Origin of the sequence: Brevundimonas sp. DC300-4, from assembly GCF_049897365.1 — a bacterium.
Classification (GTDB): domain Bacteria; phylum Pseudomonadota; class Alphaproteobacteria; order Caulobacterales; family Caulobacteraceae; genus Brevundimonas.
This window is the reverse complement of sequence record NZ_JAFCWC010000003.1, coordinates 1-55,365: the sequence shown is the minus strand read 5'-3', so window position 1 is coordinate 55,365 and position 55,365 is coordinate 1. Positions and strand designations below refer to the sequence as shown.

54 protein-coding genes and 2 pseudogenes are annotated in these 55,365 nt (G+C 67.1%); 26 read left to right on the top strand and 30 right to left on the bottom strand.

Annotation, left to right across the window (positions count from 1 at the left end; translation table 11 throughout):
- Positions 1–117: 117 nt before the first annotated feature.
- Positions 118–1,329, bottom strand: coding sequence for a Na+/H+ antiporter NhaA (gene nhaA / locus ACP7AZ_RS05990; protein WP_426037036.1), 1,212 nt, complete (start codon positions 1,327–1,329; stop codon positions 118–120).
- A gap of 351 nt (positions 1,330–1,680) precedes the next feature.
- Between nhaA and ACP7AZ_RS05985 the strand changes: the two genes are divergently transcribed.
- The 4 genes from ACP7AZ_RS05985 (at position 1,681) to ACP7AZ_RS05970 (ending at position 4,814) form a co-directional block, all read left to right on the top strand.
- The gene (locus ACP7AZ_RS05985; RefSeq protein WP_426037034.1) at positions 1,681–3,144 is read left to right on the top strand and encodes a protein adenylyltransferase SelO family protein; all 1,464 of its coding nucleotides are present in this window, start codon (positions 1,681–1,683) and stop codon (positions 3,142–3,144) included.
- A gap of 110 nt (positions 3,145–3,254) precedes the next feature.
- The gene (locus ACP7AZ_RS05980; protein ID WP_426037032.1) at positions 3,255–3,776 is read left to right on the top strand and encodes a DUF2975 domain-containing protein; all 522 of its coding nucleotides are present in this window, start codon (positions 3,255–3,257) and stop codon (positions 3,774–3,776) included.
- Between the two features lie 7 nt (positions 3,777–3,783).
- Positions 3,784–4,020: a helix-turn-helix domain-containing protein gene (locus ACP7AZ_RS05975; protein WP_426037030.1), complete on the top strand. Its 237-nt coding sequence runs from the start codon at positions 3,784–3,786 to the stop codon at positions 4,018–4,020.
- A gap of 353 nt (positions 4,021–4,373) precedes the next feature.
- Positions 4,374–4,814, top strand: a complete 441-nt coding sequence (locus ACP7AZ_RS05970) for a DoxX family protein (protein WP_426037028.1) — start codon at positions 4,374–4,376, stop codon at positions 4,812–4,814.
- Here ACP7AZ_RS05970 and ACP7AZ_RS05965 read toward each other — a convergent pair.
- Positions 4,783–4,974 (bottom strand): DUF2256 domain-containing protein, encoded by a 192-nt coding sequence (locus tag ACP7AZ_RS05965; protein WP_426037026.1) that lies wholly within the window; start codon positions 4,972–4,974, stop codon positions 4,783–4,785. The genes ACP7AZ_RS05970 and ACP7AZ_RS05965 overlap by 32 nt on opposite strands.
- A gap of 53 nt (positions 4,975–5,027) precedes the next feature.
- Between ACP7AZ_RS05965 and ACP7AZ_RS05960 the strand changes: the two genes are divergently transcribed.
- From ACP7AZ_RS05960 to ACP7AZ_RS05950, 3 genes are all read left to right on the top strand, one after another.
- The gene (locus ACP7AZ_RS05960; RefSeq protein WP_303696758.1) at positions 5,028–5,510 is read left to right on the top strand and encodes a MerR family transcriptional regulator; all 483 of its coding nucleotides are present in this window, start codon (positions 5,028–5,030) and stop codon (positions 5,508–5,510) included.
- Positions 5,511–5,514: 4 nt separating this feature from the next.
- Positions 5,515–7,299: an acyl-CoA dehydrogenase C-terminal domain-containing protein gene (locus ACP7AZ_RS05955; protein ID WP_426037024.1), complete on the top strand. Its 1,785-nt coding sequence runs from the start codon at positions 5,515–5,517 to the stop codon at positions 7,297–7,299.
- Positions 7,300–7,472: 173 nt separating this feature from the next.
- On the top strand, positions 7,473–8,636 hold the full coding sequence (locus ACP7AZ_RS05950) for an acyl-CoA dehydrogenase family protein (protein ID WP_426037022.1): 1,164 nt from the start codon (positions 7,473–7,475) through the stop codon (positions 8,634–8,636).
- Between the two features lie 63 nt (positions 8,637–8,699).
- Here the strand turns inward: ACP7AZ_RS05950 and ACP7AZ_RS05945 are convergent, their stop codons facing one another.
- The gene (locus tag ACP7AZ_RS05945) at positions 8,700–9,035 is read right to left on the bottom strand and encodes a GIY-YIG nuclease family protein (RefSeq protein ID WP_426037020.1); all 336 of its coding nucleotides are present in this window, start codon (positions 9,033–9,035) and stop codon (positions 8,700–8,702) included.
- Between the two features lie 156 nt (positions 9,036–9,191).
- Between ACP7AZ_RS05945 and ACP7AZ_RS05940 the strand changes: the two genes are divergently transcribed.
- From ACP7AZ_RS05940 to ACP7AZ_RS05925, 4 genes are all read left to right on the top strand, one after another.
- Positions 9,192–9,590, top strand: a complete 399-nt coding sequence (locus tag ACP7AZ_RS05940) for a hypothetical protein (protein WP_426037018.1) — start codon at positions 9,192–9,194, stop codon at positions 9,588–9,590.
- Positions 9,587–10,300 (top strand): 16S rRNA (uracil(1498)-N(3))-methyltransferase, encoded by a 714-nt coding sequence (locus ACP7AZ_RS05935; protein ID WP_426037016.1) that lies wholly within the window; start codon positions 9,587–9,589, stop codon positions 10,298–10,300. Before ACP7AZ_RS05940 ends, ACP7AZ_RS05935 begins: the two co-directional genes overlap by 4 nt.
- Before the next feature lie 4 nt (positions 10,301–10,304).
- Positions 10,305–10,745, top strand: coding sequence for an ion channel (locus tag ACP7AZ_RS05930; RefSeq protein WP_426037014.1), 441 nt, complete (start codon positions 10,305–10,307; stop codon positions 10,743–10,745).
- Positions 10,746–10,825: 80 nt separating this feature from the next.
- Entirely contained in the window at positions 10,826–12,181 is a 1,356-nt protein-coding gene (locus tag ACP7AZ_RS05925) for a glutamate--cysteine ligase (protein ID WP_426037012.1), read from the top strand.
- Between the two features lie 67 nt (positions 12,182–12,248).
- On the opposite strand, the gene ACP7AZ_RS05920 is transcribed toward ACP7AZ_RS05925, so the two are convergent.
- Positions 12,249–12,386, bottom strand: coding sequence for an entericidin A/B family lipoprotein (locus ACP7AZ_RS05920; RefSeq protein ID WP_426037010.1), 138 nt, complete (start codon positions 12,384–12,386; stop codon positions 12,249–12,251).
- Positions 12,387–12,501: 115 nt separating this feature from the next.
- On the opposite strand from ACP7AZ_RS05920, the gene ACP7AZ_RS05915 reads away from it, so the two are divergent.
- Entirely contained in the window at positions 12,502–14,160 is a 1,659-nt protein-coding gene (locus ACP7AZ_RS05915) for a thiamine pyrophosphate-binding protein (RefSeq protein ID WP_426037008.1), read from the top strand.
- Between the two features lie 131 nt (positions 14,161–14,291).
- On the opposite strand, the gene ACP7AZ_RS05910 is transcribed toward ACP7AZ_RS05915, so the two are convergent.
- The 10 genes and pseudogenes from ACP7AZ_RS05910 to ACP7AZ_RS05865 form a co-directional block, all read right to left on the bottom strand.
- Positions 14,292–15,569: a bifunctional folylpolyglutamate synthase/dihydrofolate synthase gene (locus ACP7AZ_RS05910; protein WP_426037006.1), complete on the bottom strand. Its 1,278-nt coding sequence runs from the start codon at positions 15,567–15,569 to the stop codon at positions 14,292–14,294.
- A 9-nt stretch (positions 15,570–15,578) separates the two neighbouring features.
- Complete coding sequence (locus tag ACP7AZ_RS05905; protein ID WP_426037004.1) at positions 15,579–16,496, bottom strand: acetyl-CoA carboxylase carboxyltransferase subunit beta; 918 nt, start codon at positions 16,494–16,496, stop codon at positions 15,579–15,581.
- A 149-nt stretch (positions 16,497–16,645) separates the two neighbouring features.
- Entirely contained in the window at positions 16,646–17,476 is an 831-nt protein-coding gene (gene trpA, locus ACP7AZ_RS05900) for a tryptophan synthase subunit alpha (protein WP_426037002.1), read from the bottom strand.
- Positions 17,473–17,910, bottom strand: a complete 438-nt coding sequence (locus ACP7AZ_RS05895; protein WP_426037000.1) for a hypothetical protein — start codon at positions 17,908–17,910, stop codon at positions 17,473–17,475. Before ACP7AZ_RS05895 ends, trpA begins: the two co-directional genes overlap by 4 nt.
- A 2-nt stretch (positions 17,911–17,912) precedes the next feature.
- A complete protein-coding gene (trpB, locus tag ACP7AZ_RS05890; RefSeq protein WP_426037716.1) occupies positions 17,913–19,097 on the bottom strand; it encodes a tryptophan synthase subunit beta in 1,185 nt (394 codons plus the stop codon).
- 80 nt (positions 19,098–19,177) lie between these two features.
- Positions 19,178–19,810, bottom strand: a complete 633-nt coding sequence (locus tag ACP7AZ_RS05885; protein WP_426036998.1) for a phosphoribosylanthranilate isomerase — start codon at positions 19,808–19,810, stop codon at positions 19,178–19,180.
- 31 nt (positions 19,811–19,841) lie between these two features.
- Positions 19,842–21,055: pseudogene (locus tag ACP7AZ_RS05880) on the bottom strand (NAD(P)/FAD-dependent oxidoreductase).
- Between the two features lie 52 nt (positions 21,056–21,107).
- The gene (locus tag ACP7AZ_RS05875) at positions 21,108–21,839 is read right to left on the bottom strand and encodes a pseudouridine synthase (protein ID WP_426036996.1); all 732 of its coding nucleotides are present in this window, start codon (positions 21,837–21,839) and stop codon (positions 21,108–21,110) included.
- Entirely contained in the window at positions 21,836–22,738 is a 903-nt protein-coding gene (locus ACP7AZ_RS05870; RefSeq protein ID WP_426036994.1) for a class I SAM-dependent methyltransferase, read from the bottom strand. The genes ACP7AZ_RS05875 and ACP7AZ_RS05870 overlap by 4 nt, the downstream gene beginning before the upstream one ends.
- Positions 22,739–23,199: 461 nt before the next feature.
- A complete protein-coding gene (locus tag ACP7AZ_RS05865) occupies positions 23,200–24,384 on the bottom strand; it encodes an acetyl-CoA C-acetyltransferase (RefSeq protein ID WP_426036992.1) in 1,185 nt (394 codons plus the stop codon).
- A gap of 181 nt (positions 24,385–24,565) precedes the next feature.
- Here ACP7AZ_RS05865 and trhA point away from each other — a divergent pair, with 181 nt between their 5' ends.
- From trhA to ACP7AZ_RS05850, 3 genes are all read left to right on the top strand, one after another.
- Entirely contained in the window at positions 24,566–25,276 is a 711-nt protein-coding gene (gene trhA, locus ACP7AZ_RS05860) for a PAQR family membrane homeostasis protein TrhA (protein ID WP_426036990.1), read from the top strand.
- Positions 25,277–25,414: 138 nt separating this feature from the next.
- Complete coding sequence (gene phaR, locus ACP7AZ_RS05855; RefSeq protein ID WP_426036988.1) at positions 25,415–26,074, top strand: polyhydroxyalkanoate synthesis repressor PhaR; 660 nt, start codon at positions 25,415–25,417, stop codon at positions 26,072–26,074.
- Positions 26,071–26,433 (top strand): hypothetical protein, encoded by a 363-nt coding sequence (locus ACP7AZ_RS05850; protein WP_426036986.1) that lies wholly within the window; start codon positions 26,071–26,073, stop codon positions 26,431–26,433. The genes phaR and ACP7AZ_RS05850 overlap by 4 nt, the downstream gene beginning before the upstream one ends.
- A 178-nt stretch (positions 26,434–26,611) precedes the next feature.
- Here ACP7AZ_RS05850 and ACP7AZ_RS05845 read toward each other — a convergent pair whose 3' ends face one another.
- Together ACP7AZ_RS05845 and ACP7AZ_RS05840 are read right to left on the bottom strand one after the other, a co-directional pair.
- On the bottom strand, positions 26,612–27,037 hold the full coding sequence (locus tag ACP7AZ_RS05845; RefSeq protein ID WP_426036984.1) for a hypothetical protein: 426 nt from the start codon (positions 27,035–27,037) through the stop codon (positions 26,612–26,614).
- 126 nt (positions 27,038–27,163) lie between these two features.
- Complete coding sequence (locus ACP7AZ_RS05840; RefSeq protein WP_426036982.1) at positions 27,164–27,895, bottom strand: glycosyltransferase family 2 protein; 732 nt, start codon at positions 27,893–27,895, stop codon at positions 27,164–27,166.
- Positions 27,896–27,988: 93 nt separating this feature from the next.
- Here ACP7AZ_RS05840 and ACP7AZ_RS05835 point away from each other — a divergent pair, with 93 nt between their 5' ends.
- Both ACP7AZ_RS05835 and ACP7AZ_RS05830 read left to right on the top strand, forming a co-directional pair.
- Positions 27,989–29,683 carry an ArnT family glycosyltransferase gene (locus tag ACP7AZ_RS05835; RefSeq protein WP_426036980.1) on the top strand — a complete coding sequence of 565 codons (1,695 nt, stop codon included), beginning with the start codon at positions 27,989–27,991 and terminating at the stop codon, positions 29,681–29,683.
- Entirely contained in the window at positions 29,680–30,600 is a 921-nt protein-coding gene (locus tag ACP7AZ_RS05830) for a hydroxymethylglutaryl-CoA lyase (RefSeq protein WP_426036978.1), read from the top strand. Before ACP7AZ_RS05835 ends, ACP7AZ_RS05830 begins: the two co-directional genes overlap by 4 nt.
- Here the strand turns inward: ACP7AZ_RS05830 and ACP7AZ_RS05825 are convergent.
- Both ACP7AZ_RS05825 and putA read right to left on the bottom strand, forming a co-directional pair.
- The gene (locus ACP7AZ_RS05825; RefSeq protein WP_426036976.1) at positions 30,569–31,129 is read right to left on the bottom strand and encodes a hypothetical protein; all 561 of its coding nucleotides are present in this window, start codon (positions 31,127–31,129) and stop codon (positions 30,569–30,571) included. The genes ACP7AZ_RS05830 and ACP7AZ_RS05825 overlap by 32 nt on opposite strands.
- Before the next feature lie 10 nt (positions 31,130–31,139).
- Positions 31,140–34,271, bottom strand: coding sequence for a bifunctional proline dehydrogenase/L-glutamate gamma-semialdehyde dehydrogenase PutA (gene putA / locus ACP7AZ_RS05820; protein WP_426036974.1), 3,132 nt, complete (start codon positions 34,269–34,271; stop codon positions 31,140–31,142).
- Between the two features lie 110 nt (positions 34,272–34,381).
- Here putA and ACP7AZ_RS05815 point away from each other — a divergent pair, with 110 nt between their 5' ends.
- Both ACP7AZ_RS05815 and ACP7AZ_RS05810 read left to right on the top strand, forming a co-directional pair.
- Positions 34,382–34,849 carry an Lrp/AsnC ligand binding domain-containing protein gene (locus tag ACP7AZ_RS05815; protein WP_426036972.1) on the top strand — a complete coding sequence of 156 codons (468 nt, stop codon included), beginning with the start codon at positions 34,382–34,384 and terminating at the stop codon, positions 34,847–34,849.
- Positions 34,850–34,921: 72 nt separating this feature from the next.
- A complete protein-coding gene (locus tag ACP7AZ_RS05810) occupies positions 34,922–36,007 on the top strand; it encodes a glycosyltransferase family 4 protein (protein WP_426036970.1) in 1,086 nt (361 codons plus the stop codon).
- On the opposite strand, the gene ACP7AZ_RS05805 is transcribed toward ACP7AZ_RS05810, so the two are convergent.
- The 6 genes and pseudogenes from ACP7AZ_RS05805 to ACP7AZ_RS05780 form a co-directional block, all read right to left on the bottom strand.
- Positions 36,008–37,072, bottom strand: coding sequence for a substrate-binding domain-containing protein (locus ACP7AZ_RS05805; RefSeq protein ID WP_426036968.1), 1,065 nt, complete (start codon positions 37,070–37,072; stop codon positions 36,008–36,010).
- A gap of 35 nt (positions 37,073–37,107) precedes the next feature.
- Positions 37,108–37,920: a phosphonate ABC transporter, permease protein PhnE gene (gene phnE / locus ACP7AZ_RS05800; RefSeq protein WP_426036966.1), complete on the bottom strand. Its 813-nt coding sequence runs from the start codon at positions 37,918–37,920 to the stop codon at positions 37,108–37,110.
- Complete coding sequence (phnD, locus tag ACP7AZ_RS05795) at positions 37,917–38,918, bottom strand: phosphate/phosphite/phosphonate ABC transporter substrate-binding protein (protein ID WP_426036964.1); 1,002 nt, start codon at positions 38,916–38,918, stop codon at positions 37,917–37,919. Before phnD ends, phnE begins: the two co-directional genes overlap by 4 nt.
- Positions 38,915–39,685 carry a phosphonate ABC transporter ATP-binding protein gene (gene phnC / locus ACP7AZ_RS05790; RefSeq protein ID WP_426037714.1) on the bottom strand — a complete coding sequence of 257 codons (771 nt, stop codon included), beginning with the start codon at positions 39,683–39,685 and terminating at the stop codon, positions 38,915–38,917. Before phnC ends, phnD begins: the two co-directional genes overlap by 4 nt.
- 187 nt (positions 39,686–39,872) lie before the next feature.
- The gene (locus ACP7AZ_RS05785; protein WP_426036962.1) at positions 39,873–40,508 is read right to left on the bottom strand and encodes a DUF2254 family protein; all 636 of its coding nucleotides are present in this window, start codon (positions 40,506–40,508) and stop codon (positions 39,873–39,875) included.
- Between the two features lie 127 nt (positions 40,509–40,635).
- Positions 40,636–41,106, bottom strand: a pseudogene (locus ACP7AZ_RS05780) (DUF2254 family protein); the annotation flags it as partial.
- 248 nt (positions 41,107–41,354) lie between these two features.
- On the opposite strand from ACP7AZ_RS05780, the gene ACP7AZ_RS05775 reads away from it, so the two are divergent.
- The 3 genes from ACP7AZ_RS05775 to ACP7AZ_RS05765 all read left to right on the top strand — a co-directional run bounded on the left by ACP7AZ_RS05775 (position 41,355) and on the right by ACP7AZ_RS05765 (position 44,104).
- The gene (locus ACP7AZ_RS05775; protein ID WP_426036960.1) at positions 41,355–42,620 is read left to right on the top strand and encodes a type III PLP-dependent enzyme; all 1,266 of its coding nucleotides are present in this window, start codon (positions 41,355–41,357) and stop codon (positions 42,618–42,620) included.
- 2 nt (positions 42,621–42,622) lie between these two features.
- On the top strand, positions 42,623–42,937 hold the full coding sequence (locus ACP7AZ_RS05770; protein ID WP_426036958.1) for a cupin: 315 nt from the start codon (positions 42,623–42,625) through the stop codon (positions 42,935–42,937).
- 114 nt (positions 42,938–43,051) lie between these two features.
- Positions 43,052–44,104, top strand: coding sequence for a 1,9-bis(guanidino)-5-aza-nonane synthase (locus tag ACP7AZ_RS05765; protein WP_426036956.1), 1,053 nt, complete (start codon positions 43,052–43,054; stop codon positions 44,102–44,104).
- A gap of 133 nt (positions 44,105–44,237) precedes the next feature.
- On the opposite strand, the gene ACP7AZ_RS05760 is transcribed toward ACP7AZ_RS05765, so the two are convergent.
- Positions 44,238–44,837, bottom strand: coding sequence for a PadR family transcriptional regulator (locus ACP7AZ_RS05760; RefSeq protein WP_426036954.1), 600 nt, complete (start codon positions 44,835–44,837; stop codon positions 44,238–44,240).
- Positions 44,838–44,978: 141 nt separating this feature from the next.
- Between ACP7AZ_RS05760 and ACP7AZ_RS05755 the strand changes: the two genes are divergently transcribed.
- The 4 genes from ACP7AZ_RS05755 (at position 44,979) to ACP7AZ_RS05740 (ending at position 47,739) form a co-directional block, all read left to right on the top strand.
- On the top strand, positions 44,979–45,347 hold the full coding sequence (locus tag ACP7AZ_RS05755) for a ribonuclease (RefSeq protein ID WP_426036952.1): 369 nt from the start codon (positions 44,979–44,981) through the stop codon (positions 45,345–45,347).
- 195 nt (positions 45,348–45,542) lie between these two features.
- On the top strand, positions 45,543–45,917 hold the full coding sequence (locus tag ACP7AZ_RS05750; RefSeq protein ID WP_426036950.1) for a hypothetical protein: 375 nt from the start codon (positions 45,543–45,545) through the stop codon (positions 45,915–45,917).
- Positions 45,914–46,717 (top strand): phosphatase PAP2 family protein, encoded by an 804-nt coding sequence (locus ACP7AZ_RS05745; protein ID WP_426036948.1) that lies wholly within the window; start codon positions 45,914–45,916, stop codon positions 46,715–46,717. The genes ACP7AZ_RS05750 and ACP7AZ_RS05745 overlap by 4 nt, the downstream gene beginning before the upstream one ends.
- Before the next feature lie 8 nt (positions 46,718–46,725).
- Positions 46,726–47,739, top strand: a complete 1,014-nt coding sequence (locus ACP7AZ_RS05740; RefSeq protein ID WP_426036946.1) for a right-handed parallel beta-helix repeat-containing protein — start codon at positions 46,726–46,728, stop codon at positions 47,737–47,739.
- On the opposite strand, the gene aguB is transcribed toward ACP7AZ_RS05740, so the two are convergent.
- From aguB to ACP7AZ_RS05715, 5 genes are all read right to left on the bottom strand, one after another.
- Positions 47,706–48,587, bottom strand: coding sequence for an N-carbamoylputrescine amidase (gene aguB / locus ACP7AZ_RS05735; protein WP_426036944.1), 882 nt, complete (start codon positions 48,585–48,587; stop codon positions 47,706–47,708). The two genes, ACP7AZ_RS05740 and aguB, sit on opposite strands and share 34 nt — an antisense overlap.
- A complete protein-coding gene (locus ACP7AZ_RS05730) occupies positions 48,587–49,573 on the bottom strand; it encodes an agmatine deiminase family protein (RefSeq protein WP_426036942.1) in 987 nt (328 codons plus the stop codon). Before ACP7AZ_RS05730 ends, aguB begins: the two co-directional genes overlap by 1 nt.
- 157 nt (positions 49,574–49,730) lie before the next feature.
- Complete coding sequence (locus ACP7AZ_RS05725; RefSeq protein WP_426036940.1) at positions 49,731–52,331, bottom strand: TonB-dependent receptor; 2,601 nt, start codon at positions 52,329–52,331, stop codon at positions 49,731–49,733.
- Between the two features lie 185 nt (positions 52,332–52,516).
- The gene (gene msrA / locus ACP7AZ_RS05720; protein WP_426036938.1) at positions 52,517–53,146 is read right to left on the bottom strand and encodes a peptide-methionine (S)-S-oxide reductase MsrA; all 630 of its coding nucleotides are present in this window, start codon (positions 53,144–53,146) and stop codon (positions 52,517–52,519) included.
- A 234-nt stretch (positions 53,147–53,380) separates the two neighbouring features.
- The gene (locus tag ACP7AZ_RS05715) at positions 53,381–54,766 is read right to left on the bottom strand and encodes a capsular biosynthesis protein (protein WP_426036936.1); all 1,386 of its coding nucleotides are present in this window, start codon (positions 54,764–54,766) and stop codon (positions 53,381–53,383) included.
- Positions 54,767–55,365 lie beyond the last annotated feature (599 nt).

Below are 55,365 nucleotides of genomic sequence, written 5' to 3'. Positions count from 1 at the left end.
AAGCCGCACAGTGCGACAAGGACAACGCTGTGCTCACGCCATGTTTCAGCCTTGGGATAGCGCCCTGTGTGACGCGAAAGCGACAGAACGTGATGACCTTAGGTCAATATTCGCGCCTCAAGATTGAGTAATCGGCTTCGAGGAAGCCCTCGAGGCTCGCTTCCGGTTTGACGCGACCGACAGAACGATCCCGCCCAGAGTCGCCGAAAGCACCGATCCCAGGATCACGCCCAGCTTGACTTCGACCTGTTCCGGCGAGTCCACCGCTCCGGGAAAGGCCAGGGCGCCGATGAACAGGCTCATGGTGAAGCCGACGCCGCAAAGAAGAGAAACGCCGTAGATTTGAAGCCAACTGGCGCCACTGGGGCGAGCTCCGAGTTTCAGGGCCGAAACCAGCCAGGCGGCGCCCATGACGCCGATCTGCTTGCCTATGAACAGGCCGGCGGCGACGCCGAGAACCAGCGGCGCGAACATCTGGTCGATCGACAGGCCCGCGAACGACACCCCGGCCTTGGCGAAGGCGAACAGCGGCAGAACCAGATAGGCGACATAGGGATGCAGGTCGTGCATCGCTTCCTTCAGGGGACTCTGCTTGTCGTCGGCTCGCGGGGACACCGGCACGATGGCGGCGAAGGCGACGGCGGCCAGTGAGGTGCTCAGCCCCGCCTTGACACTCAGCCACCAGACCAGGGCGAAACCGAGCACCCAGACCGGCGCAATGATCCGGCGCAACGACATCACCGAACCGACGAGCAGCAGCAAGCTAGCCGCGCCCACAAGCATCCAGTCCACGCCGGTGCTGAACAGAACGGCAATCAGGGCGATCGCGCCGAGGTCGTCGACGATGGCCAGGGTCAACAGGAAAACCCTCAACGACGACGGCAGTCCCTTGCCCACCAGAGCGAAGACGGCGAGTGCGAAGGCGATGTCGGTGGCCAGTGGAATGGGCCAGCCGTCGTGCGGCCCCCCGAGGACGCCGGAAACCAGCAGATACAGGCCTGCGGGCGCCAGCATCCCCCCCAGCGCTGCGACGATGGGGGTCACCAGCTTCTTCGGGTCGCTCAGCTCGCCTTTAAGGATCTCGTACTTGATCTCCAGCCCGACCACGAGGAAGAAGACGGCCATCAGGCCCTCCTTGATCCACTCCGAGACGGACAGTTCAAGCTGCAGCGGCCCCGCCTGGAACAGATGCTCGCTCTTGAGCCAGTAGAAATAGGCCTCGGACAGAGGCGAGTTGGCGACGACGAGGGCGGCGATGGCCGCCAGCCCCAGCACAGCGCCCGAGGCGGCCTCGGTCTTGAGGAAATCGAGTGTCAGTTTGTGCGCCACGGCGGCCTCCGGATCTGGAAGGGTGTGTTCCGTGGCGTCCGGTTATCGACGGACGCCGGACCGGGTTCGTCATCCGGAGACGACGCCAGCCTGGCCGTGCAGGCCTGATCTCTCATGTTAGAATACAGTCAAGCCTCGTGAGTTCAATCCGATCTCGCCGCCAGAGGGCGATTGTCGTCCTGGGCTGTCTTTCCAGCGATCGCTCCGGGCCGCATTGACCACCTTCGGCTGGTCGGGGCCCCGGCGCCGTCACGACGTTCTCGAACCGCAAACCTTTCGAGGCCGGAACCGCGAACCCCGCCAACGCCGTCCGCCATTGCAGCCGAGACGACGGACGTCCATTTGCAGCCCATGCCCGCTGGTCCCGCCTATCGTCCCGAACCCCGTTTCTTCGATCTGGGCGAGGAGTATGGCGACGCCGTTGGGCCCGCCGACTTTCCCGAGACGATCCTGCGCGTCCGCAACGACCGGGCTGCAGCGACCGTGGGGCTCGATAGTCTCACTGACGCCGAATGGATCGCCCATTTCGGACGGTTCCAGCCCCTGCCCGGCCAGCCCGGCCCGGTCGCCATGCGTTATCACGGGCACCAGTTCCGCACCTACAACCCCGACCTTGGCGACGGGCGCGGCTTCTTGGCGGCGCAGATGCGAGAAACAATCCGCGCTCAAGCAGCGAACGACCGCGTCGCGAGCGGTAGCGCGCTTCCAGGTCGTCTTCTCGATCTGGGAACAAAAGGCTCCGGCACGACCCCCTGGTCCCGCTCCGGCGACGGCCGGCTGACGCTGAAGGGCGGCGTCCGCGAGGTTCTGGCCGCGGCCATGCTGGAAGCGCAAGGCGTTCCGACCAGTCGCGCCCTGTCGCTGATCGAGACCGGTGAACATCTGGAACGCGGCGACGAACCCTCCCCCACCCGCTCGGCCGTGCTCGTCCGTCTTCAACATAGCCACGTCCGCTTCGGAACCTTCCAGCGCGCCGCCTTCTTCGGCCGCGCCGACCAGATCGAGACCCTGGTCGAGCATGTCCGCGCCCTCTATCACCCCGCCGTCGCCCCCGGAGACGCGCCCGGCCTGCTCGCCGCCATCGTCGCCGCCTCGGCCCGGTTGACGGCCCGCTGGATCGCCGCCGGCTTCGTCCACGGCGTGCTCAACACCGATAATCTTAACGTCACGGGCGAGAGCTTCGACTACGGCCCGTGGCGGTTCCTGCCGTCCTACGAGCCCGGCTTCACCGCCGCCTATTTCGACTCCACCGGCCTCTACGCCTTCGCGCGCCAGCCGGAGGCGGTGTTCTGGAACCTGACCCAGCTGGCCGGCTGTCTGAAGCTGGTCGCCGACGCCGAGCCCCAGGTTCTGGCATTGACCGAGGCCCTGAACGGCTTCGGTCCGGCCTATATCCGCGAGCTGCGCGTCGCCTTCCTCGACCGGCTCGGCGTGAAGAGCCTCGGCGAGGCTGCGGATCAGCGCCTGCTCGATACGACCCTGGCCCTGCTGCGCGAAAAGGGGGAGGCGATCCGTTGGGAGCCCCTGTTCCACGACTGGTTCGCCGGCTTCTCCTCCTCGGCCCGCGCCCTCGCCGGTCCGCGCGCGAGCGAATGGCAGGGCGAGGGCTTCGACGCCTTCCGCTTCGCCCTGTTCGAGCACGAGCCCGACCGGCCCGAACGTCTGGAGCACTCCATCTTCGCCAACCCCGATCCTGAAGAGATGCTGATCGACGAGGTCGAAACGCTCTGGTCCGCGATCGACACCGCCGACGACTGGTCGCCCCTGCACGACAAGCTGGCCCGGCTGGAAGCGACCCGCGCCGCCCGCGCCTGAAATCTTACGAAAGTTTCATATCGTTTATCGAGAATATTCTTGATCGATAATCAATAAACTCATATCGACTATCAACATGGCCGCACCTGTCGCGGCGTGGAGGTCGTCAAGTGAAGCTCATCGGTCGTCGTTCCGTCGCCGGCGTCCTGCGCTGGGTCCTGGGGCTCGTGAACATAGCCGTGGCCTTTGCCGTGATCGCTACGGGCCTGATGCTTGCGGCGTCCCTGGTCGTGCCGGACTTCGGCGCCGGCTTCATCGATAGCCTCGCGGACAACGAGGCCGGCTGGCGCCCCTTGATGCTCAACGAGCGCGCCACCTTCCTCGCCGCCTTTGTCGCCACCCTGAGCACCTGGTGGGTCCTCAACCGCCTGCGCCGGATGTTCCTGGCCGTGAACCAGGGCGACGCCTTCGAACGCGCCAATGTCGGACGCCTGCAGGGGGTCGGCTTCGGTCTGATCGGCGTGCAGATCAGCGCCTTCATCCTGGCCTGGACTGTGCCGGAGGGGGTCATCGACAACCTCGACTATTCGGTCGATCTCGGCGCCTGGCTGGGCATCCTGATCGTCTTCATGCTCGCGGAGGTCTTCCGCCAGGGCGCGGCCATGCGCGACGATCAGCAGATGACGGTCTGAGGGCGCCATGGCCATCATTGTTCTGCTCGACCAGATGCTCGTCGAACGCCGCATGTCGCTGACGGAGCTCAGCGACCGGGTCGGGGTCACCATCGCCAACCTGTCCATCCTGAAGACGGGCAAGGCGCGCGCCATCCGCTTCTCCACCCTGGACGCCCTGTGCCGCGAACTGGGCTGTCAGCCGGGCCAGTTGCTGGCCAACACGCCGGGCCCGCAACCGACCGCAGAGGCTGGCGAAGAGTGACCAGGATCGCTCTGGCTCTTCGCGCCGGGGCGACGCGATTTAGCGGGCTCAGAACCCCGTCATAGCGGCATTTTGGCCACGCGAAACATTAAGTCATCAGTTGATGTCATCAATTGATGTCTACGGCTGATGACTTTTTGGTCAGCTCTGCCATATCTGTCCTCAAGGCGGCGGCCCTCCGGGATTACCGACTTGTATGCATACCGCCACCCTACGGCCCCGTAGCTGCGGCACAGCTTCTTCATCACCTTCGGTTACGGTGTGGCTTGCGACCTCTTGCGGAAGCCGATGCCCGATCTGATCTAGACACTGTTACCAATTCACCCGTCCTCCCCGACGAAATCGAAAACGCCATGTCCACGACCTTCACCCCCTCCCCCACCACCGGCCGCGCCCCCGTTTCCGCCGCCCGCGCTCGCGCGGTCGCCGGGTACCGCAATCTCGCGCTCTGGACCCTCCAGGGATGGGCGGCGATGTTCTTCTTCGCGGCCGGCTACGCCAAGCTGACCGAACCGCTCGACAATCTGGTCGCCTTGATGAACTGGCCGGCGCTGGTCAGCGAAAACCTGGTGCGCGGTGTCGGCATCGTCGAGATCGTCCTGGCGCTCGGCATGCTGGCTCCACTGGTGTCCTGGAAGCTCGGCCGCTGGCCCTTGCTGATCTCGGCCGCCGGCCTGACCGCACTGGAAGTCGTCATGCTGTCAGTTCACGCCGCCGGTCTGGATATCGGCCTGGCCCTGACCAACGTGGCGCTGCTTGCGATCACGATCCCGGTGCTGCTGGGGCGCCGCTGACCCTCACACGCCGGCAGCGTTCGGAACAGAATTTCACATGCTCCCAGTCGCGGGCCCACTTGGCTCTCCACGCAAAAGGTTTGCCGCAGGAGACGCACGTCTTCTGCGGCAAATCGCGCTTGTCGGGCGCAACGCCCCTGTTGACGTGTTTGCGCGCCATGCGCCTTAAAAGCTTCCCTTTACGTGCGCGTCAAGTTTGGGTTATGTCGGCGTATGGCGACTGCCGACGATCATCGCACATATTCGATCCGCCAGCTCTGCCGGGAGTTCGGGGCGACCGCGCGCGCCCTGCGCTTCTATGAGGACAAGGGCCTGCTGACCCCGGCCCGCAAGGGCCAGACCCGGGTCTATGATGCCCGCGACCGCGCTCGCTTGAAGTTGATCCTGCGCGGCCGCCGTATCGGCTTCACCCTGACCGAGATCCAGGAAATGCTGGATCTGTACGACCGCAACGACGGCAACACCCATCAGATGGCCATCGCCCTCGCCCGCCACCGCGCGCAGATCGAGGCATTGAAGCAGCAACGCGATGACCTCGACGCCGCCATTGAGATGGCCGAGGCAGCCTGCGCGGCGATGGAATCCCGCCTGTCCGAACAGCGCCCCGACCTTCTGCCCGGCGCCGAGGAATACGCCTCGGTGCTGCGCCAGCACCTCGACCAACACGCCCATCATCCGTTCAAGCTGAGAGCCTGACCCCATGGCCTACAAGGCGCCTGTCCGCGACCTGACCTTCGTCCTGAACGAGGTTCTGGAGATCGACCGTTACTCGAACTCGCCCGGCTTCAAGGATGTCTCCTCCGATCTGGTCCAGCAGATTCTCGAGGAGGGGGCGAAATTCGCCGAGGAGGTCATCGCCCCCATCAACCGGATCGGCGATCAGCAAGGCTGCAAATGGGTCGACGGCAAGGTCACCGGCCCGGCCGGCTGGAAGGAAGCTTATCACGCGATGGTCGAGGCCGGCTGGCCCGCCCTCTCGGCCCTGCCCGAGCATGGCGGCCAGGGCATGCCCTCGGTCGTGGCCATGGCGTTCGGCCAGTTCACGGCCGCAGCCTCCGCCGCCTTCTCGATGTATCCGGGCCTGACGGCGGGCGCCTACTGGGGGCTGAACGCCAACGGATCGCCTGAGCAGAAGGCCATGTATCTGCCGAAAATGGCGTCCGGCGAATGGGGTGGCACCATGAACCTGACCGAGCCCCAGTGCGGCACGGACCTGGGCCTGATCCGCACCAAGGCGGTCCCGAACGGTGACGGCAGTTTCAACATCACCGGCCAGAAGATCTGGATCAGCTCGGGCGAGCACGACTTCACCGACAACATCATCCATCTGGTGCTGGCCCGCATCGAGGGCGCGCCGGAGGGGATCAAGGGCATCAGCCTGTTCGTCGTGCCCAAGGTCTTCGTCAATGACGACGGCTCGCTGGGCGAGCGCAACGTCGGCGCCGCCTGCGCCGGCCTCGAGCACAAGATGGGCATCCACGGAAACGCCACCTGCGTCATGGCCTATGAGAACGCCAGGGGCTGGCTGGTCGGGACCGAGAACAAGGGCATGGCCGCCATGTTCGTGATGATGAACGAGGCCCGCCTCGGCACCGGCCTGCAGGGCCTGTCGATCGGCACCGCCGCCTATCAGGCCGCCGTGGAATTCGCCCATGATCGCCTGCAGGGCCGGTCCCTGACCGGACCGAAGAGCCCCGAACTGCCGGCCGACTCCATCATGGTCCACCCCGACGTGCGCCGCATGCTGCTGGAGGCCAAGGCCTTCGTCGAGGGCGGCCAGGCCTTCACCCTGTGGACCGCGCTCCAGGCTGATCTTCAGCATTCGGACGATGCCGCCGAGGCGCAGAAGGCCCATGACTATATGGGTCTGATCACCCCGGTTCTGAAAGCCTATCTGACCGACAAGGGCTTCCACGTCGCCTCGCTGGCGATGCAGGTGCACGGTGGTTCGGGGTACACGGAGCATTTCGCGGCGTCGCAGTATCTGCGCGATGCCCGCATCACCATGATCTACGAGGGCGCCAATGGCATCCAGGCCCTGGATCTGGTGGGCCGCAAGCTTCCCGCCAACGGCGGTCGCGCGATCATGAGCTGGTTCGCCGACATCGACGCCTTCGTGGCCGAGAATGGCGGCGAGGGCCCGATCAAGCCCTTCGTCGACGGCCTCGCCGACGCCAAGAAGAAGCTGCAGGACGGCACCATGTGGCTGATGCAGAACGGCATGCAGAACCCGGACAACGCCGCCGCCGCCTCGACAGACTATCTGCACATCTTCGGCCTGACGGCGCTCGCCTATCTGTGGGCCCAGATGGCGGTCGCCGCCCAGAAACAGGTGGACGCCGGATCGACCGACCCCTTCTATGTCACCAAGCTTCAGACGGGCCGTTACTTCGTCGAGCGGATACTGCCGGACGCCCACGCCCACCTGGCCAAGCTGAAGACGGGTTCCGACGTCCTGATGGCCATGCCCGCCGAGGCGTTCTGAGGACGCACCAGCCTCTTCCTCCCCCGAAGGGGAGGGAGGTCGGCGCGTAGCGACGACCGGGTGGGGAGGGCCGGGCGATCCACACGCCGGTGTCCACTTCGCCATGACGCCCCCACCCGGCCGCTGCGCGGCCACCCTCCCCCACAGGGGGAGGGAGATGATCGAGTGAGACCATGAACGTCCTCAACGTCCCCGAACCCGATTTCATGCAGGACGAGGAGATCACCCTCTTCTCCGACAGCGTCGGCAAATGGATCGACGAGCACGCCGCGCCCGAGGCGGTCCAGTCGTGGATCGCCAACTCCAGCGTCCCGCGGCAGCTGTGGAACGACGCCGGCGAGGCGGGACTGCTGGGCCTGTCGATGCCCGAGGAAGATGGCGGCATGGGCGGAGACTATCGCCACGAGGTCGTGCTGATGCGTCAGCTCGGCTGGAAGGGCTCCGACCACTTCGGCATCTCGCTGCACAACGCGATCGTCATGCCCTACATCTGGCACTACGGCACCGAGGAGCAGAAGACGCGCTGGCTGCCGCGTCTGGCCACCGGCGAACTGGTCGGTGCCATCGCCATGACCGAGCCGGGCGCCGGCTCCGACCTGCAGGGCGTCAAGACCACCGCCATCAAGTCCGGCAACGGCTATGTGGTGAACGGCTCGAAGACCTTCATCACCAACGGCCAGCTGGCCAACTTCATCATCGTCGTCGCCAAGACCGACCCGACCCAGGGCTCCAAGGGCACCTCTCTGATCGTGGTCGAGACCGACGGCGCGGGCGGCTTCGAGCGCGGCCGCAACCTCCACAAGATCGGCATGGAGGGCAACGACACCTCCGAGCTCTTCTTCAACGACGTCCAGGTCCCCGGCGACAACATCATCGGCGGCGAGGAAGGCCGGGGCTTCATCCAGCTGATGCAGCAGCTCCCCCAGGAGCGGCTGAACATCGCTGTTCAGGGTCTGGCCGCCTGCGAGCGCGGCCTGCACGAGACGCTGGAGTATGTGAAGGGCCGCAAGGCCTTCGGCAAGGCGATCCTGGAATTCCAGAACACCCAGTTCAAACTGGCCGAGGTCAAGACCAAGCTGACCGTCGCCAAGGTCTTCGTCGACCACTGCATCGGCCTGCACCTGAAGGGCCAGCTCGACGCCGTGACCGCCTCCATGGCCAAATACTGGGTCACCGACATCCAGGGCGAGACCCTCGACGAGATGCTCCAGCTGCACGGCGGCTACGGCTACATGAACGAATATCCCATCGCCCAGCTCTACAAGGACGCCCGCGTCCAGCGCATCTACGGCGGCACCAACGAGATCATGAAGGTTCTGATCGCGCGGAGTCTTTGACTCCAACACCGCCGCCTTGTCATCCCCGACGAAGCGCAGCGAAGATCGGGGACGGGGACGTGCCTAACCCGCAGGCCCGGTCGGCTCCGCCGAACCGGGCCGGTGCCTGAGCCTCACCTCGCCATACAAATCCAGCCACCTCGGATTGTCCTTCTCCACCAGCGCGAACTTCCATTCACGCAGCCAGCGCTTGATCCGCTTCTCGCGAATGATCGCCTTGTCGATGTACTGATGGGCCTCGTACCAGACGAGTTGATCGATCCCGTGCTCGGCGGTGTGTGCCGGGATCAGACCTTCCTTATGCTCGGCCACCCGCCGCACCAGGTCGTTGGTCACGCCGACGTAAAGCCAGCCACAGGGTCCGTTCGCGAGCAGATAAACATAGAATTGCTTCTGCATAGCCGGCCACCCGGCTCAACCCTTGCGGGTTGTCCGGGAGCGGTCAAGGTTGTGCGCTTCGGTCCCCGATCTCCGCTTCGCTTCGTCGGGGATGACAAGCTCGCCTCGCCTGTCGCCAAGGATGGCCCCATGCCGGCGCAGCGGCTATGAGGCGACATGCGCAAGACCGCCCCTCAACGACTGGCCGAACGCGAGGCCCGGGCCCGCTCGGAACTGCTCGACAGCCTGTTCGACGCGTGGATCGGTCAGGCGAGCAATGCCGCGACCCTCGACCGCCTCGGCCCGGTCGACCCTCTGAACGCCGCCGACGTTTCGCGCGCGCTCAAGTCCGACATCGCCGGCCCCTTCGGCGAACTGACGCGTGAGACCCAGGGGCGCATCCGGGCCGCCCTGACCGTCCTCGCCTTATCGGACGGCCAGGAGTTTCGCGCCTACTGGCTCGATCTGCGCGCCCCGTTCGGCTCCACCGAAGCCGAGGCCGACGCCATCTTCCCCGTCGTTGCACGGACGTTCGGCGCCAGACTGCCCGACACGCCGCCGAAGACCGCATCATGATCCGCCTTCACGTCATTCCGGACCTGTCCGCCGGCGCCGCGGTCGCCCCGACGCTCGACCAGTCGCGCTATCTGACCCAGGTCATGCGGCTGAAGCTCGGCGACGATCTGCTGGTCTTCAACGGTCGTGACGGCGAGTGGCGCGCCACCATCGCTGAAATACTCAAGAAGGGTGTCGTCCTGCGCGCCGGGGAACAGGTCCGCCCCCAGACTCTCGGCCCCGACCTCGAACTGATCGTCGCCGTGGTCAAGAAATCGCGCGTCGAGACCATCGTCGAGAAGGCCGCCGAACTCGGCGCCCGCCGCGTCCGCCTGACGGTCACCCAGCGCACCAATGTCGAGCACGTCCGCCTCGACCGCCTCGACGCCATCGCCATCGAAGCCGCCGAACAGACCGGTCGGCTCGACGTGCCGACCGTCGACGATCCCGAAAAACTCGCCGCCATCCTCGACGGCTGGGACGGCGCGCGCCGGCTGATGTTCTGCGACGAGACAGGGGGCGCGCCGGTCGCCGCCGCCGTTACCGAGCCCGATCCCTGGGCCATCCTGATCGGTCCTGAAGGCGGCTTCTCGCCCGAGGAGCGCGAGCGTCTGCGCGCCCTGCCCTTCACCACGGCCGTGTCTCTGGGTCCGCGCATCCTGCGCGCCGACACCGCCGCCATCGCCGCCATGACCCTGTGGCAGGCCGCCGTCGGCGACTGGGAGCGCTAGGGACATGCTGGCGGAACTGGCCATCGCGACGGTGATGGTGCTGGTCACCGTCATCCTGCACGGGGGCGGCCTGCTCGCGGTCGGGCACCTGATGGAGATGCGTGAACACTCGATCGGCAAGACCCGCGTCAGCCCCATGTCGATCGAGGGCGCCATCGTCGCGGTCCTTGCCGCGCTCGGCCTGCTCGTCCTGCATGGGGTGGAGATCTGGCTCTACGCCCTTCTGTATCGGGTCATCGGCGCGGTGGAGACCGTGCGCGAGGCGGTCTATTTCTCGACCATCGCCTATGCCTCGATCGGCTTCTCGGACGCCGCCATGGCTCCGGAATGGAAACTGCTGGGTGCGCTGGAAGGCATCAACGGCGCGCTTCTGCTCGGCTGGTCGGTGGCCTTCTTCGTCACCCTGATGACCCGCTTCCTGCCCGCGCGCAGGCACGACGGCTGATCGTCCGGCCCAACCCCTTGAGACCGACCGCAATCTCGCCCATCTAGCCGCAACGGGCTGTTGCCCGATCCGGGGACTGCATGACCGATCCGCTCACCTTCGACGACCTGGTCGGCGTCATGGCCAGGGGCGCCAAGCCCAAGTCCGAATGGCGCGTCGGCGCCGAGCACGAGAAGTTCGGCTTCGACAAGTCAACGCTGCGCCGCCCGGCCTATGACGGCCCGAACGGCATCCTGGCCATGCTGACGGGCCTGCAGCGGTTCGGCTGGTCCCCGGTCGAGGAAGCTGGCCATGTCATCGCCCTGGAACGCAGGAACGCCGAAGGCTACGCCGCCTCGATCAGCCTGGAGCCCGGCGGCCAGTTCGAACTGTCGGGCGCCCCGCTCCAGACCATCCACGACATCTGCTCCGAGACCGGCCAGCACCTGATGGAGGTGAAGATGGTCGCCGATGAGCTGAACCTCGGCTTCCTCGGCGCCGGTTTCGACCCGAAATGGACCCGCGAAGACGTGCCGGTCATGCCCAAGGGCCGCTACGACATCATGCGCGCCTATATGCCGAAGAAGGGCAATCTTGGCCTCGACATGATGCTGCGCACCTGCACCATCCAGGCCAACCTCGACTTCGGGTCAGAGGCCGACATGGTGGCGAAGTTCCGCACCTCCCTGGCGCTCCAGCCCATCGGCACCGCCCTGTTCGCCTGTAGTCCGTTCACCGAGGGGCGACCGAACGGCTTCCTTTCCGCCCGCGCCAACGTCTGGACCGACACCGATCCCGACCGCACCGGCATGCTGGATTTCGTCTTCAAGGACGGTTTCGGGTTCGAGACCTATGCCAACTACGCCCTCGATGTGCCGATGTATTTCGCCAAACGCGGCGAGACCTATGTCGACGCCTCAGGCCAGTCGTTCCGCGATTTCATGGATGGAAAGTTGCCCGCCTTGCCCGGCGAGTTGCCGACGCTGAAGGACTGGGGCGATCACCTGACCACCCTGTTCCCGGAAGTCCGCCTGAAACAGTATCTGGAGATGCGCGGCTCGGACGGCGGCCCGTGGAGCCGGATTTGCGCCCTGCCCGCCCTGTGGACCGGCATCTTCTATGACGCGCCCTCGCTCGCCGCCGCCTGGGACCTGTGCAAGGACTGGGACATCGAGGACCACGAGCGTCTGCGTCGCGACGTGACCCGGCTCGGCCTGCGCGCCGAGGTCGCCGGGCGATCGGTCCGCGACATCGCCGTCGACATGGTCGCCATCGCCCGCCAGGGCCTGAAGAACCGCGCCAGATTCTCCGGCGGCATGGTCGATGAGCGCGGCTATCTGTCGGAACTGGAAGACATCGCCGACACCGGCGTCACCCCTGCCGAACGGATGCTCGACCTGTATCACGGCGAATGGAAGGGCGACGTCGACCGCATCTACCGCGACTTCGCCTACTGATCTTCGGACAGCGAAAAGCCCGCCGCAGCGCGACGGGCTCTTCCAGTCTTCGCCGCAGCGAAGGCCTTTAGTTCTTGGCGGTCTCGGCGCCGGTGCTGACGGCCGAACCGGCGGCCGAGACGTCGCGGCCGACGCCCGAGATGGTGTTGCAGGCCGACACGGCCAGGGCGGCGGCGACCAGCGACAGGGTGATGATCTTTTTCATGGTGGAGTTCCCCAATGGTGAAGCTCCGATAACGCCGAGCTTCGCCCTGGGTTGCATGCCCATGGTGAAGCGCTCGAGGTCGCCAAGCCATGGGTCGATCTGCTAGTTCGCAAGGATGACGCAAGCCCCCGGAACCGCCGCTCGCCGCCTCGTCGAGACCCTCGCCGTCAATGGCGTCACCCGCGTGTTCTGCGTGCCGGGCGAAAGCTATCTGGCCGTCCTCGACGCCCTGGTCGACCACCCGGAGATCGAGGTCATCACCTGCCGGCACGAGGCGGGCGCGGCCAACATGGCCGAGGCCTATGGCAAGCTGACGGGCAAGCCGGGGATCTGCATGGTTACGCGCGGCCCGGGCGCGACCCACGCCTCGATCGGCGTGCACACGGCGCATCAGGACTCGACGCCGATGATCCTGTTCGTCGGCCAGATCGCCCTGACCGATCGCGGCCGCGGCGCCTTCCAGGAGGTCGATTACCGCGAGGTCTTCGGCGGCCTCGCCAAATGGGCCACCGAGCTGGAGAGCCCGGAGCGCAGCGTCGAGATCGTCGAACGCGCCTTCGCCACGGCGCTTCAGGGCCGGATGGGGCCTGTCGTCATCGCCCTGCCCGAGGACATCCTGCACGAACCCGGCGGTCCGGCTCCGATCCGCGCGGTGACGCCGGCCAGGGGCGGCCTCGATCCCGCCTTCGTCGTCGACCTCGGCGACCGTCTGTCGAAGGCCGAACGGCCCCTGCTGGTCCTCGGCGGCTCCGGCTGGACCGACGAGGCCGCCTCCGCCATCGGCGACTGGTCCGAACGTCTCGGTCTGCCCGTCGCCCTGTCGTTCCGCAGGAAGGACATCCTGTCGAATGACCGGTCGAACTACGCCGGCGACCTCGGCCTCGGCTGCAATCCCGAGCTGATGAAGCGGGCCAGGGACGCCGACCTTCTGATCGCCCTCGGCGCCCGGCTCGGCGAAAACCCGACCCAGGGTTACACCCTGTTCACCCGCGACCACACGGCCGACCGGCTGGTACATATCCATCCTGGCCCGGAGGAACTCGGCCGCGTCTGGACGCCCCTGACCAGCGCCAGCGCGGACAATAGCCTCGCTGCACTCGCCCTCGCCACGCTCGACCCCGGCCGCACCTGGCATGATCACGCCAGGGCCGCCCACGACCACTACCAGGCCTTCTCGACCCCGGTGCCGGTCACCGGCGCGGTCAATATGTCGGAGTGCATGGCCCACCTCGGCGAGGTTCTGCCGCCGAGCGCCGTAGTCACCAACGGCGCAGGCAATTTCGCCGCTTGGCTGCACCGCTTCTATCGCCACCGCGCCTGTCGCACCCAGCTGGGCCCGACCTCGGGGGCCATGGGCTATGGCTACCCGGCCGCCATCGCCGCCAAGTCCCTGCATCCCGACCGCGAGGTCATCTGCGTCGCCGGCGACGGCGAGTTTCTGATGACCGGCCAGGAGATGGCCACCGCCGTCCAGTTCGGCATCAAGGTCGTCGTCATCGTCGTCGACAACGGGACCTTCGGCACCATCCGCATGCACCAGGAGGGCCACTATCCCGGCCGGGTCATGGCCACCGACCTGAAGAACCCCGACTTCGTCAGATACGCCGATGCCTTCGGCGCCTTCGGGATCCGCTGCGAGAGCACCGAGGCCTTCCCCGCCGCGCTCCAGGCCGCCCGCGACGCCGCCAGGGACCGCCCCGCCCTGGTCCATCTGATCACCTCGGCCGAGGACATCGCGCCCAACCGGACCATCACGGGGTTGCGGGCGAAATAACCCCACTCTCCGTCATCCTCGGGCTTGACCCGAGGACCCAGTCGCACCGACTTCAAAACTGCGTAGATGTTGCAATGCCGTCGCTGGGTCCTCGGGTTCGCTTCGCGCCCCGAGGATGACGGACGAAGTCCTCACACCGGCCACGTCTCCGGGCTGGCCCCCAGCACCTCGCCGGCGAGATACAGCGAGCCGCAGATCACCACCCGCCCGGCGCCGAGCCTGAGCGCGCGGCTCAGCGCGGCTTCCACCGACGACGAACTCTGCGCCCCCAGACCATGCCCACGCGCCACGGCCGCCAGCGCCGCCGGATCCGCCGCCGCGCCTTCGAAGCCGACGGTGAAGACGTGCGCCCCGGTGTCCTTCAAGGCCTCGAAGAATCCGCCGTAGTCCTTGTTGGCCAGAATGCCGACGATCAGGGCCAGCGGACGCGGCGCCTTCCTCTGTCTCTCCCCGATGGCCTCGGCCAGAGCCCGCCCCGCGTGCGGATTATGCCCTCCGTCCAGCCACAGCTCGGCCTCCGCCTGTCCTGCAATCTCGCCATAGGGACCCGCCGCCAGCCGCTGCATCCGCGCCGGCCACCGCGCCTCCGCCACACCCGCAGCGATGGCCTCCGCCGGCAGGTCCAGCTCCAGCGCCACGGCCACGGCCAGCCCCGCATTGGCGATCTGGTGCGGCCCCTTCAGCCCCGGCGCCGGCAGGTCGAAGAACTGGTCCTGGTCCTGGAACACCATGCCGCCGCGCTCGTCCCAGGCGTCGAAGTCTACCCCCATGACCGTCAGCGGCGCATGGGCGGCCATCGCCCGCGCCTCGATCACCGCCATCGCCGTCTCCGACTGCCGCGCCACGACCCCGCGTGCGCCGGCCTTCAGGATTCCCGCCTTCTCGCCCGCCACGCTCTCGATCCGCGTGCCGAGGAACTCGGCGTGGTCCAGATCGACCGGCGCGATGACGCTCAGCAGCGGCCGATCGATGACATTGGTCGCGTCAAGCCTCCCGCCCAGGCCCACTTCGACGATGCACAGGTCGGCGGGCGTCTCCGCCATGGCGACGAAGGCTGCGGCGGTTGTGCTCTCGAACACCGTGGCCTCGACGCCCTGCACAGCCTCGATCCGGTCCAGGATCGCCGACAGCGCCTCGTCCGAGATCAGCTCCCCCGCCAGCCGGATGCGCTCGTTGAACCGCACCAGATGGGGCGAGGTGTAGACATGGACCTTCAGCCCGGCCGCCTCGGCCATGGCGCGGATGAAGGCGATGGTCGATCCCTTGCCGTTGGTCCCGGCCACATGGATCACCGGCGGCAGGCGATCCTGCGGATTGCCCAGCACCGCGCACAGGGTCCGCATCCGGTCCAGCGACAGGTCAATCTTCTGGGGGTGGCGCAGGCGCAGGCGTTCGGAGACAGGATCCATGGCGGGAGCCTAGGCCGCCTGACGCCGTCCGCCCATCAGCATCGACAGCAGCTTGCCCAGGGTCTCCGGCAGGTCGGCGCGGGCGACGACGCGGTCGACCATGCCCTTTTCCTGCAGATATTCGGACCGCTGGAACCCGGGCGGCAGCTTCTCGCGGATGGTGGTCTCGATCACGCGCGGTCCCGCGAAGCCGATTAGGGCGCCCGGCTCGGCCAGGTGGATGTCGCCCAGCATCGCATAGCTGGCCGTGACCCCGCCGGTCGTCGGGTCGGTCAGGACCACGATATAGGGCAGCTGGGCGTCCTTCAGTTCCTGAACGGCCAGGGTGGTGCGGGCCATCTGCATCAGGCTCAGCGCGCCCTCCTGCATCCGCGCGCCGCCGGCGGCGGTGAAACAGACCAGGGGCACGCCGCGCTCGATCGCGGCCCGGGCGGCGGCGATGAAGCCTTCACCGGCCGCCATGCCCAGCGAACCGCCCATGAAGGCGAAATCCTGGACCACTGCCACGGCGGGCGTGCCGGCGATCTCGCCGAAGCCGATGGACATGGCGTCCTTGGTTCCGGTGGCCTTGCGCGCCGCGATCAGCCGCTCGCGATAGGGTTTGCCATCCGAGAACTTCAGCGGATCCTCGACCACGTCGGGCGAAGAGATCACCTCATACTCGCCGTCGTCGAAGGTGTAGCCCAGCCGCTGGGTCGCGTTGATGCGCATGTGCCGGCCGGACGGCGTCACCCACAGGGCGGCCTCCAGGTCGGAGCGGTACAGCATCTCGCCCGAATCCGGGTCCTTGACCCACAGATTGTCCGGCGTCTCGCGCCGGCTGACGATCTTGCGAACGCCGGGGGCGAACCGGCTGAGCCAGCCGCCGCGCTTTTCCTGAGGCTTCGGGGGAGTTTTGTCAGCCATCTTGCCTCGTGGGCGGGCCATGCCCGCCGTCCCTTCACCGTGCACCCCGGCGAAGGCCGGGGTCCAGTTGTAAACTTCCGCATCCCCGACAGCAGCCGGGCGTTGATACCAGACACCGCGCCTTCGATCTGGCCCCCGGCCTTCGCCGGGGTGCACGGAGCATGGTGTCTCTAGACGGTTTCCGCCACGCGCGCACCGCGCACAGCGTCGGCGAGGGCCTTCACCCTGGACAGAACGCGCGGCGCCACGGGTTCGTTCGCGTCCAAGGCCGCCGCGACCTCGTCGACCAGGACGGAGCCTGCGACCACGGCGTCGGCGACGCGCGCGATCTCGGCCGCCCGTTCAGGCGTCTTGACCCCGAACCCGACCGCGACCGGCAGGCCCGAGGCCTTGCGCACGCGTTCGACGGCCGGGGCGACCGAGGCGGATTGCGCCTCCTTCACCCCGGTCACACCGGCGACCGAGACGTAATAGACGAAGCCCGAGGTCCGCCGCGCGATGAGCTCCAGCCGGGCATCATCCGACGTCGGCGTGGCCAGACGGATCAGCGACAGGGACGCCGCATCGAGCGCGTCGGTCAACGGATCGGCCTCTTCCGGCGGGCAATCGACGACGATGCAGCCGTCCACCCCTGCTGCCGCCGCATCGCGCGCGAAGGCCTCATAGCCATAGCTCTCGATCGGGTTGAGATAGCCCATGAGGATCAGGGGCGTGTCCGCATCGCCCTGACGGAAGGCGGCGGCGAGACCGAGCGTGCCCTTCAGAGTCAGCCCGGCCTTCAGACCGCGCAGGGCAGCGCGCTGGATCGGCGGCCCCTCGGCCATCGGATCGCTGAACGGGAAGCCCAGCTCAATAATATCGGCCCCGGCGGCGGGCAGGCTGCGCAGGATCTCCAGCGCCTCATCGCGGGTGGGATCGCCGGCCATGACATAGGCCACGAACCCGGCCCGGCCCTCGGCCTTCAGCGCTGCGAAGCGCGCGTCGATGCGGGCGGTCGTCATTGGGCGGGCGCGGCGGCAGCGGCGGCGCAGACGTCGCCGGGAACGGTGGCCATGGCGATGTAACCCGGCACTTCCGGTCCGGCCGGACGGTTGGGATCGTAGAAAGCCTGCAGCTGCATGCCGTCGCAGCCTCCGGCGTCCTTGCGTTTGATGAACACCACGCGGTTGTCGTCACCTCCGGCGGCGAGCCAGCCCTGGCTTTCGAAATGGGCGACATAGGCATCGGCCAGCGCTCCGATCGAGGCCAGGGGTGCCGTGACGCAGAAAGCCTTGCCCGCCATGTCATAGAGGTTGCCGCAGGCCGCATCGAGGACTGCGCCCGGCAGGACCGGAGCCTCGATCGGCTGGCCGATGCCCGTCGCCTGGGCCATGGCCGCGGCTGGCGCCACCCCCAGAACGGGGGCCAGAACGGCCGCGATCATCATCGTCTTCATCGTCACAACTCCACGCCCAGATGCTTCGCCACGGCGAAGATGTCCTTGTCGCCCCGCCCGCACATGTTCAGCACCACGTCGCCGCCCTTGCCGACCTCGTTGGCGATCTCGCCGATCCGGGCCAGGGCGTGGGCTGGCTCCAGGGCCGGAATTATACCCTCCAGCTTCGAGCACTGCTGGAAGGCTTCCAGCGCCTCGACGTCCGTGGCTGCGCGGTACTCGGCCCGGCCGATATCCTTCAGCCAGGCGTGCTCCGGCCCGATGCCCGGATAGTCGAGGCCCGCCGAGATGGAATGGCCTTCCAGGATCTGGCCGTCGTCGTCCTGCAGCAGATAGGTGCGGTTGCCGTGCAGCACGCCGGGCCGTCCGCCCTGCAGCGAGGCCGCGTGGTCGGGGCCGTCCAGACCGCGTCCGGCCGCCTCGATGCCGATCAGACGCACGCCCGCGTCCTCGATGAAGGGGTGGAACAGGCCGATGGCGTTCGATCCTCCGCCGATCGCCGCGACGCAGGCGTCCGGGAGCTTGCCGCGCCGCGCCAGCATCTGGGCCCGGGTCTCCTTGCCGATCACGCTCTGGAAGTCGCGCACCATGGCCGGATAGGGATGCGGCCCGGCCGCCGTGCCGATCAGGTAATAGGTGTCCTCGACATTGGTGACCCAGTCGCGCATCGCCTCGTTCATGGCGTCCTTCAGGGTGCCGCGACCCGAGGTGACGGGGATGACCTCGGCCCCCAGAAGCTTCATGCGGAACACGTTGGGCGACTGCCGCTGGACGTCCGCCGCGCCCATATAGACCACGCACTGCAGGCCGAAGCGGGCGCAGACGGTCGCCGTCGCCACACCGTGCTGGCCAGCGCCGGTCTCGGCGATGATCCGCTTCTTGCCCATCCGCATGGCCAACAGGATCTGGCCCATGCAGTTGTTGATCTTGTGCGCACCCGTGTGATTCAGCTCGTCGCGCTTGAACCAGATGTCCGCCCCGCCGTGATGCGCGGTCAGTCGCTCGGCGAAGTACAGCGGGCTGGGCCGGCCCACATAATGGGTCAGGAAGTCGTCCAGCTCGGCCTGGTAGGTCGGATCGGCCTTGCAGGCCTCATAGGCCTGGTTCAGCTCCAGCACGAGCGGCATCAGGGTCTCGGCCACGAACCGTCCGCCATAGGGGCCGAAACGGCCCTCCGCGTCGGGCATGGCGTATTCGTTGGGGATGATGGCGTTCACGGGTCAGCTTTCACGCAGGCTTACGCCCGAAATACGGCCGGGCGGAGGGTTCAGACGACGGCCTTCAGGAAGGCCGCGATCCGGGCCGCGTCCTTAACACCCGGCGCGCTTTCGACGCCAGAGGACACGTCCAGCAGGGGGGCGCTGCTGATCGCCGCAGCCTCGGCCGCATTCCCCGGCGTCAGCCCGCCCGCCAGAAACCACGGCTTCCTGAACGTCCGCCCGCCCAGCATGGCCCAGTCGAACGTGGCCCCGACCCCGCCGGGCAGAACCGACCCCTCCGGCGGCTTCGCGTCGAACATCAGATGCTCGACGTGATCCTCCCAGTCTTTCGCCGCATCGAGGTCTTCAGCCGTCGACACCGACAACACCTTGATGATCCCCGCCCCGGTCAGGGTCCGCACGGCGTGCGCCCGCGCCACCGTCTCGCGCCCGTGCAACTGCACGAAGTCGGGCCTCAGATGCGCCCCGATCCGGCTCAGCAGATCGTCGTCCGCATCCACGGTCACCGCCACGATCCCGGCCCGGCCGCGCGCCCGCTCGAACAGCGGCCGCGCATCCTCTGGCGCGATGTTGCGGGGACTGCGGGTGAACATTACCGCCCCCACGAACGCCGCCCCGTGATCCAGGGCGACGTCGATCGTCTCGGGTGTCGTCAGGCCGCAGATCTTCACACCGGTCATGCGCCGCTGGTGACCTTCGCCATCGTTCGGGTCAAGACCTATAGAGGTCCGCGTCGGGATCGCGCCCGCCTCGCACCTCCGCAGCCACGATCTGGGACGCGATGACCGAGTAGGTGATGCCATTGCCGCCGAACCCCATGACGGACCAGGCCTGTTCCAGTCCGGGCACAGGTCCGATGCTCGGCAAGCCTGTCGTGCTCTCCCCGAACGCGCCGGCCCAGCTGTAGTCGAACTCGAACTCGACCTCGGGCAGCAGCCGTTTCAGCTTTCCGGCGATCGTCGCGCATTTGCGCTTCAGCTTCGCCCTGTCCTCGTGGGCGACCGGGTCGGCCTCGTCCTCGCCGCCGACGATCAACCGGCCATCCCCGCCCATGCGGAAATAGAGGTACGGATCGGACGCCTCCCAAACCAGCATGTCGCGAAGCCAGGCGGGGCAGGCCGCCCGAGGCTTCGACGCCATCGCCCAGGTCGAGATCACCTCCGCATCCGGCGTCGGCACCACTTTCGGGAACTCGTATCCGCAGCAGAACACGACTTTCCGCGCCCGCACGACGACGCCGGCATCGGTCGTCAGCGTCACGCCGTCGGGATCGCCCAGCACCTCCAGCGCCTCGACGGGCGAATAGACCTTCGCCCCGTTCGCCCCGGCCCGCCGCAACAGCCCCGCCGCCAACCGGGCCGGATCGGCGCTGGCCGAGCCTTCGGACACAATCGCGCCGGTCCGCTCCATGCCATAGAGTTCGCGCAGCTCGGCCGGACCGAAGTATCGGCTCTCCAGCCCCAGGGCCGCCCGCGCCCCGGCCTCCGCCTCCAGCGCCCGGTGGCCGTATTCATCGCCCGCCAGATAGAGCGACCCCTTGTCCTTAGGCTGCAGACGATCCGCTCTCGGGCCACGATCTGCTTCAGATCATCCAAGGCGGAACGGGACCGGCGCCAGGCCCGGGCCGCGTTCTTCGCTCCGATCTTGTCGCCCAGCGCCGTCAGCGGCAGATCGATCTCCCATTGCAGCATGGCGGTGGAAGCGACGGTCGATCCCATGAGCGGGGGCCTTCGATCCAGCACCGCCACCGAATAATCCCGGCTCAGCTCATGGGCCATGAAGGCCCCGCTGATCCCGGCGCCGACGATACAGACATCGACGCTGATCGCCTGCGTCAGCCCCTGCACGGGCACACCCAGACCCGGGCTGTCGGCCCAGACCGACCGCCCGGTCCGCAGGTCCCGCTTGATGGTGGCGCCGGTCATGTTTTTCTCCGCGGAAGCGGAGCCTTAAGTCAGCGGGAACCGGCGGGTTCCATCATGAGAAGATCAGATCGATCTCGGCCTGGGTCGCCAGCCGCCATTCGCCCGGCGCCAGATCCTCCGGCAAGGCCAGCTGACCCAACCGTTCCCGGTGCAGCCCCTCGACGTGATTGCCCACGGCCGCGAACATCCGGCGCACCATGTGATAGCGCCCCTCGGTCACCGACAGCCGCGCCTCGGTCGGCGAGATCACGTCCAGGTGGGCGGGCGCCAGCGGCTTGTCCTCGCCTTCCAGCACCAGTCCGCCGGCCTCGAACAGCGCCGCCTCCGTCCCCGCAAGCGGCCGGGCCAGGGTCGCGTGATAAACCTTGGCCACATGGCGTTTCGGCGAGATCACCCGGTGCAGCAGGTCGCCGTCATCGGTCAGCAGCAACAGCCCCGACGTTTCCTTGTCCAGCCGCCCGATGGTCGAGATGGCCGGATCGCGCCGCCGCCACCGCTCGGGCAGGACGTCATAGACCAGGGCCCCGTCTTCCTTGTGCGAACAGGTCATGCCCAGAGGCTTGTTGAGGATCAGCACCAGTCCCGTCGGCGGGTCCAGCGGCCGTCCGTCGATCTGCATCCGCCCCGGCAGGTCCGCGGTCACCGCGATCCGCTTCGACACATCCGTCAGATCGACCCCGTCCAGCACGATCCCCCCGACCTTGCCCAGCCGCGCGATCTCGCTCCGCGAGCCGTAGCCCATGGATCCCAGCAGCTTGTCGACGCGGGCGGTGGGTGTCTTCATTTCGTGGCTTCGAACAGCTTGTACCCGCCGCCGTCGCCCGCCGGCGTCACCCGTTTGAATGCCGCGTTCAGCTCGGCCTCATAGGGCAGGTGCCGATTGCCGACGAGCCAGAGCACCCCACCCTTCTTCAGCATCTCGGCGGCCTTCTTGATGAAGGCCTGTCCCAGCCGCCGGTCCTCGGCCCCGCCGTCATGGAAAGGCGGATTGGAGACGATGAAGTCCAGGTCGCCCGCCGCCTCCAGCGTCCGTACATCGGCCCATTCGAATGACGCCCGCGCGTCCTCGACATTCTTCCGCGCCGCCTCGACCGCCCGCCGATCCAGATCGATCAACCGCAGCGACGTCACCGCCTCCGACCGCAGGACCACCGTCGCCAGCGCTCCATAGCCGCAGCCCAGATCGGCTCCGGCGCCCTTCAGCGCGGGCATATGCGCGGCCAGTTGCGCCGAGCCCGCGTCGATCCGGTCCCAGGCGAATACGCCTGCCTGCGACCAGGCCTCCAGCCCCTCGACCGCCTGAATCGCGCCCGCCGCGATCGCCGCGTCCAGCCCGGTCTCGCTCCCGGTCTTGATCACCACGCAACGCCGATGGTGCGCCTTGGCCGTCTCCCCGACCTCCAGCCCGAACGCCTCGAGCTCCTTCTTCAACCGCGAGCCGCCCTTGTCCTTGGCCGCCATGACATCCAGCCGCCCGCCGACCTGCAACGCCCTCAGCGCCTGCGCCAGCGCATAGCGCCGCTCCAGCACGCCAGGCGGCGCATAGACCATGGCCGTTTCGACCGAGCCGTCGGCCAGGCTTTCCAACGCCGTCGAGCCGGGGATCTGCGGAGAGGTCTGGGTCGCCGCGCCCGGCGGATCGAACACCAGCGGGGGGCGGCCGTAGAGGATCGATGTGGTCATCGGCGGGTGAATAGACTGTGGGCTGCGTGAAGTCTCCTCTCCGGTGATCCCTCTCCCCTTGCGGGAGAGGGAGATCGCGCACGGCGGCGCAGCCGTCGTCCTTGCGCGATCGGGTGAGGGGTGACGCCGAGCTCTGGCCGATGAGCCTTGCTCGTCATCATTCGAGCCGCCGGCGTGACCCCTCATCCGTCAGCCTTCGGCTGCCACCTTCTCCCGCAAGGGGAGAAGGAAATCAGGTCATACCCATCAACGGATCGTCCGAATCCGCCTGCGATTTCAATGCCCGGCTCTAATGAAACGCCTTTTATTAATCACCCCTGAAAACGGGCGCACACTGTCCCGATGTCCGGGACCTTCCCAACCAGCGGCGCGGCTCTGTCGACTCTGTCGAGTCTATTCTGGAGTCGCGCCCCCACACGCTTCCGGACGCTTCGGACGGTGTTTTGGAGTCCGGAAACCCGTCAGACCCGCTCCACGCACAGGGCCACGCCCATGCCGCCGCCGATGCAGAGCGTCGCCAGTCCCTTCTTGCCGCCCGAACGCTTCAGCTCGTGCAGCAGGGTCGTCAGGATGCGCGCGCCGGACGCCCCGATCGGGTGGCCGATGGCGATGGCGCCGCCGTTGACGTTCACCTTGGCCGGGTCCAGCCCCAGTTCCTTCAGCACGCACAGGCTCTGGGCGGCGAAGGCCTCGTTCGACTCGACGCGATCCAGATCGGCGACGGTCCAGCCCGCCTTCTCCAGCGCCTTCCTCGAGGCAGGAATCGGACCCGTGCCCATGATCGCCGGATCGACGCCCGCCGAGGCCCACGAGCGGATGGTCGCCAGCGGCTCCAGCCCGCGCGCCTTCGCCTCATCGGCCGACATCAGCACCAGGGCCGCCGCGCCGTCGTTGAGGCCCGAGGCGTTGGCCGCGGTCACCGACCCCTCCTTGCTGAAGGCGGGCTTCAGCTTCTCCATGGATTCCAGGGTTGCGCCGTGACGGATGTATTCGTCCTTGTCGACGGTGACGTCGCCCTTGCGGCCGGGGATCACGACCGGAACGATCTCCTCGTCGAACTTGCCCGCCTTCTGCGCCGCCTCGGCCTTGTGCTGGCTGGCCAGGGCGAATTCATCCTGGGCGGCGCGGCTTATCTGGAACTTCTCGGCGACGTTCTCGGCCGTCTGGCCCATGTGATAGCCGTTGAAGGCGTCCCACAGCCCGTCCTTGATCATGGTGTCGGTGAAGGCGAGGTCCCCCATCTTGTGGCCGGTGCGCAGGTGTTGGGCGTGCGGCGCCTGGCTCATGCTCTCCTGACCGCCGGCGACGATGATCTTCGCATCGCCCAGGGCGATCTGCTGATAGCCCAGGGCCACGGCCCGCAGGCCCGAGCCGCAGATCTGGTTCAGGCTCCAGGCCGGGGTTTCCTGCGGGATGCCCGCCCCCATCGAGGCCTGTCTTGCGGGCCCCTGACCGGCCGCGGCCTGCAGCACATGGCCAAGGATGACCTCGTCGACATCGGCCGGCGAAACCCCTGCCCTCTCAAGCGCCGCCTTGATTGCGATCTCGCCCAGCTTCGAAGCCGGCAGGCTGGACAGTCCGCCCAGGAAAGAACCGACCGGCGTGCGGGCGGCGGAGACGATGACGACTTCGGTGGCGGCGCTCATGAATTTATCCTTGCTGGAGTCTCAACAGGGCGACCGCCCCTTAGGCTCCTCGAAACCTTGCGTGGCGTTTCTGCCGCATCCGCGCGGTTTCGTCACGTCCGGCCTCGCCGTTCAGGCGATAGTCATGGCGGCCACCCATATTCCTCGGAACGATCGGCTCAACGCCGACTTAGGTGGGACGATGCTGACTCTTCTCAAGCGCCACGCCCGACGCATATGCACCCCGGATCAGATCGATCTGGAGGAGCACTATCAGTCGCGGTCCGAACACACCGCCGATCTGGTGGTCCATGTCGTCGGCCTGACCCTGGCGGCCGTCGGCGGCATCGCCCTGGCGATCCTGTCGGCCTTCTACGCCGGCTTCGGCGCGGTCTTCGCCACGGCGATCTACGCCCTGTGCCTGATCGCCATGCTGACCTGTTCGACGATCTACAACCTGACCCGTCCCAGCGCTGCCCGGCCGGTCCTGCGCCGTCTGGACGAGGCCGCAATCTTCCTGATGATCGCGGGCTCCTACACACCCTTCACGACCCAGAGGTTCGAGGGCTGGTGGTCCATCAGCTTTACCCTCGTGGTCTGGACTATCGCCTTCGCGGGCGTGGCGGCCAAGCTGGTCGCGCCGCGCATCTCCGACGCCTTCTGGAGCGGGGTCTATGTCCTGTTTGGCTGGCTGGCGGTGATCGCGCTGAAGCCGATGATCGATACCGTCCACCCCATCGCGCTCGGCCTGCTGGTGCTTGGCGGGCTGATCTACACGGCCGGGGTCTTCTTCTTCATCTCACCCAAGCTGAAGTACCGTCGGGCCATCTGGCACGGGTTCGTGGTGGCGGGTGCTGGCGTTCACTGGGCGGCGGTCCTGGTCGGCGTCGTCCTGGCGCCCAACCTCGGCTGACACGGAACGGTCACATGCCCACTGGCGCGTTGCATCGCAGTGCGGGATAACGGGCGCACGGAGTGAGATCAGGAAAGGTTGAAGACTTTTTCGGTTCGATCTCGCGACCCAGCAAAAGACGCCAACAAGGACACTCCAGTGGCCGACAGCACGACCCAGGGCGGAAAGACCAAGGACAGCGCCAGAAACGGCGAGCCGGTGGTCATCAAGAAATACGCCAACCGCAGGCTCTACAACACCTCGACGTCGACCTACGTCACGCTTGAGGACCTCGCCAAGATGGTCCGCGAAGGCGTCGATTTCGTCGTCTTCGACGCCAAGACCAATGAGGAGCTGACCCGTCAGATCCTGACCCAGATCATCTTCGAGGAAGAGAGCCGGGGCCAGGCGCTGCTGCCCGTCCAGTTCCTGCGTCAGCTGATCGGCTTCTACGGCGGCCATATGGAAGGCGTCCTGCCCTCCTATCTCGAGATGTCGCTGGAGAATTTCTCGCGTCAGCAGGAGCAGTTCCGCGAACAGGTGACCAAGACCTTCGGCGCCACGCCGGCGGTGGGCCTGATGACCGGCGGCCTGATGGAGTCGGCGGTCAAGCAGAACATGGCCATGTTCCAGAACGCCATGAGGATGTTCCCGCCCTTCGCCTATGGCCGCACAGACGGCGAAACTCCGGCCCAGGCCGCCCCTGCGCCGCAACCTTCGGCGGACCCGGCCATGGACGAGATGCGCCGCCAGATGGACGAGATGCGCGCCCAGATTGACCGCATCGCAGGCTCCGCCCAGGGCTCTGGCAAGCCGTGACCGACGGCGTCCGCCCTGTCGGACCGGTCGAGGGCCGCGACCGTCGCGCGACCCAGCGGCGCGAGGCCGAACGCCGCGCCGCCTCCTCCAGCCGCGCGCTGGTTCCCGTCGGCAAGGTCATCGATGAGATCCCCGACCCGGCAAGCCCTGCCGCGTCGACCACGCCCGCCGACACCAATCCTCTGGATCCGGCGGCCGCCTTCGCCGCACAGATGATGGGCCAGACCGGTCAGCGCAAAGGCCTCAAAGGGGGTCCGCCGGTGATGGACGCGGCCCGCGCCAGCTACCTCGGGGCGGAATATTCAGGCGACAAGGACCGTCGCCCCCCCGCCGGACTGATCAAGAAGACCGAACTCTGAGCTGGCCCGAGGCTTGCAGCGAACAAGGGGACCTCTCGCCTTCGGACGCCGCCATGACCCTCGCCTTTGCCGCCAAGACCTTCGACGTGATCGTCGTCTCGCTGATCTTCGCCGCCCTGATCTAGGGCCTGACCCGGAAAAGTGTCAGCGGTTTTCCGCCAAGGTTGGGCCCCGGGGATCAAGCGCCTGCCCCGAAGTCCAGGTCCTTGCGCGCCGAGATGATGGTCACGATGAACCCGGCCAGCACGTCCAGCATGACCATAGTCACGATCAGGAAGAAGGTTGAGGTCGCGAACCCGCGCACCAGCAGGAACTCGACCAGGCAGATGACGAAAAGGATCATCGACAGGGCGTGATTGACGATCGCCACCTTCTGGCTTGACGTCGACTTCAGCAGTTCGAAGAACAGAAGGATCAGCGACAGGAACAGGATCAGATCGCCGATGCCGACATTCCAGCTCGCGCCCGAGGCCATCGGGATCGAAAACAGCGACTGGCGCAAGGCGTCGTCCGCCGCCGCCAGACCGCCGCCACCCAGTCCGGACAGCAGGACAATGTTGTACAGGATCACCGGAATGACCAGCAGGGGCAGTGCGATCAGCATGGTCTGTGTCTCGTGTTGGAACGGCGCAGCTTGTTAACGACGGATACTCCCGTTCGCTCCACACCGCTACGGCTGTCGCCTCTTTGGGGCGCTATCGCTCACCACGCGGCGACTCGCGCCTGCGCGCTAGAACTCGCTGATGGGCCCGGGCCTACGCGAACGACTCTTCAGCCACATCACGCCCAGAAGGTCCGAGAACGAGGCCTTCAGCCGTCCCCAGTTCGTATATTTTGACTGCCCCGTCTCGCGGTGGCGGTGGCCGATCGGCAGGTACCGGTTCTCGTACCCTTCGCGGATCACCAGCGCCGGCAGGTAGCGGTGCACGTGATCGAAATAGGGAAGCCGCAGGAAGACATCGCGGCGGAAGGCCTTCAAGCCGCAGCCCGTGTCGTCGGCGTCATCGCCCAGCAGCCGCCTGCGGATCCGGTTGGCCCAGCGCGAGGCCCACAGCTTGGCCTCGGAGTCCTGGCGCTTCTGGCGCACGCCGCCGACCAGGGCGACCTGCGGCGGGGCGGCCATCAGGGCATCGGCGAGTTTCGGCCCATCCTCGGGCGGGTTCTGGCCGTCACCGTCCAGGGTGACCACGATCGGCGCCCGCGCGGCCAGAACGCCCGTCCGCACCGCCCGGCTCTGACCTGCATTGGTCGTGTGGGCCAGCACCCGCAGCGTCGGCAGTTCGGCCATCAGGGCCTTCAGTTCGGCCAGGGTCGTATCGCGACTGGCGTCGTCGACGAAAATGATCTCGTGCGCCCGCCCGCCGAAAGCCGCCGCGATCTCGCGCGCCAGCGGCCCGGCCGCGCCGGACTCGTTGTGGACCGGCACGACGATGGAAATCTGAAGGGTCTCGGCGCTCTGCATCCTTGCTCTCTAGACGCAAAACCCGGTTTCGCGCCACGGTCGGCGATGTCGAGCCGCTGACGCCTGCGCAATCGCCGTGTTAGGAACGATCTCATGACGCGCCCGAACCTGGATCGATATGTCGCCGGCTGGCGCGCCCCCCTCCTGGCGGCGCTCGTCGCCCTGATCGCCGGCCTGCCCAGCCTGCTTCTCCTTCCGCCGCTGGACCGGGACGAAAGCCGCTACGCACAGGCGACCTCGCAGATGCTGGAAAGCGGCGACTATGTCGACATCCGTTTCCAGGATGATCCGCGCTGGAAGAAGCCCATCGGCATCTACTGGATGCAGGCCGTGGCCGTGGGCCTGACGTCCAAGGTCGAGAACCGCGACATCGCTCCCTACCGCATCCCTTCCATCATCGGGGCGATGCTGGCCGCCTGGGCCTGCGCATGGGTCGGGACGGCATTGTTCGGTGCCAGAGCCGGCTTCCTCGGCGGAGCCATGCTGGGCGCGACCTTCCTGCTGTCGTCCGAGGCGGGGATCGCCAAGACCGACGCCATGCTGTGCGGCGCGGTGACCCTGGCCATGGCCGGCCTCGCGCGTCTCTATATGGCCTCCCGCGTCGCGCCACTGGTCAAGGGCGACCCGACCCAGCGTCTGTGGAAGTTGATGCTCTGGGGCGGGCTGGGCCTGTCCATCCTGGTCAAGGGCCCCATTGGCTTGCTGGTGGTCATTCCGGCCGTCCTCATGCTGTGCCTGTGGGACCGTCAATGGGTCTGGCTCAAGCGGCTGGGCTGGGGCTGGGGCGTGCCCCTGCTCGTGCTGATCGTCGGTCCCTGGGCCATCGCGGTCACCATCGCCACCGACGGCGGCTTCTGGCGCGAAGCCATCGGCAATGATCTTGGCTCGAAGGTCACCGGCGCAGCCGAAAGCCACGGCGGCTTCCCGGGCATGTACGCCCTGATCGCGCCCATTCTGCTGTTCCCTGCCACTCTGATCCTGCCAGCCGCCCTGTCCACGGGCTGGAGCCGCCGCGCCGAGCCTGCGATCCGCTTCCTCGTCTGCTGGCTGGTGCCCTGCTGGCTGATCTTCGAGATCGCCCCGACCAAGCTGCCGCACTACACCCTGCCCACCTTCGCCGCGCTGGCTTTGTTGATGGCTGCCGCCCTGACCCGGCCGATCGGCAAGGTCTCGCGCTGGACCGGTGCCGGTCTCGCGGTCTTCGGCGCCGTAGTGGTCAGCGGGATCACCGTCTACGGTCTGACCGCCTTCGGCACCTCGACGGCCCAGACCTGGGCGACGATCACCGTCGTCTGCGCTGTCATGGCCGCCCTGATCGGCGGCTTTCTGCTGCTCAATCGCGCGGCCGTCACCGGCGTGCTGATCGCCCTGGGCTTCGGCATCGTCGCCCACGGAGCGCTCGCGGGCACCCTCCGCCAGTTGCGTCCCCTGTCCATCGCTCCCCGGCTGGAGACCATGCTGGAGCAGAACGGTCTGTCGCCGCGTCAGGGCCTGACGCCAGGCCCCGTCGCCATCACCACCTTCCATGAGCCCAGCTTCGTCTTCGTCACCGGTCGCGACACCCAGTTGACCGACGCCGCCGGCGCCGCCCGCGCCCTGGCCGAGGGCCGCCCCGCCATCGTCGAGGCCGGCGACGACGAGGCCTTCCGTCAGGCGACGGCCCAGACCGGCGTGCCCGGCCGCGCGGTCGGCGTGGTCACCGGTCACAACTATTCCAGCGGCGACGATGTCCGCCTGACCATCTATGCGCCACCGGGCGCACCCACGGGTCAGGACCCTCCCCGGTGAGTTTCCGTCCGATACAGATCGTCGAGGTCGGCCCCCGCGACGGCCTCCAGAACGAGAAGGCCATTCTCGACCCGTCAGTCCGCGCCGACCTGGTTCTGCGCCTGGAGGCCGCCGGCGCACATCGCATCGAGGCGGTCAGCTTTGTCCATCCGAGACTGGTGCCGCAGATGGCGGGCGCGGAAGACGTCATGGCTGCCCTGTCCCCGACCCCGGGTCGCAGCCGCATCGGCCTCGTCCTCAACGGCAAGGGCTATGACCGGGCGCTCGGGACCGGCGTCGACGAGGTCAACGTCTCCCTCTCCGTCACCGACGGCTTCGGCCTGAAGAACCAGGGTCTGGCCGTCCGCGATCAGGTGGCGATGCTGTCCGACATCCTCGCCCGCCGTCACAACTCCGACGGCGCCGACACGCCCCTTCCCGCGCTCTCGGCCACCCTCAGCTGCGTCTGGGGCTGCCCCTTCGACGGCGAGGTCTCGGTCGGTCAGGTCAGCGATCTGGTCGGCGAACTGGCGGCTCTCGGCGTCGCCGAGATCGGCCTGGCCGACACCATCGGCGTCGGCGACCCGTGGAGCGTGACGAAGACGGTCGAGGCCGCCAAGGCCGTCGCGCCGGACGCCGTCCTGCGCCTGCATTTCCATGACACCCGCAATACTGGCGTCGCCAACGCCTATGCGGCGGTGCAGGCGGGCGTCGATATCCTGGACGCCTCGGTGGGCGGCATCGGCGGCTGTCCCTTCGCCCCCGGCGCCACGGGCAATGTCGCCACCGAGGACCTCGTGTACATGCTGGAGCGCGCCGGCTATTCGACCGGCTACGACCTCGACGCCCTGATCGGGACCGCCCGCTGGATCGGCGAGAAGATCGGCCGCCCTGCCCCCAGCGCCCTTAGCCGCGCAGGCGGCTGGCCTGGCCGATAGTTTCGATCGGTCTGGGCTGGCTCGGTGAAATCCATCCGGCGGGCAGAGGCTCGGCATAACCGTCCGGAATGGGAAAGCCTGACCCGGGCTGGATACGCGTGAGGGCGCCTCGGAAGCCGAGCGTATACCAGACGTCCAGCACATAGTCGTAGGCTCGATCCCGGTCCTCGGTATCCAGGCGTTCGAGTCGAGCGAGGTGCCGGAAGGCGTTCTTGCGAACATCAGCTGCCGCAATAGAGAAGTTCGAACCCGCCAGCACGTCGCCGATGAACCCGTTCACGGCCGCTGTCGGATTCAACTCGTCTTGCAGGCGGGCAGCCCCGGTGTAGCCGAGAGGCGGATAGTCATGGGCCTGGAACTTTTGTTCGGCACGCAGGGCAACCAGCCGCGAACGCGCCTCTGGCGTCAGCACGATAGTTTCGGTGCTGAGAGGCCGCGTTCCCCGATTCCACAGTCCGTAGCTGTAGACACCCGCCGCACACAGGGCGCCCAATACGGCGATCGGGAGTGTCAGGGTGAGAACTTGCACCTTGGTACATCTACAGGTTCAACAGCGCCGGGTCTCCGCCCTGGGCCGAAATGTTGTTGGAGATGGCCTTTTCCGACGCATAGCGGATCAGGCTGTTCGGCCCTCCCGCCTTGGGACCCGTGCCGGAAAGGCCCTCGCCGCCGAACGGCTGGACCCCGACCACCGCGCCGGTCACGCCCCGGTTGATGTAGACGTTGCCCGCCGGGACCAGTTCGATGACCTCTTCGGCGAAGGCCTCGATCCTTGAGTGCACGCCCAGGGTCAGACCATAGCCGCGCGCCGCCAGCCTGCCGGCGACCGACTTCAGGTCTTTCGGATCATAGCGATAGACGTGCAGGATCGGGCCGAAGACCTCCCGCTCCAGATAGTCCGGGGTCGGAATCTCGGCGATGGTCGGGGCGAACAGGTCGCCGCGCTCCGAGCCCTCGGGCATCATGGCGCGGGCCAAGATCTTCGCATCCTTGCCCAGACGCTCGACATGGGCCTCCAAGGCCTTGCGGCTCTCGGTGTCGATCACGGGGCCGATGTCCGAAGCCGGATCGGACGGATCACCGAGCACCTGGGCCGCCAGCGCGCCCTTCAGGCCTTCGATCAGGCTGTCGGCCGACTCCTTGGGCGCATAGAGCACCCGCAGTGCCGAACATCGCTGGCCGGCCGAACCGAAGGCCGACGAGATCACATCATCGATGACCTGTTCGCGCAGGGCCGTCGTGTCCACGAACATCCCGTTCAACCCGCCTGTCTCGGCGATGAACGGGATGATGGCCCCCGCCCGCGCCGCGATCGAGCGGTTGATGGCCGCGGCCGTGTCCGTGCCGCCGGTGAAGGCGACGCCGTCGATCCCAGGATGCGAAACGAGCGCCGCGCCGACCGTCTCGCCACGGCCGGGCACGAGGGCCAGCAGGTCCGGGTTAAGCCCCGCCTTGTGATAGAGCCGCACGGCCTCGGCCGCGACCAGGGGCGTCTGCTCGGCAGGCTTGGCCAGCACGGCATTGCCGGCCGCCAGCGCCGCCGCGATCTGGCCGGTGAAGATGGCCAGGGGGAAGTTCCACGGGCTGATGCAGGCGAAGACGCCGCGTCCGTGCAGGACCAGCCGGTTGGTCTCGCCCACCGGTCCGTTCAGCACCTGCGGTCCACCGAAATCCTTCTCGGCCAGCATGGCGTAGTAGCGGCAGAAGTCGGCGGCCTCGCGCACCTCGGCCACGCCGTCGTTGAGCGTCTTGCCGGCCTCGCGGCTCAGCAGCGCCACCAGCCGGTCCATGTCGGCTTCCAGCGCATCGGCCATGGCCCGCAGCACCGGCGCCCGGCGCGATCCGCCGGCGCGGTCCCAGACGATCTGGGCCCTGCCTGCCGCATCGGCCGCGTTGTCGATGTCGTCGGTCGACGCCTCCGAGACGTGTCCCAGCACCTGCGACCGGTCATAGGGGTTGGTCACGGCCTGGGCGTTCTTCCCGGCCATCAGCCTGCCGCCAATGATCGGGCCGGAGGTCAGTTTTTCCGCATCGACCTTCTGCAGGGCGGCGGCGTGACGCTCGCGATCGACCTTCTGCGAATAGTCGCGGCCGAGCGAGTTCTGGCGGTCCATGTATATGTCCTTGGGCGTGGGGATCTTGGCGTGGCGGTCAGGGTGGGCCTCGACCGAGGCGACGGGGTCGGCAGCGACAGCCGAGGCCGGCACCCGCTCGTCCAGCAGAGCGTGCACGAACGACGAGTTGGCCCCGTTCTCCAGCAGGCGACGAACCAGATAGGGCAGCAGGTCCTCGTGGCCCCCGACAGGAGCATAGGCGCGCACGGTCATCGGCCCGAAGGTCTGGGCGGCGGCGTCATAGAGGGCCTCGCTCATGCCGTGCAGGCGCTGGAACTCGATCTTGACCCCGCCCCCCCTGGCCATGTCGTGCACGGCCGCGAGCGAGTGAGCGTTGTGGGTCGCGAACTGCGAATACAGATGCGGCGCCGCGTCGATCATGGCGCGGGCGCAGACCAGATAGTTCAGGTCCGTCGCTGCCTTGGTGGTGAACACCGGATAGTCCGTTCGGCCCATGACCTGGGCCCGTTTGATCTCGGTGTCCCAGTAGGCGCCCTTGACCAGCCGCACCATCAGCCGCCGTTTCGACGTCCGCGCCAGCTCGGCGATCCGTGCGATCGCCTCCGGTCCGCGCTTTTGATAGGCCTGCACAGCTAGACCCAGCCCCGACCAGTCGCCCAGTTCCGGCTCGTTCGCCAGCCGGTCCAGCAGCTTCAGCGACAGGGCCAGCCGGTCCGCCTCTTCTGCATCCATGGTGAAGTTGATATCGGCGCGCGCCGCGATCAGGGCCAGCCGCTTGATGCGCGGGTAGAGCTCGTCCCAGACACGGCCTTCATGCGTGGCCTCATAGCGCGGCGACAAGGCCGATAGCTTGACAGAGACGCCGTGTCCGACCTCCGGCCCCTCCCCCCTGGCGGTCTTGCCCACGGCAGTGATCGCGTCGCCGTAGATCTTTTCATACCGCTCGGCGTCGGCGGCGGTGCGGGCGCCCTCGCCCAACATGTCGAAGCTGCACAGCCAGCCCTCGCGGTTCGACCGCTTCAGCGCCGCCTCGATGGTGCGCCCGACCACAAACTGCTCGCCCATGATGCGGACGGCTGCGGCCACGGCCTGACGGATGACCGGCTCGCCCAGACGCCCGGCGACGCGGGTCAGGAAGCCCGGCAGGTCGGTCTTCGCCTGTTCGTCGGCGTCCACCAGCTTGCCGGTCAGCATCAGGCCCCATGTCGAGGCATTGACGAACAGGCTGTCGGACTGGCCGAGGTGCGACGCCCAGTCGGCCGACCCGATCTTCTCGGCGATCAGCCGGTCGCGCGTGTCCTCGTCCGGCGTGCGCAGCAGGGCTTCGGCCAGGCACATCAGGGCCAGACCCTCGCGGGTGCCCAGTGAGAATTCCTGCAGAAAGCTCTCCACCACCCCCTGCTTCTTCTGGCTCTTGCGCGCCTGCTCGACCAGGCGCACGGCCTCGTCCACGGCGGCCCGGCGGGCGGCGGCGTCCAGCGGAGAGGCGGTCAGCAGCGCCCGGACAGTTGAGGGCTCGTCGGCGAACTTGCCGTGGTCCAGCGTGTCCCAGTCCTGGCTCAACGAAGGGACGGGAGAAGCGGTGAGGGGCGGCATGGCGTCAACGAGAATCCTGTCCTGTATGAACTTGCCTATATGTCGGACGCACCCGAATGTGCACCGTATGATCGAGGCCTCGGGCGACGATCCTTCGGAATTTATCTCCTATGGCCGTTGAAAATCTGGACGCCGTCGATCGCCGCATCCTGAGGGTGCTCCAGGTGGACGGGCGCGTATCCAACGCGGAACTGGCCCGGCGGTGCAATCTGTCGCCCGCCGCATGCTTCGAGCGTGTGCGTCGTCTGCGCGAGCGCCAGGTCATCACCGGCTATGCCGCATTGATCGACCCTTCCAAGGTCGGGCGCGGATTGATGATCTTCGTCGAGGTGCTGCTGGACAGGACCACCGGCGACCGATTCGAAGCCTTCGCCGACATGGTCCGCCGTCAGCCCGAGGTTCTGGAATGTCACATGGTGGCGGGCGGTTTCGACTATCTGATCAAGGCAAGGGTCAGCGACATGGACGCCTATCGCGCCTTCCTTGGCGAAGTCCTCACCCGGATGCCCGGCGTGCGTGAGACGCGAACCTATGCCGTTCTCGAAGAGGTGAAGTCGACGACCGCCCTCCCCTTGTAGGACTGTCTCGCCTTCGTCGAGATGACCCGCTAAAGCTGCCTGCTTGATAGAAGGCGGAGCCGTTCGGCCCACATGCGCATCGTTCTGGCCACCGACGCCTGGGAGCCCCAGGTCAACGGCGTCGTCCGCACCCTGACCCGCACCGTCGCGGAATGCCGTGCCATGGGTCACGAGGTGGAGGTCATCGAGCCGAGCCAGTTCCGCACCATCGCGGCGCCGACCTATCCCGAGATTCGCCTGGCCCTCGGCGCCGAGGAAGAGATCCGCGAACGCCTGCGCGCGATCGAACCCGACGCTGTGCACATCGCCACCGAGGGGCCGATCGGCATCGCCACCCGGCGCATCTGCGTCGAGTGGAAACTGCCCTTCACCACCAGCTATCATACGAAATTCCCGGAATATATTTCCGCCCGCTTCCCCGTCCCGGTGCAGGTCGGCTACGCCTATATGAAGTGGTTCCACAAGCCGTCGGGCCGGCTGATGGTCGCCACCCCGACGCTGAAGAAGGAACTCGAGGAGCACGGGTTCAAGAACATCTCGCCCTGGTCGCGGGGTGTCGACACGGACCAGTTCCGGCCGGATCTGGAGCGCATCTTCGACGACCTGGGCGGCAAGGACTGGCCGCGCCCCTTCTGGCTGAACGTCGGACGCGTCGCCGTCGAGAAGAACATCGAATCCTTCCTCGAAACCGACCTGCCTGGCACCAAGATCGTGGTCGGCGACGGCCCCGCCCGCGCCGACCTGGAGCACCGCTATCCCGAGGCGAAATTCCTTGGCGCCCGGTTTGGCGAGGAATTGGCCCGCTGTTTCCGCGACGCGGATGTCTTCGTCTTCCCCAGCTGGACCGACACCTTCGGCCTGGTGATCCTGGAGGCCATGGCCACCGGCACCCCTGTCGCGGCCTATCCGGCCCACGGCCCCATCGACCTGGTTCCCGGCTCCAACGCCGGCGCCATCGACGCGGACCTGCGCACGGCCTGCCTCGAGGCGCTGAAGTGCGACCGCGCCGCAACCCGCGCCTATGCCGAGAAGTTCAGCTGGCGCGCCTCGGCCGAGCAGTTCGTGCAGAACCTGGAGCCCTACCCGGAGCCAGAACGCGGACGCTTCTGGCGCCGCCTTCGTCGCATCGCCCGGGTCAGGCGCAGGGCGGCGGCCTGACTATTCCGGCCGCGCCATGGGTGTCAGGGCTGTGGCGATGGCGCGTTGCTGAACCAGTTCCGCCTCCGGCAGAGGCACCAGACCCCGGTCCTGCAGATAGCCGCCCCGGCCCACCGCCGCCTCGGATGTGAACTCGATCAGGAACTCCTGCAGGCCGGGCGTCACGCCGACGTGCGCCTTCTTCACATAGATGTAGAGGCTGCGCGCCAGCGGATAGGTCCCGTTGGAAATCGTCTCGGGGCTGGGAGCAATACCGTCGATGGTCTCGGCCTTCACCGTGTCCATGTTCTGCTCGAGGAAGGAGTAGCCGAAAATGCCCAGTGAGCCCGGCGTGCGGGTCAGGGTCTGCAGAATGGCGTTGTCGTTCTCGCCCGAGTCGACCCAGGCGCCGTCCTCGCGTACCGTGTGGGACAGGGCCTCGAACCGGTTCTCGTCCTGATCCTCGACCGCGGCGACCGCCGGGATCAGCCGGGCGCCCGGGGTCATGCCCAGTTCCAGGAAGGCGTCGCGGGTGCCCGACGTGGGTGGCGGGCCATAGACTTGGATGCGCTGGTTCGGCAGCGATGGATTGACGTCCGACCAGCTCCGGGCCGGATTGGGCACAAAGGTCCCGTTCGGACCGGGCGCTTCCTTGGCCAGGCCTTCGTAGAGATCGTCCAGCGAAAAGTTGAAGCTGCCGCCGTCACGGGCCGTGGCAACGACGATGCCGTCATAGCCGATCTTCAGCTCGACGATCTCGGTGACGCCGTTCCCGGCGCATTTGTCGAACTCGGACTGTTTCATCGGCCGCGAGGCGTTGGCGATGTCGGGTGTCGAGGGTCCGAGACCCTGACAGAAGGCCTGGATGCCGCCGCCGGTGCCCAGGGCCTCGACGCGAGGCGGGGCACCTTCCGGATTGTTGCGCCCGAAATTCTCGGCGACCCGGGTCGCGAACGGGAAGACGGTCGAGGACCCGGCCGCCCATATGCCGTTGCGCTGGCCACCGCCCTCGCCGCAGGCGGCGACGGTCAGGGCTATAACGGCGGTTCCAGCGACGAAAAGCCGGCGAGGGAGGATGGACGACATCAGGCGGTCTCTCGGGCGAAGCGAAGTTGCGACGCTTAAAGCAGACGTTTGCGCATGGCCTGTGACAGCATGTCGATCAGGGTCACGGCGATGACCACGACCACGACGATGGCGGACACGTCGCGGAAGTCGAAGGCGTTCATCCTGTCGAACAGCACCTGGCCGATGCCACCCGCGCCGATCAGACCCAGAACGGTGGCCGACCGGCTGTTGGACTCGAACCGGTAGAGTGCGAACGAGGTCCACAGCGGCGCGACCTGGGGGATGACGCCCCAGACGATCTCATGGAGCTTGGTGGCGCCGGTGGCGCGCACACCTTCGACGGGCCCCTTGTCGATCGACTCCACGGCTTCCGAGAACAGCTTGGCCAGCACACCTGCCGTGTTCAGGGCGATGGCCAGAACGCCGGGCAACGGGCCGAGGCCCACTGCCACGACGAATAGCAGACCAATGACCAGATCGGGAATGGAGCGCAGCAGGTTCATCAGCCAGCGAACCGGCGTGACCACCCAGACCGGAGACACATTGCGCGCCGCCGCCAGTCCCATCGGGACGGCCGCGAACACGGCGATGAACGTCCCCCAGAGGGCGATCTGGATCGTCTCCCACATCTTCTCGACGAAGATGCGCCAGTCGGTGAAGTCGGGACGCAACAGCTCCCTGGCGAAGGTCTGGGTGCTTTCGGCGTTGCTGAACAGCTTGCCAATATTGCCCAGATCGACGTCGCCGACGCTATAGACCAGCAGCGTCAGGACGCCTCCCCAGATCAGGACGTCGAGCGCCCAGGCCCCCAGCGACTTCCGGGGCGCCTTCGGGATCGGGCCGGCGGCATGCGCGGCGTCGGTCAAGGCTGAACCTCACGCAGGACGCGCAGGCGCTGCAGCTCGGCCTCGGCGGCGGTGACGGCGGCGGTGTCGCCCTTCTCGCGCGCCTCGGTCAGCTGCTGGTCGGCGATCATCTCGCGGATCGGGTTCAGATAGTTGTCGTCCGCGGCGCGGAACTGGGAATACTCCAGCCCGGCCAGCACGCGGCGCTGACGGTCGGCCTCGACGCCTTCGCCCTGGCCGTAGGTCAGAAAGAAGCTGCGGATCTTTTCCTTGATGGCGGGATCGAGATCGCCGCGCACCAGGATGCCCGATTCCGGGATCGGCGGGGACTGCCAGATCTCGGTGATCTGGGCCGCAATGGCCGGGTTCTGGCGGTTCAGGAAGACGGTGTTGACGGTGTTCGAGGTCGCCACATCGACGACCCCCGTGGCCACAGCGAAGGCGTTAGCCTGATGGTTGGCCGAGCGCACGGTCTTGAAACACTGGGCCGGGACGATGCCGCGCGGATTGAACAGGAAGGCCATGGGGGCCAGCGTGCCCGAGGTGGACTGGGCGTCGCCTATGCCGAAGTCGAACCGCTTGCCGCAGGCCAGAACCTGATCCAGCGTGATCCCCGAGCCGGTCTTGACGACCAGGGTCGAGCGATAGCTGTCCAGCCCTTCCTTGTTGACGGTGCGGGCGATCACCTCGGCGTCGGCGCGGTCGATGGCCTCGACCGCCGGCTTGGCCGAGAACCAGGCGACCTGGGTCTGGTTGCCGCGCATGGCCTCGACCAGGACGGTGTAGTTCGAGCCGAAGAACGGCTCCACAGGCACGCCGATGGCGGTCGACATGTCCTCCAGCAGCGGCTGCCACAGCGGTCCGGCCGAGGCCTGGCCTTCCGCCGACAGGATGGAGAAGGTGATCTTGGTCGGCGCGCCGGCCTTGGTCTCGTCACCGCCGCCGCAGGCCGAGAGACCGAGCAGGGCGATCGCGACGCCGACCAGAGCGGCCCGGCGGGTGAATGAGGCGAAGATCATGCCTTGGTTTCCCAGAACGCGTCCTCGAACTCGGGACCGTAGATATCGATCAATTGCTTGGTGTCGAGGCTGGTCGACGGGCCGTCATAGACGACCTTGCCGGCCTTCAGCGCGATCACCCGGTCGCAATAGCGGATGGCGTAGTCGACCTGGTGCAGGGTGACGATCACCCCCAGGCCGTCGCGCTTGTTCAGTTCGACCAGCAACTCCATCACCTTGCGGGCGGAGACCGGGTCCAGCGAGGCGACCGGCTCGTCGGCCAGGATCCCCTTCGCGCCCTGGACCAGGGCCCGGGCGATGGCGCCGCGCTGCTGCTGGCCGCCCGACAATGTGTTGGCGCGCTGGGCGGCGTAGTCGGCGACACCCACCCGGTGCAGGGCCGCCATGGCCCGCGCCTTGTCGGCGCTGGGCCAGGCCCCCAGTAGACCCTGCCAGCCGGGAAGTCGGCCCAGCGCTCCCAGCATGACGTTGGAGAACAGACTCAACCGTCCGACCAGATTGAACTGCTGGAAGATCATGCCCAGCTTCTGGCGCGCGGCGCGGACGGCGCCGGTGGTGCGGCCGTTCTTCTGGACGCAGACGCCGAAGACGTCGATCTGGCCCTTGCCGCCGTCGATCGTCTGCAGGCCGGTGATGGAACGCAACAGGGTGGACTTTCCCGATCCGGACGGACCGATCAGGGCGACCATTTCTCCAGCGGCGACGGACACGGAGACGCCGTCGAGGGCCTTCCGGGTTCCGAAGGTCTTTGACACGTCGCGGGCCATGACGAGCCCGCTCGGAGTGGGGCCGGCCACGAGGGGGCCGTTCGCGGAGCTGGCGGCGGATGAACTCATGAACTCGCTGTGGGCGGCTGACGAAACAGGCGCCGAATGACGCGAGAAAGGCGGTCCGGCAAGTCTTAATGCCACGCGGCGAGAGGCGGCGTCCAGCGTGACCGCGCGTCGCCAGGGCTCAGCCGGTCTTTGCAGCCAGTTCGACCTGTCGCACATCGGCTGGAAGAGACAGCGCCAGGCGGGATCTCTCCAGCGCCTCCCGGGACTGACGCCGCGCCGCAGTCGCCAGAGGTCCCTTGTCGCGGGCCAACTTGTGCAGCAGCTTTTGCAATCGCACAGCGACGGCGACGTCACCTGCGCCATAGCGTGCGGGCGGCCCGAACACGTCGGCGACCAGATCGTCATCGTCGATCTGCGGCACCCACAGCCGCGAATAGCGAACCGCCAGCGCCTCGCTGGGGGTCATCGCCGCCCATTCGTCCAGAGCCCGGACTGCAGCACCCATGACCTGGATGGCCGTGCCCGCATCGTTGACGCCGGGCGAGAGTGCCCTGCCGGCGATCTCGCCCAGCACGATCAGGCCGAAGCGCGGGTCCTGATCGAAAGATCTCTGGCCGCCGATGGCGAAGGCGGATCGAAAAGCGTCGCAGCCTTCTTCGTCGCACCGGTCGCGGCTGATCGCCGCCACCGGGTCGCCGCACCGGACAAAGGCGCCGGGCGCCGCCAGTATTTCGACTAGGCAGTCCTGCGCCTCGGCCACAGCCTGTAGCCGCGCCGGATCGACATTCTGTATATAGCCGGTCTCCTCGGCCAAGATGGTGAACCGGGCCTCGATATGGCCCCGCCGGCCGCCCAGGTACGGGGACTTCCTCCTCTCCCTGAGCGCCGTGCGCGCCTGTCTCCTCCGCCAGATCGATCATATGTCCGACCCGGGCCAGGCTCGACAGGCGATTAATCCAGGCCAGCAGCCGATAGGCCACCAGACCGACGACCCCCAGGCTGAACATGAACACGATCGCCCGCCCCTCCTGCCCATAGTAGTCTGCATTGACCGCCGTCACCGCGATGATGGCGTACAGGAAGGCCCCGACAAAGGTCGCCAGCGCCTTCCGGACTTCTGCGGCGCTGGTCACCAGAGCCGCCACGCGCGGCGTGGCGGCCTGGGACACGGCCGTATAGGCGGTCACCATGACCCCGGCTGAGAATGTCGCGACCCCCAGCAGGCTGGACGCGAGGATGGTCAGGATCGAACTGACGGATTCGCCGCCCAGCCGTTTGGCGACCTCTTCCGGAACCCAGGGCGCGGCGAGCACGGCTAGCAACGCGGCTGCAGCGCCGGCGGCCCCGTAGAACGTCGCCAGTACCCACAATTCGCGACGAATATTCCGCCACCAGAACAACCAGCGATTCATGCGTGTAGTCCAACCCTGACCTTCGACCTTGGCCATAACGACGGTGACCGCCGGGAGTTCATGATCAGCGTCCAAAGGAAGCGATCCGGGTCCGGATCGTCGCCGTCTCCTGTCAGCCCGCGTCACGAAAAAACCGCTTTACATGACAGGTCCGTGACCCTACATGCGCTGCTTCCGGCGGACCCCGTGGTCTAACGTTGCGCTGCTAACGCCGGTCTGGGTTTAACAATTACAGGGGTTTACGTGAATTGCGCACGTATCCATTTCCCCTGGACCTGGTCCGCGAGCGGTCCCCTGAACGTCCAGTCGCACTCGTGCGGCCGCGTTCGGTTTCCGTAGCGGCGCGCTGGTTCCAGGATAATCTAAAGGCTGACGTCTTCTATGCTGTGAAGGCCAATCCTTCACGCTGGGTCATAGAGGCCCTGAAGGACGCCGGTATTCGCGGCTATGATGCGGCTTCGATCGCCGAGATCGAACTCGTGCGCTCCGTCGATCCTGACGCGCGCATCGCCTTCATGCACCCGGTGAAGAGCCGGTCTGCGATCACCCGTGCCTATTTCGATCACGGTGTCCGCACCTTCTCGCTCGACTGTGAGGACGAGTTGCAGAAGATCCTCGACGCCACCGGCGGCGCGTCGGATCTGAACCTGCTCGTGCGCATGGCGGTTTCCGCCGACGGTGCAGCCTACTCCCTCTCGGGCAAGTTCGGCGTCTCCGCCGATCAGGCCCCGGCCCTGCTGCTGTCCGTTCGTCGGGCGGTCAAGGAGGGGCTGATGGGCGTCTGCTTCCACGTCGGATCGCAGTGCATGCGCCCGACCGCCTATCAGGCCGCCATGGCCCAGGTCGGTCGCGCCATCTCGCGCGCAGGTGTGATCGTTGACATCGTCGACATCGGCGGCGGCTTCCCCTCGGTCTATCCGGGCATGGTTCCGCCGGACATGAGCGAATACGCCGACGCCATCCACCGTGGCTTCAACGACATGCCCGTGTCGGAAACGACCGAGCTGTGGTGCGAGCCCGGCCGGGCCCTGGTCGCCGAATCCTCGTCGGTCCTGGCGCGCGTGGACCTGCGCAAGGGTGACGCCCTCTATCTGAACGACGGGTCCTATGGCGCGCTGTTCGACGCGACCCACTCGCGCTGGCCCTTCCCGACCAAGCTGGTCCGGGACGGCGAAAGCTCGGACGATCTCAAGCCGTTTCAGTTCTACGGACCGACCTGCGATTCGATCGACCATATGCCGGGTCCGTTCTGGCTGCCGGCCGACATCCGGGAAGGCGACTTCATCGAGATCGGCATGCTCGGCGCCTATGGCGTGGCCATGTCGACGGGCTTCAACGGCTATGGCGAGCATGAGGTGGCCGTGGTCGAGGACGCTCCGATGGCCTCGCTCTATGGCCTCGCGCCCCGCTCCATCCCCACCGTGCGCACCACGGCGGAAGAGCAGGCCCGCAAGGTCGTGCGGTTGTCACGTCCGAAAGGTAAGGCCGGGCAACGCAAGAAGAGCAGGCGCTAGCCATGAAGTTCGTCCCCGGTCTGACCACGTTTCGCGCAGATCGGGCTTGGGGCGCACTGGATGTAGGGCAGGTGGATGGCGCGACCGTCCGCCTGCACTGGACCGACCAGCCCTACAAATGGCACGTCAACGACGGACCCGAGACCTTCATCGTCCTGACCGGCGCAGTCGATATGCATTGGCGCAATGACGGTGTGGAAGCGGTCGAGCGACTGAACGCCGGGGATGCTTGCGTTGCGGAAATAGGCGATGAACACGTCGCCCATCCGGTCGGCGAGGCCCGCATTCTGGTCGTCGAGCGCGCGGGCAGCGTCTGACGGCCGCATCCTAACGGCGGCAGCGCCGTTTCAACGCCTATCTGCGTTCCGGTCGCTCCGTCCCGGCCCGCGGTACTTTCACGACGGGCGCTCAAAACCAGGGACACCCTTGCAATGAACGCACCCGTTCAAAAGAACACCAAGGCCGAGTTGCTACAGAACGTCGTCGAACACATCGACATCACGTCCTTCGACGCCCGCCCGATCGTCGACGCCATGCGCAAGATGAGCTTCTCGTCGCGCGACACCGCCCGCGCTGCCGACATCTTCTCGATGGCCATCGAGGATGCGGACTGCTCGCCGTGGCTGATCCTGGCCGGCTCGACCTCGGCCGGGGGCTGCATGCACGTGTACCGCGACATGGTGAAGTTCGGCATGATCGATGCGATCGTCGCCACCGGCGCCTCGATCGTCGACATGGATTTCTTCGAGGCCCTGGGCTTCAAACACTACCAGGCCGCCGGCGAGGTGGACGACAACGTCCTGCGCGACAACTACATCGACCGGATCTACGACACCTATATCGACGAGGAAGAGCTCCAGAACTGCGATCACACGATCCTGGAGATCTGCAACGCCCTGGAGCCGCGCGCCTATTCGAGCCGCGAGTTCATCTGGGAAATGGGCAAATGGCTGTCGGAAGGCAATGCGAAGAAGCCCGGCTCGTTGATCCAGACCGCCTATGAAGAAGGCGTGCCGATCTTCTGCCCGGCCTTCGTCGATAGCTCGGCCGGTTTTGGTCTGGTCAAGCACCAGAAGGAACAGATCGCGGCGGGCAAGCCCTATCTGATGATCGATGCGGTCGCGGACTTCCGTGAACTGACCGACATCAAGATCGCGGCGGGCGTCACCGGCCTGTTCATGGTGGGTGGCGGCGTGCCCAAGAACTTCGCCCAGGACACGGTCGTCTGCGCCGAAATCCTCGGCATCGAGGCCGAGATGCACCGCTATGCGGTCCAGATCACGGTCGCCGACGTCCGCGACGGCGCCTGCTCGTCCTCGACGCTGAAAGAAGCTGCGTCGTGGGGCAAGGTCCAGACTACGCACGAACAGATGGTCTTCGCCGAAGCCACCACCGTGGTGCCATTGATCGCTTCGGACGCCTGGCACCGCGGCGCCTGGAAGAACCGCGACAAGCGCCGCTGGGCCAAGCTGTTCGGGAAGTAGGAATCCTCCCCCATCGGGGGAGGGCGACCGCGAAGCGGTGGAGGGGGCCGGCCGCGCGCGCCCTCGTTTGCATCAAGCCCTCTCCGTCACGGCGCTAAGCAGCGCCGCGCCAACTCCCCCAGAGGGGGAGGATCTACTGCCCGCTGACTTCGCGGACCGCCCTCATCAGACTCTCGACCACCCGAGCCGTCTCGAGGTCGGACCACTCGCCCGGCTTCATGATCACGGCCTGGCGCAGCGTGTGCAGCGCCTCCTTGACCACGTCCGGCGTCTGTTCGCCCGAGACCAGCCGCGCCGCGAGCGCCATGCGCTGCATGACGCCGTCGACGGCGGCGCGGTTCTCGTTCAGCCAGGCTTGGCCGGCCCCTGTCAGGGTGAAGATGCGCTTGCCGGCAGAGTCCTCCACCCCCGCGATCAGGCCTTCGTCGGCCAGCATCGACAGGGTCGGATAGACCACGCCCGGCGACGGCGCATAGGCCCCGCCGAACATCGCCTCGATCGCCTTGATCAGGTCGTAGCCGTGGCGCGGCTCCTTCTCGATCAGGGCCAGGGCGACGATCCTTAGGTCGCCCGGCCCGAACATGCGGCGGCCCGGGCCGCCGCGTCCGCCGAACATTCCGGGCCCGCCGGAACGACCCCGTCCATGGCCCCGGCCTTCACGCCCGCGCCCTTCGCCCTCCGGTCCGCAGCGATGCTCGCGCCAGTCGTGTTTCAGTCTGTGATGTCCAAACATGGAGTGTCCTTTCTCGCTGGGCATATCGCTAAGATTTATCTTGGATTACGAAAAGCAAGTTGACGATATATCTTTTGTCTCACTCTTCGGAACTGACGGTCGCACTGCGCCTTCCTCCAATACTGAATGCAGGAGCCTTAAATGACCGACGGCAACCCCGAGACACCCGAAGCGATCGAGGCCGAAGACATGGGCGAACGTCCTGACCTGGGCCGGACGCCGGACGCCCTCGCCGACGCCCTCGCCGACGCCCTGACCGGCAGCGGCGTGGGCTCCGATACACGCGCGGGCTCGCTGCAAGGCGGGGCGGCCACGGGCTCGGATGACGACCCCGATCAAACCGCCGTAGACCGCGTCATGGCCGATCAGGGCCGCGCGAGCGCCGACCCCCAGTCGCCTTCTGAGTTCGACCCGAACGGCATCGCAAACACCGGCGTCGGCCCCGACGAATCGGACGCCGATCCCGCCGAGGGCCGGCGCCCTGCGGATGCAGAGGCAGCGACGGGCTGAACGCCTTGCTGCCGCCCTACCGATGGGCCACGGTGCGGAAAGAACAGGTCTCAGGGACGACACGGGATGAAGCGTATTCTGGCGGTTCTCGCACTGACGTGCGCGGCTCTATTGCCCGCGGGCTGCGGCCCGAACGCCGAGACCCCTGCGGCCGCTGAAGGTCCCGCGCCGGCCGGACCGGCGGAAACAGCGCCAATGGCCGACGTCGCCGCCGTGACCGCTGAGCCCGCCGCGCCGGCCGCAGGCCCACTCGCCACCCCTGAAGCGCCCGCCTTCGCCGCTCTCTATCCCGGCGCGACGATGGACGCCCCGGCGATCACCGCGTCCGGCGCGTCGGGTCCGGGTGGCATCGCGACCTATACGACCGACGCCGATCCCGACGCCGTCATCGCCTTCCACCGCGCACGCGCTGAAGCTTCCGGCCTCTCCTCAGCCATGGCCATGAACCAGGGCGAGGCTCGCGCCTATGGGGCCGCGAGCCCGGGAACCGGAGCCAGCCTCCAGGTCGTCGCCTCCGCCACCGAAGACGGGCCAACCTCGGTGCAACTCAGCTGGAGCGCCGGCAGGTGAACCGCGCCGCCCTGATTGTCGCAGCCGCGTGTGTGCTCACCACTCCAGCCTACGCTTCAGCGCCCGCGCAGCAGGCCGCGACGGCCGCAGCGCCTGCCAGCTACCTGGATCACGCGGATATCCAGGCGCTGGCAGACACTGTGCCGCCCGCGCCCGTCGAGGGTTCCGCCTCCGCGTTGGCCGACATCGCCGCATCCGACCGTTTGCGAGCGCTGGAAGACACCGACCGCTGGATGCTGGCAACCCGCCACGCCGAGGTCCGGCCCGCTCTGGCCCTGGCCCATTTCGACTGCGCCCTCGGTTTCCGCGTCACAGCCGAGGACTCGCCCCGGCTGGTGTCGATCCTCGAGCGCGTTCTGCACGATACCAACGAGGCCGCCGAACTGGCCAAGGCCCGCGCCTTCCGTCCCCGCCCTGTCGCCGCCGACCGGGAGCGTCCGGCCTGTCAGGTCGTCTCCGCCGCCGGACGCGCCAGCCCCTCCTACCCCTCGGGCAGCGCCTCAGTCGGCGCCGCATATGGCGAGGTCTTCGCCGCCGTCGCCCCCGACCATGCCGCCGAGGCCGGGCGCATCGGGCATGAGATCGCGGTCAGCCGCATGGTCTGCGGCATGCACTATCCGTCCGACGTCGCCGAGGGCGAGACGCTGGGCAGGGCCGCGTTCCGGCAGATCGCCGCCACGCCCGCCTTCGAAGCCGACGCTATCGTCGCCCGCCAGGAGATCGCCCGCGCCCGCGTCGCCGGTCTGACCAGCCCCGCCTGCGCCGCCGAGCGCGCCGCCCTAGCCACGCCCCTGCACTAGGGCGACCGATGGCAGCCCTGGTCCTGCTCGCCCTTCTGGTGCCTGAACCGGTCATCGCCCGTTCCTGCTCGCCGTCTGAAGTCGCGGCCCTCACCGCCTTGCCGGCAGAAGACGCGCCCGCCGTCCGCCTGACCTGTTTTGCCAGCCTGCCGCCGGGTGCCTCGATCCGCCGCCACATCGTGTTCGAGGGCGCAGAGGCCTCGGGCGCGGGGCTCGACTGCAATGGCGGCTCCGTCGGCACGGCAGGCCAGGCCAGCACGACCCGCGATCCCACTGTCGCCGTCTGGTCCCGGCGTGACGGCGCTGGCTGGAGCGTCCCGCGCGACGTCCGTATCACCCGCTGCACAATCCACGGCAACCTGCGCATCTGGGGTCTCGGCCGCGACGACATCGCGTCCTTGCGTGCCTCATCACGTACGCCCGGTCACACGACGGCGGCCCAGACTGCGGCCCCGACGGGCCTGACACTCGAGAACATCACCTTCGCCGCCACCGGCTCGATTCCCCTCTACATCGGCCCGGGAGTGACGAACGTCCAAATGACTGGCGGGAGCTTCCGCGGCCAGTCCGTCTCCACGGCCATCTATCTGGATGCGGAGAGCGCCGGCGCAGTGATCCGCGATGTGGTTTTCGACATTCGCACCGGCCGCGAACAGATCGCCGTCGACGGCTCGGCCCGTAATCGCATCGAGGAAAACCGCTTCCAGCTCAACGGGCGCGCAGGCGTCTTGCTTTACCGGAACTGCGGCGAGGACGGCGTGATCCGTCACCAGACCCCGTCGGAGAACGTTATCACCGGCAATCGCTTCGAAGGCGTCGCCTGGCTAATGCCTCGCCCGATTGTGGTCGGCTCACGCGAGGGTCGCCGAAGATACTGCGCTGACGACGCAGGCTATCCGTTCGGCTCCAGCGTCGACGATCGCGACCATGCGACCGGCAATGTCGTCAACCGCAACACCTTGGGATTCCGCTGGCTGCCGTCATCGGTTCAGGCCGGGCGCGGCGCCGTCAGGGCGCCGTAGAGGTCGGTCCGCCGGTCGCGGAAGAAGCCCCATGCCGCCCGGTGCCGATCGAGGAAGTCCAGGTCGAAGGTATGGACCAGCGCGCCTTCGTCGTCCGCGCCGAAGCTCTCGACCAGGTCGCCCCGGTGATCCGAGATGAAGGAGTGGCCGTAGAAGCTCTGGCCCGCCTGGGTCACCGTTTCATGGCCGATCCGGTTCGCGCCCACGACCGGCACGACGTTCGACACCGCATGGCCCTGCATGGCCCGGCGCCAAGGCTCGGCCGTATGCAGTTCGGCGTCATGCGGCTCCGACCCGATCGCGGTCGGATACATCAGCACCTCGGCGCCCATCAGCATCATCGCCCGCGCCGTCTCGGGGTACCACTGGTCCCAGCAGATACCGACGCCGACCCGGCCAAACCGCGTGTCCCAGACCTTGAAGCCCGTATCCCCCGGGCGGAAATAGTATTTCTCCTGATAGCCTGGGCCGTCGGGAATGTGGCTCTTGCGATAGACGCCCAGCGGCGAGCCGTCGGCGTCCAGCATGACCATCGAGTTGAAATAATGCGGCCCCTCGCGCTCGAAGATCGAGACGGGGATGGCGACGCCGAACTGCTTCGCCACGTCGGCCATCGCGATCACCGCCGGATGCTCGCGCCACGGCCAGGCCGTGCCGAACCACTTCTCCTCCTGCGCGACGCAGAAATACGGGCCCTGGAACAGCTCGGACGGCAGGATCACCTGCGCGCCCTTCGACGCCGCCTCGCGCACGAGATCGGCGGTCTTGTTGATGTTCGCCTCCATGTCCTCGCCATAGGAGGTCTGGAGAGCGGCGACCGAGATCACTCTGGATTCTGGAACGGCCATCAGGCGGGCTCCTGCTGGGAGATGCAGTGGAAGGATCCGCCGCCCGTCAGGACGTTGATCGACGGCGACAGGATGATCTCACGGTCCGGGAAGACGGAGGCCAGAGCCTCGCCCGCCATCCGGCCGGCCGCCTCATTCCCATAGGTCGGCACAACGACCGCGCCATTGGCGATGAGGAAATTCATGTGGCTGGCCGGGATCGGCTCTCCGTTCTCGTTCTCCAGCCGCCCCGGCGACGGGATACGCAAGACCCTGAACCCGGCTTCGGACAGATCGCGGGCGCAGGCGTCGTAAACCTCCGCGTTCGGATCATCGGTCCCGAAAGCGATCGGACAGGCCACGATGCCCGGCGCGACGAAGCGGGCCAGGTTGTCGACATGGCCGTCGGTGTGGTCGTTCATCAGACCGTCGCCCAGCCAGATGACACGGGTGGCGCCCAGCGCCTCGCCCAGCAAGGCCTCGGCCTTCGCCTCGGTCCAGCCGATGTTGCGGTTCGGGTTCAACAGGCACTGGCGCGTGGTCAGGATCGTCCCTGCCCCGTCGTGGTCCAAGGCTCCGCCCTCCATGATCGCGTCAATGCGCGTCAACGGCGTGCCCGAGGCCGCGCCGATCTGGTCCGGGACCGTGTCGTCGAACTCCATCTCGTACTTTCCGCCCCAGCCGTTGAAGCGAAAGGCGGCCGCCGTCTTCGAGCTTTCAGCGAAGATCGGGCCCGTGTCTCTCAGCCAGATATCACCGAACCGGCCGGGCACGACCTTGACGCCCGCAACGGCGTTGAACCGCGCTCGGGCGCCGGCCAGGGCCTCGTCGCTGCCGATCATCAGCCTGACCTGCTCGCGGCCCGGTCCCGCAAGGGCCAGGACCAGGGCCTCGACCTCAGCCTGAGCCTGGTCGAGATTGTCGACCCATAATTCTTCATGGCTGGGCCAGCCGACCCACATTGCCCGGTGAGGCGACCATTCGGCGGGGATCGGCGAGACGGCCATGGGCGGAGGACTTCTTTCGAAAAGCGGCGGGGGACCGCGCCAGATAGCGACCCCCTCCCCCCACTTCAATGCCGGGGGCAGCCGGCGGGTTCAGGACAAAGAAAAAGGGCGGCCCCGCGAAGGGCCGCCCTGATCCATTTCAGTCCGGGGTTAGAGCCTAGAAGCTCGTGCCCAGGGTCAGCATCATTGTGCGCGGCGCACCGAGCGAGAAGGTGCGAACCGTGCCGGCGCGGTTAATTACACCCGCGCCCGGATCGATGTCGACGGCCAGGGCGTTGTTGCCCGAGGAGATCGACGCCGGATACTCTTCGTCGAACAGGTTCGTGACGTTGAACTGTACGAAGGCGTTACGGATGCCGAATGTGTCGGTCAGGTCGTAGCGGCTGTCGAAGTCGACGGTGACGTAGGAAGGCGTCTTTTCATCGTTGACGTCGGTGGTGAAGCGTTCACCGACATACTTGCCTTGCAGGCCCAGCGACCAGGCCTCGGTCACGTCCCAGTTGGCGCGCAGGCTGTAGGTCCACTCCGGCGTTTCAACCAGCGACTTGCCGGTGGTCGGCAGGAAGGTGCCCGCGCCCAGGGGCACGTCGTCCTGGATTTCCGAGGTGTTGTACGAGGCCGAACCGCCGACCGAGAAGGTGTCGGTCAGGGCGTACTCGAACTGGGCGTCGACGCCCGACTGTTCCACCGAACCCAGGTTCCGGTCGATCGACAGGTTGAAGGTCGGCGAGGCCGGATCGTTGTCGAACGACGTCACGATGCGGTTCTCGAACGACACGTACCAGGCTGCGATCGAGGCGATCAGGGTCGAGGAGGTGTAGCGGTAGCCCAGGTCGTAGGACTTGGAGGTTTCTGGCTGAACGGACGAGAAATCGAGCGCGCCCGAGGCGTTGCGAACCGGCTGGTACAGGTTGTCGGTACGCGGCAGCGAGATGCCTTCGGCATAGCTGGCGTAGACCGAGTTGTTGTCCAGGAAACGATAGCTCGCGCCCAGGCTCGGCAGGATGGCGTCATACTTCAGGGTCTGGGCGTAGGGACGGATATACTGGCCCGTGCCGGTCGAGGCGAAGTTCACGTTACCGTTGGCAAGGGTCGCCGAAGGCGTTTCGGTCGTGCAGCGCACGGTCGAGGTGCCGCTCAGCGAGAAGCAGAACTGGTTCAGGTCGCGGGTGAAGAAGGGTGCGCGAACGCCCAGGGTGACCGACAGGGCGTCGTCGAAGAACTGGCCCCGGTATTCGGCCGAGATCTGGTTCAGCAGGGCGATCGAGAAGCGATCGCGACCGCGCAGATAGGAGCCATCGCGGCCGTTGATGCGCAGGCTTTCGTTGCCCCAGGTGTTTTCACCGCCGAACACTTCAGGCACCGAACCATCGGCATTGTAGCGGATGGCTTCGTTGGTCTGACGGTGACGACCGTAGTCGTTGGTGTACGAGATACGGACGCGGTGATCGTCGTTGATGTCCCAGAGCAGTGAGGACAGAACGCCGTAGCGGCGCGTGTTGGTGTTGTTCGGGGTATAGAGGCCGACGTTGTCACAGCTGTCGCCGTCGCCGTTCAGGTCTACGCCGGTGTTCAGGATCGCAGCGGCGGCGCACTGGGCGGCCGTGGTGAGCGCCGCGTTGTTGGTCGTGTTCTGGTCCAGACGATCGTCGCGCTCGCTGGTCAGGGTGTAACCGCCGCCGTTGGCGATGACGTACTGGAACGAGGGGTCGATTGTCAGGCGAATGCTGTCAGTCAGGCCGTAGCTGAACTGGCCGCGGATGTTGCCCGTGTTCGAGGGGTTGATCCGGGTGCGGTGGTCGTTGGTGCAGCTGGTGTTGTTCAGCGTACCGCCGAAATAGGTGATCGCAGTCGACTGGTTCGACTCGTTCTGCACCGTGCCGGCGCCGGGCGTCGGGCGGAAGCAGGCGATGTCATTCTCAGGCTTCAGGCCGAGGTTGAACTGCGAGAGGTTGATGAATGTGTTGTAGGAGTTGTTGCGGTTCTCGTTCCAGTGGAAGGCCAGGCTGGCGAAGTCGCCGTCACCCAGGTCCTGGAAGACGCGGCCATTGTACTGCTTCTTCTCCAGGTCGCCGGGCCCCTTCCACTTGTCGTAGTTGGTGTACGAACCGGTGATGAAGGCGGTCGTGCCCCAGGGACCGAAAGCGCCCGTATCAAAACGGCCGAAGACACGGCCGTAGTTGAAGGAACCGATCGAGGTGCGGATCTGCGCGCCCATTTCTTCCAGCGGACGCGCGGTCGTGTAGGAGATGGTGCCGCCGCTGGCCGAGGCGGTCGGGCTGTCGACGTCGGCCGAACCCTGGTTGACCGAGGCGCGATCGATGATTTCCGAATCGACCTGCTGGTTGGAGAACACCGCGTAGTTGCCGGTGTCGTTCAGGGGGATACCGTCGAATGTCAGCGAGACGCGGTTGCCGTCGAAGCCGCGCAGACGGATGTTGCCGCCCGAGTTGCCATAGGGGTCGTTGTTGGTGAAGTTCAAACCGGGGACGTTGTTCAGCAGAGCGATGACCGACTGACCGGACTGCTGGCGGCTGATGTACTCTTGCGTGATGGTCGAGCGGGTCTTGTCGACCGTCTGGGCGACGACGGCGCCCGAGATGGTGCGTGGGCCGCGGGCGCCGGTGACGACGACGGTATCGACTACGGTGCCTTCGGCGGCGTCCGTGCCCGACGACTGGGCCGAGGCGGCGCCGGCGAGCAGCATACCGCTGACCAGGGCGGTGGTCGCCCAGAGCGCACGAGTGCGAGAGTTCATTTTGTATCCCCAGATGGTGCGGGTCAGCGCCCGGCGCGCGTCAAAATGCGGCCAGAGAGAGCCGCGAACGTCTAAATCTCGCCCCCTCTACGATCGGTCTCGGAACCATCGACGACAGTCGTGTGACACTGGCGTGACAGTGCCCGTGGGTGACCGCGGCGCCACACCCCCGAATCCTGGAAGACTCAGCCGCCCCAGACTGCCCGCAGCCGCGCCTCACGGCCGCAGAAGCGACTGTATCCTCCATACCTCACGGGATTCAGGCGCGCGAAATCCTGGTGATAACTCTCCGCCGGCCAGAAACGGGCTGAGTTTCGGACCGGCGTCACGAAGCGTCGTTCTCCGATGACCGCCGCGGCCGCCGCCCGCGAGGCGTCGGCCATGGGCCGCTGGGCCGCTGTCGCGAACACGGCTGTGACATAGGACGGCCCTTGATCGCAGAACTGGCCGTCAGGGTCCGTAGGGTCGATGGTGCGCCAGAATCGATCGACCAGCTGGCGATAGGTGATACGGGCAGGGTCATAGGTGACCTGCACCGCCTCAACGTGGCCGGTGCCGCCCCGAACGACCGCATCATAGCTCGGGTTGGCGACCGTGCCGCCTGCGAACCCCGACACCGCCGAGACGACGCCCGGCATATGCTCGAAATTGGTCTCCGTCGACCAGAAGCAGCCGCCGGCGAACAGGGCTGTCTCGCGCCGCCCGCTATCCGGAGCGCCCTGGGCCGCCGGGGCGCTGGCGGCGGGCTCGCCCTGGGAACAGGCGGTGATGCCTATCACGACGACCACGGCAAATCGGGACAAGAGCGACGACATGCGGAAACCTCCGGCGCCGCCCCTGGATCGCGGCGGCCAACACCCCAGCTACGTCGGGACGCGCCATCCGGATACAAGTCTCACAGCGAAATCACCTCGCGGCCTCCGACGCGGCCTTCCCTTCACCCTTAGCGGGCCAGGAGGCTCCATGCGCGGTAGTTGCGGTTCGGTACTGCTGGAAGAGTGCGGTTTGCGGTTCGGCATTCGGGCGACGACACGGACCGCAATTTCGTTCTAGCGGGCGGCTGCGAACCGTCTTGCGAGGGCCCGGGCGGTGGGTTTGAGGGCCTTGGGTTCGTGGTAGTTGCCGTTGACCTGGGTGCGGTTGATGACGTGGGCCTTGAACCGTTTGTAGAGGTCGTCCTCGGGCGGCGCGGGATGGGTCCAGAACCCGTCGATGGGCTGCTGGTCGGTCAGGCCGTCGATGTCGAAGAAGGCCTCGCCCAGCACCTTGACCGGGGTCGAGAAGCCCAAGGCCGAGAGGGCCGCAGAGGAATTGTTGACCACCATGCCCGAGGAGGCCCGGCACAGGGCGGCCAGGTTACCGCCGTCGATGAAGTCGACCCGGTCGGCGATGCCGCGCTCGACTGCCAGCACATGGGTCATGCGCTTCAGATCGACCAGACCGGGATCCAGCGGGTGGTTCTTGATCACCAGCCGCGTCTCGGCGTCCGCGTGCCTGGCGAACGATGACAGGACCTCCGCCAGGAAGGCGGTGTTGTCGGCATAGTGGGAGTAGCGCAGCAGCTGGGCATCGCCCTCGCGCTGCAGGCAGGCCAGGAAGAATGGGCCCCGCGCGCGGATCACCTGGGCGTCCGACTCTGTCCTGGACCGGAAGGCGAGCTGCAGATAGCGCCGCACATGGCCCACGAACTGCAGCCAGGGCGACTGGGTGTAGGGATAGACGTAGCGGCGGAACACCAGGCGGCCCAGCGGCTGGGCGGCGTGATACAGGCTGATGTTGATGACGTGGTGTGGCAGGATCTTGCCAACCGGCCGGGTCGGCAGCATTTCGGGGATCGGGGGATCATAGGCCGTGCGCTCTCGCGGCAGGCCGGAGGAGGCGTTGACCCCGTTCTCCTCGACCGTGATCCAGTCGGGACGGAAGTAGCCGTTTTCCAGCACCCAGATACGCAGCGGATGAATCCGGTCCGGTTCCAGGGCGGTGGCGGCCTTGAGCTTGCCGGCCTGGGAGAGGACGCCCTGGTTATAGGGACCGCCCTCGCCGAACACGATCACGTCGGTCAGGCCCTGGTCCTGGACCAATCTGGCCAGCCGGGCGGGCCAGCGGCGCACGTCCCCTGTGTAGGGCTGGGCTCCCGAACGCCGCCAGTAGGCTGCGTCACCGGCGTTGAACAGCATCCGCGCCACAGAGGCGCCCTCGGCAGTCAGCTGCTCCGCCAGCATCCGGCCGAACGGACCGAACGGCGCCGTCACGATCAGAAACCGGCGGCCGGCCAGGGACTGGCCGGGGCGCGAGCGGAGGCCGGAGGCGGCCGGCGTCTGCAGGGCGGTCGGGACGACCGGAACGGTCTCGACGACGCGTACAGATTCGCGCGCCGCCGGACGGCGGGTCGATTCGCCCGGGGCGCGTCTGGGAGTGATGCGAATGTCCACCATGGTCAGGACCGGCTCACGCGAAGTCTTCGGGACGGAATGAACCGCTCAATGCCCCGCCCCTGATCCGGCGTCCCGAGCCAGACCCGCCGCCGCCCAAGGGCGACGCGGCTCCGTCGAAAGACCGGACAAGAGGGTCGGAACTCTGACATGGCCGCCTTTGTCGCTGGCCTCGTCACGCGGATCAACCGACTTGTCCAAAAAAGCGAGTGGGTGTTAGAAATTTCACGAAATCTTCCAGCGACATCGGACGAATTCCACGCCTTTCAAAGCCTTTAGACGGGCTCGAAAGGCCGTGGCGCGGGCCGTGTCGCTTGAAGCGAGACTTTCTGGCAACGCCACCCGGAAACGCGAAACCGCCGGCCTCCCGAGGGGGAGAACCGGCGGTCCATCACAGGATCATCAGCAGGGGGAGCCGTCTTCCGGAAGGTCGCCCTTCCCGTCGCACCGACGCCCCCCGGCGTCTTCCAGTCAGCTTGGTTCGGATCCCGATCCTTGCGGGATCGGGATCCTTGTCCAGGCGTCCTAGAAGTTGATGCCGATGGTGGCGCGACGGTTCAGAGGCTCGCGAACGCCGTCGGCGGTCGGACGGGCCAGGTTGG

Bases quoted from the DNA above. Each gene is read 5' to 3' on its own strand.
- ACP7AZ_RS05985 (WP_426037034.1), top strand. From the start codon at position 1,681: ATGCCCGCTGGTCCCGCCTATCGTCCCGAACCCCGTTTCTTCGATCTG.
- ACP7AZ_RS05975 (WP_426037030.1), top strand. From the start codon at position 3,784: ATGGCCATCATTGTTCTGCTCGACCAGATGCTCGTCGAACGCCGCATG.
- ACP7AZ_RS05970 (WP_426037028.1), top strand. From the start codon at position 4,374: ATGTCCACGACCTTCACCCCCTCCCCCACCACCGGCCGCGCCCCCGTT.
- ACP7AZ_RS05965 (WP_426037026.1), bottom strand. From the start codon at position 4,974: ATGGCGCGCAAACACGTCAACAGGGGCGTTGCGCCCGACAAGCGCGAT.
- ACP7AZ_RS05960 (WP_303696758.1), top strand. From the start codon at position 5,028: ATGGCGACTGCCGACGATCATCGCACATATTCGATCCGCCAGCTCTGC.
- ACP7AZ_RS05955 (WP_426037024.1), top strand. From the start codon at position 5,515: ATGGCCTACAAGGCGCCTGTCCGCGACCTGACCTTCGTCCTGAACGAG.
- ACP7AZ_RS05950 (WP_426037022.1), top strand. From the start codon at position 7,473: ATGAACGTCCTCAACGTCCCCGAACCCGATTTCATGCAGGACGAGGAG.
- ACP7AZ_RS05945 (WP_426037020.1), bottom strand. From the start codon at position 9,035: ATGCAGAAGCAATTCTATGTTTATCTGCTCGCGAACGGACCCTGTGGC.
- ACP7AZ_RS05940 (WP_426037018.1), top strand. From the start codon at position 9,192: ATGCGCAAGACCGCCCCTCAACGACTGGCCGAACGCGAGGCCCGGGCC.
- ACP7AZ_RS05935 (WP_426037016.1), top strand. From the start codon at position 9,587: ATGATCCGCCTTCACGTCATTCCGGACCTGTCCGCCGGCGCCGCGGTC.
- ACP7AZ_RS05930 (WP_426037014.1), top strand. From the start codon at position 10,305: ATGCTGGCGGAACTGGCCATCGCGACGGTGATGGTGCTGGTCACCGTC.
- ACP7AZ_RS05925 (WP_426037012.1), top strand. From the start codon at position 10,826: ATGACCGATCCGCTCACCTTCGACGACCTGGTCGGCGTCATGGCCAGG.
- ACP7AZ_RS05920 (WP_426037010.1), bottom strand. From the start codon at position 12,386: ATGAAAAAGATCATCACCCTGTCGCTGGTCGCCGCCGCCCTGGCCGTG.
- ACP7AZ_RS05915 (WP_426037008.1), top strand. From the start codon at position 12,502: ATGACGCAAGCCCCCGGAACCGCCGCTCGCCGCCTCGTCGAGACCCTC.
- ACP7AZ_RS05910 (WP_426037006.1), bottom strand. From the start codon at position 15,569: ATGGATCCTGTCTCCGAACGCCTGCGCCTGCGCCACCCCCAGAAGATT.
- ACP7AZ_RS05905 (WP_426037004.1), bottom strand. From the start codon at position 16,496: ATGGCCCGCCCACGAGGCAAGATGGCTGACAAAACTCCCCCGAAGCCT.
- trpA (WP_426037002.1), bottom strand. From the start codon at position 17,476: ATGACGACCGCCCGCATCGACGCGCGCTTCGCAGCGCTGAAGGCCGAG.
- ACP7AZ_RS05895 (WP_426037000.1), bottom strand. From the start codon at position 17,910: ATGAAGACGATGATGATCGCGGCCGTTCTGGCCCCCGTTCTGGGGGTG.
- trpB (WP_426037716.1), bottom strand. From the start codon at position 19,097: ATGCCCGACGCGGAGGGCCGTTTCGGCCCCTATGGCGGACGGTTCGTG.
- ACP7AZ_RS05885 (WP_426036998.1), bottom strand. From the start codon at position 19,810: ATGACCGGTGTGAAGATCTGCGGCCTGACGACACCCGAGACGATCGAC.
- ACP7AZ_RS05875 (WP_426036996.1), bottom strand. From the start codon at position 21,839: ATGAAGACACCCACCGCCCGCGTCGACAAGCTGCTGGGATCCATGGGC.
- ACP7AZ_RS05870 (WP_426036994.1), bottom strand. From the start codon at position 22,738: ATGACCACATCGATCCTCTACGGCCGCCCCCCGCTGGTGTTCGATCCG.
- ACP7AZ_RS05865 (WP_426036992.1), bottom strand. From the start codon at position 24,384: ATGAGCGCCGCCACCGAAGTCGTCATCGTCTCCGCCGCCCGCACGCCG.
- trhA (WP_426036990.1), top strand. From the start codon at position 24,566: ATGCTGACTCTTCTCAAGCGCCACGCCCGACGCATATGCACCCCGGAT.
- ACP7AZ_RS05845 (WP_426036984.1), bottom strand. From the start codon at position 27,037: ATGCTGATCGCACTGCCCCTGCTGGTCATTCCGGTGATCCTGTACAAC.
- ACP7AZ_RS05840 (WP_426036982.1), bottom strand. From the start codon at position 27,895: ATGCAGAGCGCCGAGACCCTTCAGATTTCCATCGTCGTGCCGGTCCAC.
- ACP7AZ_RS05835 (WP_426036980.1), top strand. From the start codon at position 27,989: ATGACGCGCCCGAACCTGGATCGATATGTCGCCGGCTGGCGCGCCCCC.
- putA (WP_426036974.1), bottom strand. From the start codon at position 34,271: ATGCCGCCCCTCACCGCTTCTCCCGTCCCTTCGTTGAGCCAGGACTGG.
- ACP7AZ_RS05815 (WP_426036972.1), top strand. From the start codon at position 34,382: ATGGCCGTTGAAAATCTGGACGCCGTCGATCGCCGCATCCTGAGGGTG.
- ACP7AZ_RS05810 (WP_426036970.1), top strand. From the start codon at position 34,922: ATGCGCATCGTTCTGGCCACCGACGCCTGGGAGCCCCAGGTCAACGGC.
- ACP7AZ_RS05805 (WP_426036968.1), bottom strand. From the start codon at position 37,072: ATGTCGTCCATCCTCCCTCGCCGGCTTTTCGTCGCTGGAACCGCCGTT.
- phnD (WP_426036964.1), bottom strand. From the start codon at position 38,918: ATGATCTTCGCCTCATTCACCCGCCGGGCCGCTCTGGTCGGCGTCGCG.
- phnC (WP_426037714.1), bottom strand. From the start codon at position 39,685: ATGGCCCGCGACGTGTCAAAGACCTTCGGAACCCGGAAGGCCCTCGAC.
- ACP7AZ_RS05770 (WP_426036958.1), top strand. From the start codon at position 42,623: ATGAAGTTCGTCCCCGGTCTGACCACGTTTCGCGCAGATCGGGCTTGG.
- ACP7AZ_RS05765 (WP_426036956.1), top strand. From the start codon at position 43,052: ATGAACGCACCCGTTCAAAAGAACACCAAGGCCGAGTTGCTACAGAAC.
- ACP7AZ_RS05760 (WP_426036954.1), bottom strand. From the start codon at position 44,837: ATGTTTGGACATCACAGACTGAAACACGACTGGCGCGAGCATCGCTGC.
- ACP7AZ_RS05755 (WP_426036952.1), top strand. From the start codon at position 44,979: ATGACCGACGGCAACCCCGAGACACCCGAAGCGATCGAGGCCGAAGAC.
- ACP7AZ_RS05750 (WP_426036950.1), top strand. From the start codon at position 45,543: ATGGCCGACGTCGCCGCCGTGACCGCTGAGCCCGCCGCGCCGGCCGCA.
- ACP7AZ_RS05740 (WP_426036946.1), top strand. From the start codon at position 46,726: ATGGCAGCCCTGGTCCTGCTCGCCCTTCTGGTGCCTGAACCGGTCATC.
- aguB (WP_426036944.1), bottom strand. From the start codon at position 48,587: ATGGCCGTTCCAGAATCCAGAGTGATCTCGGTCGCCGCTCTCCAGACC.
- ACP7AZ_RS05730 (WP_426036942.1), bottom strand. From the start codon at position 49,573: ATGGCCGTCTCGCCGATCCCCGCCGAATGGTCGCCTCACCGGGCAATG.
- ACP7AZ_RS05725 (WP_426036940.1), bottom strand. From the start codon at position 52,331: ATGAACTCTCGCACTCGTGCGCTCTGGGCGACCACCGCCCTGGTCAGC.
- msrA (WP_426036938.1), bottom strand. From the start codon at position 53,146: ATGTCGTCGCTCTTGTCCCGATTTGCCGTGGTCGTCGTGATAGGCATC.
- ACP7AZ_RS05715 (WP_426036936.1), bottom strand. From the start codon at position 54,766: ATGGTGGACATTCGCATCACTCCCAGACGCGCCCCGGGCGAATCGACC.